The sequence below is a fragment of the Microvirga yunnanensis genome (assembly GCF_025460875.1).
On record NZ_JAMXFI010000002.1, the window covers coordinates 1 to 51,776 of the forward strand.

Annotated in this window: 72 protein-coding genes (1 of these 72 running past the window's edge); 15 read left to right on the forward strand and 57 right to left on the reverse strand. The window is 59.0% G+C overall.

What is annotated here, in order from left to right; translation table 11 throughout:
* Positions 1-85: 85 nt before the first annotated feature.
* The 3 genes from NF876_RS00955 to NF876_RS00965 form a co-directional block, all read right to left on the reverse strand.
* A complete protein-coding gene (locus NF876_RS00955; RefSeq protein WP_262267141.1) occupies positions 86-442 on the reverse strand; it encodes a DnaB-like helicase N-terminal domain-containing protein in 357 nt (118 codons plus the stop codon).
* A gap of 36 nt (positions 443-478) precedes the next feature.
* Entirely contained in the window at positions 479-1,264 is a 786-nt protein-coding gene (locus tag NF876_RS00960) for a histone H3 family protein (RefSeq protein ID WP_262267142.1), read from the reverse strand.
* Between the two features lie 92 nt (positions 1,265-1,356).
* On the reverse strand, positions 1,357-3,855 hold the full coding sequence (locus NF876_RS00965) for a MobA/MobL family protein (RefSeq protein WP_262267143.1): 2,499 nt from the start codon (positions 3,853-3,855) through the stop codon (positions 1,357-1,359).
* A gap of 355 nt (positions 3,856-4,210) precedes the next feature.
* Here NF876_RS00965 and NF876_RS00970 point away from each other — a divergent pair, with 355 nt between their 5' ends.
* On the forward strand, positions 4,211-4,684 hold the full coding sequence (locus NF876_RS00970; protein ID WP_262267144.1) for a hypothetical protein: 474 nt from the start codon (positions 4,211-4,213) through the stop codon (positions 4,682-4,684).
* Between the two features lie 254 nt (positions 4,685-4,938).
* On the opposite strand, the gene NF876_RS43070 is transcribed toward NF876_RS00970, so the two are convergent.
* Positions 4,939-5,391 (reverse strand): cell wall hydrolase, encoded by a 453-nt coding sequence (locus NF876_RS43070; protein WP_315974987.1) that lies wholly within the window; start codon positions 5,389-5,391, stop codon positions 4,939-4,941.
* Positions 5,392-6,070: 679 nt separating this feature from the next.
* On the opposite strand from NF876_RS43070, the gene NF876_RS00980 reads away from it, so the two are divergent.
* The gene (locus NF876_RS00980; RefSeq protein ID WP_262267145.1) at positions 6,071-6,754 is read left to right on the forward strand and encodes a GntR family transcriptional regulator; all 684 of its coding nucleotides are present in this window, start codon (positions 6,071-6,073) and stop codon (positions 6,752-6,754) included.
* Positions 6,755-6,962: 208 nt separating this feature from the next.
* Complete coding sequence (locus tag NF876_RS43075) at positions 6,963-11,309, forward strand: calcium-binding protein (RefSeq protein WP_315974988.1); 4,347 nt, start codon at positions 6,963-6,965, stop codon at positions 11,307-11,309.
* Between the two features lie 209 nt (positions 11,310-11,518).
* Here NF876_RS43075 and tnpC read toward each other — a convergent pair whose 3' ends face one another.
* Positions 11,519-12,802, reverse strand: coding sequence for an IS66 family transposase (gene tnpC / locus NF876_RS00995; protein WP_262267146.1), 1,284 nt, complete (start codon positions 12,800-12,802; stop codon positions 11,519-11,521).
* A gap of 2,091 nt (positions 12,803-14,893) precedes the next feature.
* Here tnpC and NF876_RS01000 point away from each other — a divergent pair.
* Positions 14,894-15,841, forward strand: a complete 948-nt coding sequence (locus NF876_RS01000) for a hypothetical protein (protein WP_262267147.1) — start codon at positions 14,894-14,896, stop codon at positions 15,839-15,841.
* A 70-nt stretch (positions 15,842-15,911) separates the two neighbouring features.
* On the opposite strand, the gene NF876_RS01005 is transcribed toward NF876_RS01000, so the two are convergent.
* The 9 genes from NF876_RS01005 to NF876_RS01045 all read right to left on the reverse strand — a co-directional run bounded on the left by NF876_RS01005 (position 15,912) and on the right by NF876_RS01045 (position 20,180).
* On the reverse strand, positions 15,912-16,037 hold the full coding sequence (locus NF876_RS01005; RefSeq protein WP_262267148.1) for a hypothetical protein: 126 nt from the start codon (positions 16,035-16,037) through the stop codon (positions 15,912-15,914).
* Between the two features lie 47 nt (positions 16,038-16,084).
* The gene (locus NF876_RS01010; RefSeq protein WP_262267149.1) at positions 16,085-16,441 is read right to left on the reverse strand and encodes a hypothetical protein; all 357 of its coding nucleotides are present in this window, start codon (positions 16,439-16,441) and stop codon (positions 16,085-16,087) included.
* A gap of 47 nt (positions 16,442-16,488) precedes the next feature.
* On the reverse strand, positions 16,489-16,929 hold the full coding sequence (locus NF876_RS01015; protein ID WP_262267150.1) for a hypothetical protein: 441 nt from the start codon (positions 16,927-16,929) through the stop codon (positions 16,489-16,491).
* A 141-nt stretch (positions 16,930-17,070) separates the two neighbouring features.
* The gene (locus NF876_RS01020) at positions 17,071-17,292 is read right to left on the reverse strand and encodes a hypothetical protein (protein ID WP_262267151.1); all 222 of its coding nucleotides are present in this window, start codon (positions 17,290-17,292) and stop codon (positions 17,071-17,073) included.
* Between the two features lies 1 nt (position 17,293).
* Positions 17,294-17,548, reverse strand: a complete 255-nt coding sequence (locus NF876_RS01025; RefSeq protein ID WP_262267152.1) for a hypothetical protein — start codon at positions 17,546-17,548, stop codon at positions 17,294-17,296.
* Between the two features lie 70 nt (positions 17,549-17,618).
* On the reverse strand, positions 17,619-18,050 hold the full coding sequence (locus NF876_RS01030; RefSeq protein WP_262267153.1) for a hypothetical protein: 432 nt from the start codon (positions 18,048-18,050) through the stop codon (positions 17,619-17,621).
* Positions 18,051-18,062: 12 nt separating this feature from the next.
* On the reverse strand, positions 18,063-18,398 hold the full coding sequence (locus NF876_RS01035) for a hypothetical protein (RefSeq protein ID WP_262267154.1): 336 nt from the start codon (positions 18,396-18,398) through the stop codon (positions 18,063-18,065).
* Between the two features lie 90 nt (positions 18,399-18,488).
* Complete coding sequence (locus tag NF876_RS01040) at positions 18,489-19,499, reverse strand: hypothetical protein (protein ID WP_262267155.1); 1,011 nt, start codon at positions 19,497-19,499, stop codon at positions 18,489-18,491.
* A 237-nt stretch (positions 19,500-19,736) separates the two neighbouring features.
* Positions 19,737-20,180, reverse strand: a complete 444-nt coding sequence (locus NF876_RS01045; protein ID WP_262267156.1) for a hypothetical protein — start codon at positions 20,178-20,180, stop codon at positions 19,737-19,739.
* A gap of 70 nt (positions 20,181-20,250) precedes the next feature.
* Between NF876_RS01045 and NF876_RS01050 the strand changes: the two genes are divergently transcribed.
* A complete protein-coding gene (locus NF876_RS01050; protein WP_262267157.1) occupies positions 20,251-20,643 on the forward strand; it encodes a hypothetical protein in 393 nt (130 codons plus the stop codon).
* A 1-nt stretch (position 20,644) separates the two neighbouring features.
* On the opposite strand, the gene NF876_RS01055 is transcribed toward NF876_RS01050, so the two are convergent.
* The 6 genes from NF876_RS01055 to NF876_RS01080 all read right to left on the reverse strand — a co-directional run bounded on the left by NF876_RS01055 (position 20,645) and on the right by NF876_RS01080 (position 23,309).
* The gene (locus NF876_RS01055) at positions 20,645-21,067 is read right to left on the reverse strand and encodes a hypothetical protein (protein WP_262267158.1); all 423 of its coding nucleotides are present in this window, start codon (positions 21,065-21,067) and stop codon (positions 20,645-20,647) included.
* A 165-nt stretch (positions 21,068-21,232) separates the two neighbouring features.
* On the reverse strand, positions 21,233-21,643 hold the full coding sequence (locus NF876_RS01060; RefSeq protein ID WP_262267159.1) for a BA14K family protein: 411 nt from the start codon (positions 21,641-21,643) through the stop codon (positions 21,233-21,235).
* A gap of 238 nt (positions 21,644-21,881) precedes the next feature.
* Positions 21,882-22,301, reverse strand: a complete 420-nt coding sequence (locus NF876_RS01065) for a BA14K family protein (RefSeq protein ID WP_262267160.1) — start codon at positions 22,299-22,301, stop codon at positions 21,882-21,884.
* Positions 22,302-22,348: 47 nt separating this feature from the next.
* The gene (locus tag NF876_RS01070; protein ID WP_262267161.1) at positions 22,349-22,528 is read right to left on the reverse strand and encodes a hypothetical protein; all 180 of its coding nucleotides are present in this window, start codon (positions 22,526-22,528) and stop codon (positions 22,349-22,351) included.
* A gap of 88 nt (positions 22,529-22,616) precedes the next feature.
* Entirely contained in the window at positions 22,617-22,904 is a 288-nt protein-coding gene (locus NF876_RS01075) for a hypothetical protein (protein ID WP_262267162.1), read from the reverse strand.
* 156 nt (positions 22,905-23,060) lie between these two features.
* Positions 23,061-23,309, reverse strand: a complete 249-nt coding sequence (locus NF876_RS01080) for a hypothetical protein (RefSeq protein ID WP_262267163.1) — start codon at positions 23,307-23,309, stop codon at positions 23,061-23,063.
* 363 nt (positions 23,310-23,672) lie between these two features.
* On the opposite strand from NF876_RS01080, the gene NF876_RS01085 reads away from it, so the two are divergent.
* Entirely contained in the window at positions 23,673-23,843 is a 171-nt protein-coding gene (locus NF876_RS01085; RefSeq protein ID WP_262267164.1) for a hypothetical protein, read from the forward strand.
* A 178-nt stretch (positions 23,844-24,021) separates the two neighbouring features.
* Here the strand turns inward: NF876_RS01085 and NF876_RS01090 are convergent, their stop codons facing one another.
* The 6 genes from NF876_RS01090 to NF876_RS01115 all read right to left on the reverse strand — a co-directional run bounded on the left by NF876_RS01090 (position 24,022) and on the right by NF876_RS01115 (position 26,473).
* Entirely contained in the window at positions 24,022-24,669 is a 648-nt protein-coding gene (locus tag NF876_RS01090) for a hypothetical protein (protein ID WP_262267165.1), read from the reverse strand.
* Between the two features lie 32 nt (positions 24,670-24,701).
* Entirely contained in the window at positions 24,702-24,926 is a 225-nt protein-coding gene (locus tag NF876_RS01095) for a hypothetical protein (protein ID WP_114944390.1), read from the reverse strand.
* A gap of 31 nt (positions 24,927-24,957) precedes the next feature.
* Positions 24,958-25,371, reverse strand: coding sequence for a hypothetical protein (locus NF876_RS01100; protein ID WP_262267166.1), 414 nt, complete (start codon positions 25,369-25,371; stop codon positions 24,958-24,960).
* Between the two features lie 71 nt (positions 25,372-25,442).
* Positions 25,443-25,634: a hypothetical protein gene (locus NF876_RS01105; protein WP_262267167.1), complete on the reverse strand. Its 192-nt coding sequence runs from the start codon at positions 25,632-25,634 to the stop codon at positions 25,443-25,445.
* A gap of 12 nt (positions 25,635-25,646) precedes the next feature.
* Positions 25,647-26,048: a hypothetical protein gene (locus NF876_RS01110; RefSeq protein ID WP_262267168.1), complete on the reverse strand. Its 402-nt coding sequence runs from the start codon at positions 26,046-26,048 to the stop codon at positions 25,647-25,649.
* A gap of 86 nt (positions 26,049-26,134) precedes the next feature.
* Positions 26,135-26,473: a hypothetical protein gene (locus tag NF876_RS01115; RefSeq protein WP_262267169.1), complete on the reverse strand. Its 339-nt coding sequence runs from the start codon at positions 26,471-26,473 to the stop codon at positions 26,135-26,137.
* Positions 26,474-26,633: 160 nt separating this feature from the next.
* On the opposite strand from NF876_RS01115, the gene NF876_RS01120 reads away from it, so the two are divergent.
* Positions 26,634-27,770 carry a calcium-binding protein gene (locus tag NF876_RS01120; RefSeq protein WP_262267170.1) on the forward strand — a complete coding sequence of 379 codons (1,137 nt, stop codon included), beginning with the start codon at positions 26,634-26,636 and terminating at the stop codon, positions 27,768-27,770.
* A 108-nt stretch (positions 27,771-27,878) separates the two neighbouring features.
* Here the strand turns inward: NF876_RS01120 and NF876_RS01125 are convergent, their stop codons facing one another.
* From NF876_RS01125 to NF876_RS01140, 4 genes are all read right to left on the reverse strand, one after another.
* Positions 27,879-28,295 (reverse strand): hypothetical protein, encoded by a 417-nt coding sequence (locus NF876_RS01125; RefSeq protein WP_262267171.1) that lies wholly within the window; start codon positions 28,293-28,295, stop codon positions 27,879-27,881.
* Between the two features lie 419 nt (positions 28,296-28,714).
* Positions 28,715-29,071, reverse strand: coding sequence for a hypothetical protein (locus NF876_RS01130; RefSeq protein WP_262267172.1), 357 nt, complete (start codon positions 29,069-29,071; stop codon positions 28,715-28,717).
* Positions 29,072-29,080: 9 nt separating this feature from the next.
* Positions 29,081-29,788 (reverse strand): hypothetical protein, encoded by a 708-nt coding sequence (locus NF876_RS01135; protein WP_262267173.1) that lies wholly within the window; start codon positions 29,786-29,788, stop codon positions 29,081-29,083.
* A gap of 80 nt (positions 29,789-29,868) precedes the next feature.
* A complete protein-coding gene (locus tag NF876_RS01140) occupies positions 29,869-30,033 on the reverse strand; it encodes a hypothetical protein (RefSeq protein ID WP_262267174.1) in 165 nt (54 codons plus the stop codon).
* Positions 30,034-30,379: 346 nt separating this feature from the next.
* On the opposite strand from NF876_RS01140, the gene NF876_RS01145 reads away from it, so the two are divergent.
* From NF876_RS01145 to NF876_RS01155, 3 genes are all read left to right on the forward strand, one after another.
* On the forward strand, positions 30,380-31,552 hold the full coding sequence (locus tag NF876_RS01145; RefSeq protein ID WP_262267175.1) for an ABC transporter substrate-binding protein: 1,173 nt from the start codon (positions 30,380-30,382) through the stop codon (positions 31,550-31,552).
* Between the two features lie 61 nt (positions 31,553-31,613).
* Positions 31,614-32,072 (forward strand): cupin domain-containing protein, encoded by a 459-nt coding sequence (locus NF876_RS01150; protein ID WP_262267176.1) that lies wholly within the window; start codon positions 31,614-31,616, stop codon positions 32,070-32,072.
* A 54-nt stretch (positions 32,073-32,126) separates the two neighbouring features.
* Positions 32,127-33,371 carry a flavin-dependent oxidoreductase gene (locus NF876_RS01155; RefSeq protein ID WP_262267177.1) on the forward strand — a complete coding sequence of 415 codons (1,245 nt, stop codon included), beginning with the start codon at positions 32,127-32,129 and terminating at the stop codon, positions 33,369-33,371.
* A 112-nt stretch (positions 33,372-33,483) separates the two neighbouring features.
* On the opposite strand, the gene NF876_RS01160 is transcribed toward NF876_RS01155, so the two are convergent.
* Genes NF876_RS01160 through NF876_RS01170 form a run of 3 tightly spaced genes read right to left on the reverse strand, consistent with a single transcriptional unit; the run spans position 33,484 to position 34,977 of the window.
* Positions 33,484-34,044 carry an ImmA/IrrE family metallo-endopeptidase gene (locus NF876_RS01160; protein WP_262267178.1) on the reverse strand — a complete coding sequence of 187 codons (561 nt, stop codon included), beginning with the start codon at positions 34,042-34,044 and terminating at the stop codon, positions 33,484-33,486.
* Positions 34,045-34,338 (reverse strand): hypothetical protein, encoded by a 294-nt coding sequence (locus tag NF876_RS01165; RefSeq protein ID WP_262267179.1) that lies wholly within the window; start codon positions 34,336-34,338, stop codon positions 34,045-34,047.
* 54 nt (positions 34,339-34,392) lie between these two features.
* The gene (locus NF876_RS01170; RefSeq protein WP_262267180.1) at positions 34,393-34,977 is read right to left on the reverse strand and encodes a hypothetical protein; all 585 of its coding nucleotides are present in this window, start codon (positions 34,975-34,977) and stop codon (positions 34,393-34,395) included.
* 92 nt (positions 34,978-35,069) lie between these two features.
* Between NF876_RS01170 and NF876_RS01175 the strand changes: the two genes are divergently transcribed.
* Positions 35,070-35,888: a tetratricopeptide repeat protein gene (locus tag NF876_RS01175; RefSeq protein WP_262267181.1), complete on the forward strand. Its 819-nt coding sequence runs from the start codon at positions 35,070-35,072 to the stop codon at positions 35,886-35,888.
* A gap of 158 nt (positions 35,889-36,046) precedes the next feature.
* Here NF876_RS01175 and NF876_RS01180 read toward each other — a convergent pair whose 3' ends face one another.
* The 7 genes from NF876_RS01180 to NF876_RS01210 all read right to left on the reverse strand — a co-directional run bounded on the left by NF876_RS01180 (position 36,047) and on the right by NF876_RS01210 (position 39,585).
* A complete protein-coding gene (locus NF876_RS01180; protein WP_262267182.1) occupies positions 36,047-36,307 on the reverse strand; it encodes a PilZ domain-containing protein in 261 nt (86 codons plus the stop codon).
* Positions 36,308-36,381: 74 nt separating this feature from the next.
* Positions 36,382-37,044, reverse strand: coding sequence for a hypothetical protein (locus NF876_RS01185; RefSeq protein ID WP_262267183.1), 663 nt, complete (start codon positions 37,042-37,044; stop codon positions 36,382-36,384).
* A 136-nt stretch (positions 37,045-37,180) separates the two neighbouring features.
* Positions 37,181-37,636 carry a hypothetical protein gene (locus NF876_RS01190; protein ID WP_262267184.1) on the reverse strand — a complete coding sequence of 152 codons (456 nt, stop codon included), beginning with the start codon at positions 37,634-37,636 and terminating at the stop codon, positions 37,181-37,183.
* A gap of 87 nt (positions 37,637-37,723) precedes the next feature.
* Complete coding sequence (locus NF876_RS01195) at positions 37,724-38,068, reverse strand: hypothetical protein (protein ID WP_262267185.1); 345 nt, start codon at positions 38,066-38,068, stop codon at positions 37,724-37,726.
* A gap of 56 nt (positions 38,069-38,124) precedes the next feature.
* Positions 38,125-38,712: a hypothetical protein gene (locus tag NF876_RS01200; RefSeq protein WP_262267186.1), complete on the reverse strand. Its 588-nt coding sequence runs from the start codon at positions 38,710-38,712 to the stop codon at positions 38,125-38,127.
* Positions 38,713-38,832: 120 nt separating this feature from the next.
* Positions 38,833-39,084, reverse strand: coding sequence for a hypothetical protein (locus tag NF876_RS01205; protein ID WP_262267187.1), 252 nt, complete (start codon positions 39,082-39,084; stop codon positions 38,833-38,835).
* Positions 39,085-39,228: 144 nt separating this feature from the next.
* A complete protein-coding gene (locus NF876_RS01210) occupies positions 39,229-39,585 on the reverse strand; it encodes a hypothetical protein (RefSeq protein WP_262267188.1) in 357 nt (118 codons plus the stop codon).
* A gap of 126 nt (positions 39,586-39,711) precedes the next feature.
* On the opposite strand from NF876_RS01210, the gene NF876_RS01215 reads away from it, so the two are divergent.
* A complete protein-coding gene (locus NF876_RS01215; protein ID WP_262267189.1) occupies positions 39,712-40,272 on the forward strand; it encodes a hypothetical protein in 561 nt (186 codons plus the stop codon).
* Between the two features lie 72 nt (positions 40,273-40,344).
* On the opposite strand, the gene NF876_RS01220 is transcribed toward NF876_RS01215, so the two are convergent.
* The 7 genes from NF876_RS01220 to NF876_RS01250 form a co-directional block, all read right to left on the reverse strand.
* A complete protein-coding gene (locus tag NF876_RS01220; protein WP_262267190.1) occupies positions 40,345-40,671 on the reverse strand; it encodes a hypothetical protein in 327 nt (108 codons plus the stop codon).
* Positions 40,672-40,725: 54 nt separating this feature from the next.
* A complete protein-coding gene (locus tag NF876_RS01225) occupies positions 40,726-41,139 on the reverse strand; it encodes a hypothetical protein (RefSeq protein ID WP_262267191.1) in 414 nt (137 codons plus the stop codon).
* Positions 41,140-41,178: 39 nt separating this feature from the next.
* On the reverse strand, positions 41,179-42,756 hold the full coding sequence (locus NF876_RS01230; RefSeq protein ID WP_262267192.1) for a hypothetical protein: 1,578 nt from the start codon (positions 42,754-42,756) through the stop codon (positions 41,179-41,181).
* An 89-nt stretch (positions 42,757-42,845) separates the two neighbouring features.
* Positions 42,846-43,133, reverse strand: coding sequence for a vWA domain-containing protein (locus NF876_RS01235; RefSeq protein WP_262267193.1), 288 nt, complete (start codon positions 43,131-43,133; stop codon positions 42,846-42,848).
* A gap of 172 nt (positions 43,134-43,305) precedes the next feature.
* Complete coding sequence (locus NF876_RS01240) at positions 43,306-43,602, reverse strand: hypothetical protein (protein WP_262267194.1); 297 nt, start codon at positions 43,600-43,602, stop codon at positions 43,306-43,308.
* Positions 43,603-43,652: 50 nt separating this feature from the next.
* Positions 43,653-43,883 (reverse strand): hypothetical protein, encoded by a 231-nt coding sequence (locus tag NF876_RS01245; protein ID WP_262267195.1) that lies wholly within the window; start codon positions 43,881-43,883, stop codon positions 43,653-43,655.
* 5 nt (positions 43,884-43,888) lie between these two features.
* Positions 43,889-44,431, reverse strand: coding sequence for a hypothetical protein (locus tag NF876_RS01250; RefSeq protein ID WP_262267196.1), 543 nt, complete (start codon positions 44,429-44,431; stop codon positions 43,889-43,891).
* Positions 44,432-44,699: 268 nt separating this feature from the next.
* Between NF876_RS01250 and NF876_RS01255 the strand changes: the two genes are divergently transcribed.
* A complete protein-coding gene (locus tag NF876_RS01255; RefSeq protein ID WP_262267197.1) occupies positions 44,700-44,954 on the forward strand; it encodes an RNA polymerase sigma factor region1.1 domain-containing protein in 255 nt (84 codons plus the stop codon).
* A gap of 26 nt (positions 44,955-44,980) precedes the next feature.
* On the opposite strand, the gene NF876_RS01260 is transcribed toward NF876_RS01255, so the two are convergent.
* The 4 genes from NF876_RS01260 to NF876_RS01275 all read right to left on the reverse strand — a co-directional run bounded on the left by NF876_RS01260 (position 44,981) and on the right by NF876_RS01275 (position 46,605).
* Positions 44,981-45,247 carry a hypothetical protein gene (locus tag NF876_RS01260; protein ID WP_262267198.1) on the reverse strand — a complete coding sequence of 89 codons (267 nt, stop codon included), beginning with the start codon at positions 45,245-45,247 and terminating at the stop codon, positions 44,981-44,983.
* 66 nt (positions 45,248-45,313) lie between these two features.
* Positions 45,314-45,607, reverse strand: a complete 294-nt coding sequence (locus NF876_RS01265) for a hypothetical protein (protein ID WP_262267199.1) — start codon at positions 45,605-45,607, stop codon at positions 45,314-45,316.
* Between the two features lie 35 nt (positions 45,608-45,642).
* A complete protein-coding gene (locus NF876_RS01270) occupies positions 45,643-46,110 on the reverse strand; it encodes a hypothetical protein (protein WP_262267200.1) in 468 nt (155 codons plus the stop codon).
* A gap of 45 nt (positions 46,111-46,155) precedes the next feature.
* A complete protein-coding gene (locus NF876_RS01275; RefSeq protein ID WP_262267201.1) occupies positions 46,156-46,605 on the reverse strand; it encodes a hypothetical protein in 450 nt (149 codons plus the stop codon).
* 377 nt (positions 46,606-46,982) lie between these two features.
* On the opposite strand from NF876_RS01275, the gene NF876_RS01280 reads away from it, so the two are divergent.
* Entirely contained in the window at positions 46,983-47,765 is a 783-nt protein-coding gene (locus tag NF876_RS01280) for an EAL domain-containing protein (RefSeq protein WP_262267202.1), read from the forward strand.
* A 13-nt stretch (positions 47,766-47,778) separates the two neighbouring features.
* On the opposite strand, the gene NF876_RS01285 is transcribed toward NF876_RS01280, so the two are convergent.
* From NF876_RS01285 to NF876_RS01310, 6 genes are all read right to left on the reverse strand, one after another.
* Positions 47,779-48,141 carry a DUF3572 domain-containing protein gene (locus NF876_RS01285; RefSeq protein ID WP_262267203.1) on the reverse strand — a complete coding sequence of 121 codons (363 nt, stop codon included), beginning with the start codon at positions 48,139-48,141 and terminating at the stop codon, positions 47,779-47,781.
* 57 nt (positions 48,142-48,198) lie between these two features.
* On the reverse strand, positions 48,199-48,423 hold the full coding sequence (locus NF876_RS01290) for a hypothetical protein (protein WP_262267204.1): 225 nt from the start codon (positions 48,421-48,423) through the stop codon (positions 48,199-48,201).
* 15 nt (positions 48,424-48,438) lie between these two features.
* Complete coding sequence (locus NF876_RS01295) at positions 48,439-48,693, reverse strand: hypothetical protein (protein ID WP_262267205.1); 255 nt, start codon at positions 48,691-48,693, stop codon at positions 48,439-48,441.
* A gap of 27 nt (positions 48,694-48,720) precedes the next feature.
* A complete protein-coding gene (locus tag NF876_RS01300; protein WP_262267206.1) occupies positions 48,721-49,332 on the reverse strand; it encodes an ImmA/IrrE family metallo-endopeptidase in 612 nt (203 codons plus the stop codon).
* 10 nt (positions 49,333-49,342) lie between these two features.
* Positions 49,343-49,600 carry a hypothetical protein gene (locus NF876_RS01305; protein WP_262267207.1) on the reverse strand — a complete coding sequence of 86 codons (258 nt, stop codon included), beginning with the start codon at positions 49,598-49,600 and terminating at the stop codon, positions 49,343-49,345.
* A gap of 74 nt (positions 49,601-49,674) precedes the next feature.
* The gene (locus NF876_RS01310) at positions 49,675-50,502 is read right to left on the reverse strand and encodes a metallophosphoesterase (RefSeq protein ID WP_262267208.1); all 828 of its coding nucleotides are present in this window, start codon (positions 50,500-50,502) and stop codon (positions 49,675-49,677) included.
* Positions 50,503-50,839: 337 nt separating this feature from the next.
* Between NF876_RS01310 and NF876_RS01315 the strand changes: the two genes are divergently transcribed.
* Positions 50,840-51,776, forward strand: partial view of a hypothetical protein gene (locus NF876_RS01315; protein WP_262267209.1) — the 5' portion only. Its footprint extends 500 nt past the window's final position; the window shows 937 of its 1,437 coding nt (coding positions 1-937); it begins with the start codon at positions 50,840-50,842; its stop codon lies off the right edge, out of view.

The window sequence follows — 51,776 nt, forward strand, 5'->3', positions numbered from 1 at the left end:
TCAAGCGTGCCGTCATCAGCCACATGCGCCGGCTTGCCAGGTTGCCCGACCGGATCCGCAGCTACTTCGAGCATCCGTCGTTCCGTTATGCCGCGTAGTTCAAGATTACCCAATCCGGATCAGTAAGGGCCACACGGGTTATGGTGATAGCTCGACCTCTACTCCGCTCCTCGGAGATCAGACGCGCCTGACGGATCAGGGCGTCGACGTTGGCAGAGGCTCGGTGGATCAGCCGGCGGGGAAGATCCTGGTCATCTAGGAAGGTGGAAGCGGCAATGCGTTCTGGCGTCGGGTCGTGCCCTTCGGAGACGCTTTCACGGATCGCGCCCCAGATCTGGATATGGTCGTCTTGGACAAAGTCACCCGGACTGAGAAATCGCACTTTCTCGTATAGGCTTGGCTCGCGGAGGACTGCGCCAATAATTTCATCGTACGCGTTCATGTTTGGACTGCCGTCTGGAACTGTGGCGGGTTGAGGTCAGCGGACGTGGAAGCCGATATCTTCTTGAACCGATGGGATCGGCACATCAGGGGGAGGGAGTTCCAACCGGATATGCCCCGTGCGCTGCCGGTAGATGCGTCTACGGGCTCCCTGTGGCCATTTGAATTCGGGGCTCGATGGATCCATTCCATCTGGCGGAGCCTCCCACCCGATGAATTCGGTTTTCGCTGCTTCGGGATTGGACGGCTTGACGAATTTGAACACGACGTTGGGCTTCGGTACGCGCAGGGTAGATGCGGGCGTTCCGGCCGTGCGTCGAAGCCAGTTAAGCAACATCCCTACAGGCTCTGCCGGATTGAGCGGCTTGCAATAATCGATCGCCTGTATCAACCGATCATGACCGTGGGCTTGGGCGAGCCAGTGATAGGTTTTTGGGGCCTGTTGCTCCGCGATCCCGAGAGCGATGAGGTCACGGATTGCACGGGCCTTTGGAGTATCGGCATTGAGCTGTTCGTAACGCTTCACCAGGCTTTCGAGATGTTTAGCGACCCTTTGGTCAGCTTTGCTGTCATCGATCTCCCACGGCGCGGGCAGGCTGTCTTTATCCTTAAACGTGATCCGGCCTGCATGAATCGTGAAGAAGTCCTCAAGGTCTTTGCGGACCTCTTCAAAAACGAGTTCCGATACTCGACAAAGGGCTGCGGCCTCATGGCGGCTGATAGAGCGCCCCTTCTCAGCTAGGGCCGCAGCAAGCCGGATCGCCACGACGATCTGCTTTTGACCCTTTTTGGAGAGATCCACCAGCGATTGCGCGTCGAACATTCGCGTCGATTCCTGAACCGGGGAGGTTGATACCTGCTAAAGTATCAAGCCTCCTCCGAATTAAAAGAACAAAGCGAGAATTAAACTGCAATCTATCGGCCTTTGCCACGTGTGCGCCGCCTTTGGGCGAGGATTGCGCGACGGCGGGTTTCCGTGTCTGCGGCAGCAGGCTTCTGCTCTTGGGCCTCTTCAGCGCCGGTCTTCCGCGGCTTCCGCTTCTTCCTCGGGAGTTCTTCGGCCACTGGCACCGGGACGGAGGCAACCTCAGGGATCGTGCGCGGCGGTTCAACGATCGGGGGAGCCGGGGCTTTGGCTGGTGTTTTTTGATCAATCTGGCCCGACAAAGCACGCTCAGCCCCTTCGCTTGGTGCGTGACTTGGGGCTGGTGCGGGCCGGTGCGGTTTAGCGACTCGCGGCTTTTGTGGTGCCGGAGCCGTCGGTTCCACGGTAGATACCTTCGGGTCGACGACTTTGTCAGCCGGTGCAGCTGGAGCCTGCGGCTTGTTGGTCGCTTCCTTCACCTGGGAAGGCTTAGAAGCCGAAACCGGCTTCGGCCCACCTTCGGGCATCTTGCCCGCGTTCTTCGGATTGAAGAAGTTCTTGCCGAGGTAGCGATCGACGGCCGACTCCTGAGGAGGCTGCGGTGTAGGTTTGGATGGGGAATCCGACAAGCTGGTGTGCTTCGGAAACCATCCTGCAGTCATTTCCCTGATCTCCTCGAGCGACATCCCGCGGCGGCGCGGCTTCGGGCCAGGCGCCGGATTGCTGGGAGCAACCATATCGAGGAACTGGCCGAAGAGTTGCTTTTGGAATGATCTGGCGAAGTCGGCGCGGATATGGGCGATCTGCGAGGCCTTCTCACGGTATTCAGCCGCGAAACGGTCGGCAAGTGCGCCAAACTGTTTGCCCTCGGTGGCTCTGACTTCCGCGGCCACCTCTATCAGAACCCTATCGATCTTAGTCCTCTGCGCGGGTTTCTTGAGACGCGCTCGGGACACCATCTTGTCAGCCACAAAGTTTGCCGCCGTTTGGGAGGCGACGGCCGACATCACAAGGCTGTAAAGATCGGCCGACCTGCGGATAAGCCGTTGAAATCGTTCGGAATCCGGGTGCCCGGCTGAGTGGAGGGCAGTAAAGAAGGCTCGGTTCTTATAGCTCGCATTGACCGCCGTGGTAGCGGCCTGTCTGGATTGCTGGTCGAGTTCGGCCGCTGCATCTATCCACTGCTGGCGGGCTGCCTCGATACCCTGCTCCGTGACTTGGCCCTTGCGCTCCTTAGCGTAGATTTTCGGGTCGATCCGCTTCTTAGCCTTCTGGGTGAGGCCCATGGCTTTGTAGGAGCGATGGTCGTAGCGCTTCGAGCTGCCTGCAGCCTCCAGGGCTTTGTTTAGAATGTTCTTATACCGGCGCCGCTCGATGCCGACCCAGGCGAGACTGCTCATTTCGCGGATCCGGTCCTGCATGAAAGGGCGCCGAGATCGTAAGTTTCGACTCTGTGATCGGAATGTCTCTATGATCTCGAAGTCCCAGGTAACCTTGCCCGTCGCAGGGTCTACCATCTGTTTTGCGGGTCGTTCGCTTAGCGCAATGTGGATATGAAAATTCCGCCGGTCGTTATGTTTGTCAGGCGCGTGAATAACGGCCCAGTAGGGAAGTCCTTGGCGTTCGAACTCAGAACAGTATTCCTTGGCCAGTTTTAGACGTTGAGCCGCGGTGATCTCGTGGGGGAGCTCCGCAATGATACGGGTCTGGACACGTCCGCCGCGTCCCAGCGAAACCTTTATGGCGCCGTCCGTTAGGAAGTCCCCCATCGTGTGAGCAAACTTCAGGAGAGCGATAGCTTCGGCGTCCTTTAGGTGGACCTCGTAGGGCGTCACCTCGGTTTTGCAGTTTTCGATAGCTTTGGCCAACGGTTTGGGAATCTCATGTCCCGACTTGGCATAGCGGTCGATCGCCTCCCAGAAGGCGGCACCACGGAAGGGGTTAATCGTGAACTTGTGATCTTTCGGACTACGCTCGGCTCGTTCCAGTTTCTGCCAGAACTCTAGTCGATCTTCCTTAGAGTCTCCTATATTCCCGAACGACGAGACGACGATGGCCTCGTTTTCCTCATGCTTTTCTGACGCGGCATCCCGTTCGATATATGATTGGCCCTCGCCAAGTCCTAGACCATCCCGCTGTTCCGCGAACTTTAAGGATTCTGGGTCGACGAACGTCTCGGCGGCGCCGTCGCGCTCAATGTAACTCTCGTGCTGAGCGGCACTACCGGATGGAGTGCGCCCAGCATAAGCCGCAACTGTATAATTTGTTTTAGATACTGACGTCACAGAAAAGTGAAACGTGACCCCGCCAGTATCGGGGGCCTGGGGCCTCGGTGCGGTCTTGAAGGCCATAGACCGATTGAAGTCTCTGGCCGATCTAAGCCCAGGTGACTTCATCGCATCAAGCATAGCTTTCAAATTCTTCGGCGATGTGCTGTGACGCCTCACCCGCTCCTGTGCTCTACGCTCAGCCTCCGCGATCCGGCCTGAAATTGCCAGTGCGCGAGCGGTATCGCGGCGAACCATTTCTTCAGCTTCTTGCTCAGTCATCGTTTGATTTGCAAATTGAACTCCTTGCGTGCTTTACCACAAAACTGCGAATTAAAGCAGGCCGCGGCATCTTTATACCTCGGTCTTAACCTGCGCTGACACGCTTTGGGTCAGTTTGAAACTGACTCAAAATGGTGCAGTTTTCCGGTTGCAGAGTGAGCGAACGATTGTTGTGCTAATTCATCGGAAACATTGCGTTTTTTACGTTTTCGTTGGGCCTGTCGATGGTTGCTAAAATTGATGGTTCAGCTGTTTACCATCAATGGGATTCAGCTTTGTTAGAATCCGAGTTACCGCGTATAACGCTCCCGTCTAAAACGGGCTCAATCAACCACCCAAAAGGGGCAACAAAGAAATGGGCAAACATGCTGACGACGGTATAAGAGAATCGGTTTTCCATCCGATCGCGATTAGCGGAAGTCTCTCCCGGCTTACGGAAGCCGTCGCGGCCGCAACAAGCGTTGTGGCTCGGGACAAACGCTTTGTGGATCGAATGGACGAAGTTTTTGCTGATCTTCCTAAGCACAGGGCAGGCTTTAATGTCGGCGGTCGGGTCTTGGGTATGCGCCAGAGAAAATTTCTGGAGATCGCCCTGGCAACGTCCGAGAATTTGCGAGATATCCCAGAAGATGGCGCGTGTGAGCTGACGATCGTCGTGCGCGAGCCAGCGAAGATCGAGGATATGATGTCCTCGCTGAACATAGGTGATTTGATCGAGGTGCGTGGAACGATCGTTCCGTTCGCATACTCCGAAGATGATGGTGAGCGCGTTGTTTCGCTGACGATGGTCGCAAGCAATGTCAACGTTATCGATAATACGCAGAGATGAACTTTGACGCACCAGACCCCTCGATGAGTTCGTAAGGGTGTTCGCAGGGGGCCGCCATTGGGCGGCCTTTTTGCGTTATATCACTGAAGAAACTGGACTGATGAGAACTGAAGCGCCGCAAGTTTCAGTGTGACGAAGGTCGGAATCGACTCATCCGTCGTCGCGCCCCTGGTGTAGAAGGCGTTCCCGCCGGCCACTAACAGATATTGAGCATCCTTGTATGGGATCCGGAACCCGGCAGTGTGGAAATACAGCTATCGACCAACGGCTTTGTGCCTGGCGCCGGTAAGAACCTCAGACGCGACCATCTTTGCGCGCGAGTATCCTGGATCCGGCGTTGGCTTAGTCAGGACGCCTTTGGCGAACTGCCCCTTTTGACCAACAACTTCGCAGATCGTGTCTGGGTACTTAGGAGACGCGACCCGGTTCATGACGACAGTTCCAACGGCCAGCATTCCGTCATCACTGTTTCGATTGCTCTCGAAGTACATTGCGCGAGCTAGACATTCATGGGCGCTGCTGCTCACCAGCGTGATCTGCTTTTGCGTCTCCTTTGGCAGAGGTGCGTGGACTTGGGCACTTGTCTGGAAGGAAGAGACTGGCTCGGCCTGTCTGAATAGAGCGCTTTGGCATCCGCCAAGCGCTAGGCAAATAATGCTGGCGGTCCAGATGCGCGACGTTGATTTATGATTTGCGTTTCGGGTCATGCTCCTTTTTAGCGCAGAGCTGGTCCGTAACGACAATTCGGATAATGGCAGTTTATTTCGCCGCCGTTAGGCCAGAGCATCGGGCAGTTGGTTCGGCGGTGTTTTTAGGATCGTGCCGGGATCTGTTGAGCCTGCCGATCGCGGTTAGGGTGGAATTCTGTGGCTTTCGTTCTTGGTCGACAAGGCTCTGGGAGTAACGAACCCGAAAGGGAACTTGGCTAAGCAGTTTCTCGATGGGCTGAACGTTTAGGCTGAGTGAATTGGCTCGGATGGCTCGTTTGGTGGGAACAGGTAGGACCGGCGATTTGACGTTTGGGGTGTTTAAGCGCCGATGGGGCTTAGCCACTTGTCGACAATTGCCGGAATGATCAGAGCCGAAGGTACGGTTTGAGGTTGTGGGAGGCGAGCGTGTTGGAAGCAGGCGTGATCTGCAGTCGCCGGCCGCTCGCGGGATCCATCGGGCATACGGCGAATAGGTTACCCATGCCTTCGAAGGGCAAATCCGGATTCGAAACGACCCTGCACATGGGCGTCTCCTGTTACGCAACTAAACTTCGTCACCTTGTATACCAAGGGCGGCCAGAGTCCAGACACATTTATGCCACAACCGGCGACAAGTGGCCGGATTGTCCTCTATCTGACGTTATAAAGTGAGAATGGCTACAATGGCTTCGCTTCTATGAGCGACATCCTCTCTCTTCGCAGCATCGTTGCGGAAAAGATCGCTGCCGCAATCCTCAGCGGCGAGTTCGAGCCGGGAGCACAGCTTAAGGAGGCGGCGCTGGCCGAGCGCCTTGGCGTGAGCCGGGCACCAGTACGTGAGGCGCTCCGCTTGCTCGAGGAGAGGCGTCTTGTTGAGAGCCATCCCTATTCAGGCGCTAGGGTGACGGTGTTTACACCGGAGGATGTGGCCGATCTTTATGAGTTGCGAGAGGTCTTGGAAGCTAGAGCCGCTTTCAAGGCGGCATTGAGAGCGACAAAGGAGGATATTGCGGAGCTCAAAGCAATTATCGATCAGGAGGCCACCCAGATATTAGGGGAGGCTGTCGAGCCTGCTGGTGATGAGCCTAACATCGACTTTCACCAAAAGATCATTCAGATCTCCGGGAACCGAGAATTCGCTCGCCTGATGAACAATGATTTCTGGCGATACAATCGGATTCTTTACCGGATGCACTGGGGCCGGAAGGAGGGAAGGGAAGAGGAGCGGCATCTCGAGCACGTACGGATATTCGAGGCAATCCAGTCTGGGGACGGTCCTTTGGCCGAACTACTCATGCGCCGGCATGTGCAGAGCACCCGGGTTGTGATCGGCGAGGCCCAACAGGTCAGGTACGGACGCCGAGCCTCGGATAAAGTCTGACCCCTGTCAGGGGGCGATGTCACAGAGAGTAAAGCACTTCGGGAAGCTGGCGTTCGTCAATCTAGGCGCAAAGGCGAGCGTGACGATCAGGAGCGATTAAGGTATTTATTCAGTTGCCGGTCCTAAGGCTGGGCGTTACCAACCTGAATATCTCCAGTTCCGCCTGATCCCACCTAATTGCAGTTTTGCCGTCTCCTCGGAGCCTCTCATGACGTTTTCCGCGTCCGTCTCTAATGGTGTTCTGCTCCTTTCTGGAGGCGAAGCCGAAGACAGCGTCCACGTCCGGTACGACGAGACCGGGCGCGTCATTGTTACATTGAACGGAGGCAATGTTCCCGTCGATGGGGGATCAGAGCCCGTACAGTCGATAGACGCGGTAGGGCTCACGGCCGCTCCGCTAACAATCCTAGGATCTGCTGCAGGCCATGCTTTCGTGGTCAAACCCGTTTCTGGTTCTGGTATCACCACCCTCGCCGGCGGGTCTGGAGTCGATAGTCTCACCATCGTTCAGAATGGCGGAATACCCCATCAATTCTATGTCGAGGGTATCGAACAGATCATCGGAAGCTCCATCGACGATCGTGTTTCCCTGGGAGATGCCGGAAACACCCTGACGATCACCGGCGTTGAGGTGCTGACCGGCGGGGCTGGTACTGATCTGGTCACCCTCAGCAACGACAATGACATTATCAAGCTAACCGGGATCGAGAGCGTCGACGGTGGGGCAGGAGGGGATCTCGTCGTCTTAGGTGATTCCGGGGGCACAATCTCTGTCAGAAACGTCGAGTCCCTGGTGGGCGGATCGGGAACCGATCAGGTGATCCTCAGTGACGGAGATAACACGATCCTCATAAGGGGGGTCGAGACTCTTGATGCCGGGGCTGGCAACGACACGATTAGGCTAGGCGACACATCCAACACTCTTACAATCCTGAACGCCGAGACCATCGTCGGCGGGGTATCATCGGATATCGTGACCCTCGGCGATGGCGGCAACTTGGTGGCTGTAAGCCAAGTCGAGACGCTGATCGGGAGTGTCGGCGTCGACTTAATTACCCTGAGTAGCGGCAACGACACGCTCACTGCGAGCGGCATCGAGAGCATCGACGGTGGGGCCGGAATGGACGTCGTGTTCCTGGCTGGTGCCGGGGGCACGGTCACTGTCAGAGGGGTTGAAATCCTGGTTGGCAGCACTGGAATCGATCACGTCACCCTCAGCGAGGCAGATGACACATTCATCTTTAGAGCGGTCGAGACCCTCGACGCGGGCGCCGGCAACGACACGATCAGCCTGGGCGATGCATCCAATACGGTCACAATCCTGAACGCCGAGACCATCATCGGCGGGGCATCATCCGATACCGTGACCCTTGGCGATGGCGGCAACGTCGTGGCCGTCAGACAGGTCGAGACGCTCATCGGTGGAGCTGGGACTGATCGGATCACGCTCAGCAGCGGGAATGACACCCTTTTCATGACCGGGATCGAGTTCCTCGATGCCGGGGCTGGTGGCGATACCATTACCCTTGGAAACCAGGGAGGCACCGTCACTCTGCACAATGTCGAAACCCTCTTGGGCGGCAGCGGCGTCGATCAGGTGTTCCTGAGCGATGGCGACGACATCCTCATCACCGTGGGCGTTGAGACCCTCGATGCGGGTGCCGGAAATGACAGCATCATCCTGGGAGACCGCGGTGGCACGTATACCATCCTAAACGCCGAGACTATCATCGGCGGAACGGGCTCGGATATCATTACCCTCGGAGCCGACGGCAACGTGATCGCTGTCAGATTGATCGACACGCTCATTGGCGGTGCCGGGGTTGATCACATTACTCTAAGCAGCAGCAATGACACGGTCTCGGTGAGTGGCATCGAGAGCATCGATGGCGGACTGGGCGGCGACAGCGTCACGCTCATTGGCCAAGGTGGGACTGTCGCAATCCGGAATGTCGAGACGCTGATCGGGAGCGTCGGCGTCGACCAGATCACACTGAGTGAAGGCAACGACACGCTCATTGCGAGCGGCGTTGAGGGCATCGACGGCGGGGCCGGAATGGACGTCGTTCTGCTGGGTGATGCCGGGGGCACGGTCACTGTCAGAGCCGTCGAGATCCTGATCGGCGGCACCGGGATCGATCACGTCATCCTCAGCGAGGCCGATGACACCATCATCTTTAGAGCGGTCGAGACGCTCGATGCGGGCGCGGGGAATGACCGTATCAGCCTGGGCGATACACCCAACACGGTCACAATCCTGAACGCCGAGACCATCATCGGTGGAACCGGGATCGATAAGATCACGGCTCAGTCAGGTTCATCGACGATCAACGGCGGTCTCGGCAACGATACCATCACGGGTGGCGGAGGACGGGATCTCTTCGAGGGCAAAGCGAGTGAACTCGACGGGGACGTCATCACGGACATCGAGAATGGCGAGAGCATCCGGATCACCACTGGCACACTTCAGGGCGCGTCACTCTCCGGTGAGACGCTGACATTCCGGGTGGACGATGTCGACTACGCCCTGACGCTCAAGGGCGCTACCGGGGCAATCGCGCTCTCGGCCAATACGATCATCTACAATGCGAGTGTCCCGCAGGTTTCGTCCGTGGCTGTGCCTGCCAATGGGACCTATAAGGCCGGGGACGCCCTGGATTTTACCCTAGCCTTTACTGAGGCGGTGGTTGTCAGCGGGGCACCCAGCATTGCCCTTGTTGTCGGCTCGAAGGTCGTCGAAGCATCGTACCTTGGCGGATCAGGAACAGGAGCACTGACCTTCCGCTATGTCGCGGCAACCGGGGACCTGGACGCGAACGGCATCGCAATCGGCTCCCTGGCCCTGAAAGGCGGCACGGTCCAAAGCTTGGGGGGCCTGGACGCGGAAACGATCCTCAACGGGGTCGGGTCGACCGCGCAAGTGCTCGTCGACGGGGTTCCTCCAGAGACAACGATCTCCGCGGGCCCGCCGGGGACTTCACCGAATTCCAACGCGGTCTTCACCTTCTTATCCAGCGAGGCGGGTGCATCCTTCCAGGTCAGCCTCGACGGGTCGAGCTTTGCCGCGGCCTCGGACGTATTTACGATCACCGGTCTCGTCGACGGCAGTCACACACTGGCGGTGAGAGCCATTGATGCCGCCGGCAACATGGATGCGACACCGGCCACCTATACCTGGACCGTCGATGCCGCTCGGCCGAAGGTTATCAACGTTGCCGCTCGCACGGCAGCCGGCACCTATTCGGCCGGGGATCAGATTGCGATCGCTGTGGAGTTCAGCAAGGTCGTGGTGGTGGATACGAGTGCAGGCCTGCCGACGCTCGCGCTCGAAACCGGTCTAATCGACCGTTTCGCGTCGTTCGTTTCGGGGTCGGGGACGAACACCCTGGTCTTCCATTACACGGTGCAGCCAGGCGACCTGTCAGGCGATCTGGACTATCTGGAGAGTGGCGCTCTCCGTTTGAACGGGGCCACCATCGCCGGCGTGTCGGGGAACAGCGCCGACCTTGCGCTGCCTGGCCCGGGAACATCGGGATCGCTGGCGGCCAACAGCAACCTTGTCATTGGCGAGCGGCCCGTCGATCCCGGCCCGGTGGACCCGGGCCCGGTCGATCCAGGACCAGTTGATCCGGGGCCGGTTGATCCCACGCCGACCGAACCTGACCCGGTCAGGCCTGACAATCTTCACGTCATCGGCAGTGCGTTAAACGACGTTCTGACGGGCGGAGGAGGAAACGACACGCTTTCCGGCGGCGCAGGGCACGATCGCCTCGATGGCGCCGGCGGAGCTGATCTGCTGACCGGGGGGACCGGTAACGACACCTATATCGTCGACTCGTCCGGCGACCGGATTCTGGAGAGCGTGAGAGGCGGCACGGACACGGTGTACAGCTCCGTAAACCTCAGGCTTGGATCGAACGTGGAAAACCTCCACCTGACCGGTCACGCCATCAGCGGCTATGGCAACTCGCTTGCCAACAAGCTCTACGCTTCGAGGGTCGGAAGTCTCCTGGACGGAAAGTCGGGGAATGACGTGCTCACCGGCAATGAGGGGCAGGACCGGCTCTATGGCTCCTCCGGGGACGACAAGCTCTACGGCCGGGACGGCAAGGACCGCCTTGATGGCGGCTCCGGGAAGGATCGGCTTTATGGTGGGGACGGCAACGACACGCTGGATGGTGGCGCTGGCGACGACGTCCTGTCCGGGGGCGAGGGAGCGGATCTGCTGCAGGGCAGCGCCGGTCGAGACGCCTTTGTCTTCGACACCAAGCTCGGGAAGGGTGAGATCGATACGATCCGATCGTTCAGCATCGCCGCGGATACAATCTGGCTGGACCGGTCGGTCTTTAAGGCACTCGGCAAGCAGGGAACGCTCGGGCTCGACGCATTCACGTGGGGGAAGGCGGCCTCGGACGCGGACGATCGCATCATCTACGACATGGCTAAGGGCGCCCTTTACTATGACGCCGATGGCAGCGGGACCGGCAAGGCGGTTCAGTTCGCCAAGATCGACAAATGGTTGTGGCTCAGCGCGTACGACTTCAAGATCGCTTAGGCTACCGCCAGGCCATGGCGATGGGAGAGTCGCACCGTTCGGCTCTTGGCCCATCCCTTTCCGCGTATTCCCGGCACGACACATCCCGCGTATCACGTCGGGGTCGGCGGTCCCTGACTTTGCTTCCTTGCAAGCAGTAGCATCCCGGTCATCTCAAGACCAACGGGTTGCTGATCAGTAATTACCCACGCCCCATTTTGAGCTGAGGTTCAGGCGGACACGGTCTGAAGGATGGTCTTGAACGCGTTGGTTTCCGGGCCAAGGCGCGCCGTGTCGACGACCGTTCGAATGTCTGCTTCGCCCGCGGCCGCCCACATCGCCCGATAGCCGTTGGTCACCTTGCGCTGAATCACGGCCGGTCTGAGCGCGCGTTCGCAGGCGTTGTTGGTTGCCTCAACCAATCCGGGCCAGTGGGCGAAGGTCAGAAGCTGATCGCGAGCGCGCCGGACCTTGCTCTGAAGGTCACGGGCGAGATCACAGGAGGTCGGCGCGGCCAGGATATCATCCAGACTTCGTTCCAAGGCGCGGCGCTTGCGGGCCAGGGTCGAGGCGGCAAGGGTTGCGACCTCCTCCGCCAGGGCAAAGGCCCGGTGCAGCCACAGCTTGAGGCGGGAGGGCAGGACATCCTCGCTCGCCTCATCGGCATAGGCGACGTCGCGGGAAAGATGAGCCAGACAGGTCTGGTGGGCGTCGGCATGGCCCTGCTGTGCGCTATAGCGGTCGGAGCACCAGACCTCGGGCCGGTGTCCGGCCATCATGGTCCGGACCACAATAGCGCCTCGGGTCGGCGAGGCGTGATGGACCACCGCCTCGGCGCAGCGAAACACCCAATGATAGGCATTGCAGCCCTCGATCCGGACGCCGGTCTTGTCGGAGGCGACGACCCGGGCCTGGCGTAACGCCGCAACCGCCTTGTCGCGCTCGGTTGCGAAGGCGTCCTGCGCCCGGCGCAGCATGTTCATCAGGCCGCCTTGGCTGATGGTGAGCCCGAACAGGTCCGCGAACGTGCCCTGCAGCCGCTCGTAGGACAGGGCCTGGAAGGTCTTGAGATAAGTCGCCATGGCATGGACGCGCGGCCCGAACGGTGTCCGCTTGGCGGCCTCCGGCACGGGCGCGACGACCCGCGTTCCACAGGCGGGGCAGCACACCGCCAGGCGCCGATGTTGGGTGACGCGGGGCGTTATCTCCGGGAGGTCGATCTGCTCGTGGATGCTGATCGTCTCCGCCGGCCAATCCACCATCAGGACAGCCGAGCAGCCCGAGCACCGGTCAGGACGATGCTCGACCACCTCATCGGGCGTGGCGCTGAGGATCCGGCTGTGACCTTCATGTCCCGGCTTGGCCCCGCCGGGCTTGGCCTGATCCCGACGCTGCTTGCGATCGGTCGAGGGTGGCTTGGAGGATGTGCGCGAGGTCTTTGGCGGATGCTGCAGCCGCAGCACCAGCTCGATCAGCTCTTCCTTGCTCAGACGCTGCAAATCAGTGCGATCCATCTCCCCATGGATTCAGGAATTGTGCCTGCTGACAAGGGCGTGGGTAATTACGCTGATCAAGGTTCCGATCTATGTGAGCGCCGCAACGGGTGATGCGAAGCGCTCGCGGCGGCGTTTGTGAAAGAACAAGTCCGGGCCAGGTTGCAGGTTCAGGATCCTGGGGTGGGCTGGAAAGAAGGATGGCGCTATCGGGGGCCGAATGGCCCTGCAGCAACCCTCGCCGAGATGGCCCTAACCCCTTCCAGAGGCTGCTTGTCAGCCGGGCCGAGCCGCTCTTGAGAGCGGCAGAGGCCGAGAGAGCATGCGGACGCTGGTCGTCCGCCCGCAGCCGGAGCGTTCTGCGACGGCAAGTAATCACATAGTATTCACGAGGGACGCGGTTTTCGCGTCCGGATGGCGAGGCAGGGCTGCGTTCAGCAGTCGGATGCCTCGCCCGTACCCGGCCACGATCCGCCTGGATCGTGCGGTTTGGCCTCAGCCAAAGCGCGCCGGGACAGCCTCGCAGAGCCCAATGTAAGTGACAGCAAATCTGGATGAACCGGTAGGTGCATCAGATTTGCGGTATTGGGCCCTAAAAATTATCCTGCCCCTAAACCTCCCTCTGGACCCCTCCTATTAGGGGTCTGTGAGCCTCAGAGGTGTTCCGACAGCCGCAGGCTATGCCCGTCGGCGGGGTAGGGTCATGCGGGACGTAGAACGGGGCCTGTGGCCCCTCCCGAGCCGATCGAGAGTCTTTGAGCCTGTCCTGCCTCGACCGGCCTCCAGGCCGCTCCGGGCGGGTTTGGAGACGCGCACACGGTGAGAGCGCGTCTATCTCTGCCGTGAAAACGTATTCCGACAGTACAAACTGATGTGATTACGCTCCAGCAGAATCGCGGGGGCACACCCGCTGTTCTTCGATACGACGGGCGTCAAGCAAAGGATATGTATTCAGGCCAAGCAAAAGACCAGTGGCGTTCTCTGAACGCTCCGAACAGGGGTTTTACTTTGCACGAATGGAGTCTGGCCAGTGAGCTGGCGAGTCCGGCCGGTGCACTCGGGAGATCCGGGAGCTGCAGCGACTAGGATCGACTGCGATCTAACAGGAGAATGGGTGACAGGTCGGTTGTGGCAAGACCTGTCACTCCGCTGACAGGCAGGGAGTTTCTCGACCTGTCAGATCGTCTGGTCCTTTGGTGTGCCTCGACCAGGCGGGGAGGGTGGCCCTCGGCCTCGATGGCACTGGCGGGACGGGCTGGTCGGCCGCTCGGTGTGTCAGGCCGCATTGCCCCAGACCTGTCACTTGCCCCGGCAGAGCCGTGACCGTGCCGGCCCGTCTAAGGGAGCGTGTCGGTCGCTGGCTCCTGGCAACAGGCGAGCTCGGATTCCTCCTGCATGTGTAGCAGGATGATAGTGGCCGAGAAGCCAAGCCTTTGCCTCGTAAGGGTTTGGCTGATGCTATGACAGGTGCCCGCATGTATGACCTGTCGCCCAAATGAAAGGTCTGTCGTAACAGGACCTGACAGATTGGGCCGGAACTGATGACAGGTGGTGTCAAATTCGACCTTTCATGTCCGATCTGAAGGGACAGGCAGCTCAATTGACGAGGGATCCAGCCGGAGTGCGATCGGACCAGGCAGCGGGTGTCGCGTGGGTCTATGAAGCAAGCGCGGACTGCGTGCTGTCGACCATCGCTCGATCGCGGACGGACTGCCTCCCAGAGAGCAGCAAGAGAGGATGGAGGGCTGCTGGGGTGTCTGCCAGGCCGGAGAAGATGTGACAGGCCTCCAGTTTTCGAACCTGTCGCTCGCCCGAAGTGCGAAAGATCGGCCGGGAACCAACCTGTCAGGCCGTTTTACTTTGGGCTGTCAGGTGAGAAATTTCGGACCTGCCATTTCTGCGACAGGTCAGTTTTCCGGCCATCTGCCTTTCCGGCATGCGGGACTGGCAGGAGGTTTCTGGTGATAACTGCCGTTTGAGTGTCAGTTGAATTCGACGTTCCGGGTTTCACTTCGTTGAATCTTGGCCATAAGGCTGCTACCTTCCGGTTTAATTCGGAGGTGTGAGTCCAACTGCGCGCCTCCTGTTTTTGACGAAGTGAGAGGCTTTGTGATGGGCGCTGCTGCGACCGGATCAGTATCAGTCAACACGGCCCGCAAGGACGGGAAGCGCTACTCCTGGGGCGCCGAGCGTCCCGGCGTGATCGAGAAGCGTGTGCAATTGCGCATGGACCAGATCGATGCTGAGATGGCCAAGATCCGTGAGGAAGGCGAACGGGCGATCGCGCGTCGGCTCGCGGCCAAGCAGGCTGAGAAGAAAAAGCTGGCCGATCAGAAGGTGCTTGTAGCGGAGCACCGGAAGGCTCTGAAGGAGGGCAGGCGCGCCTTCCGGGTGACCAATAGCTTTGTCGTGCCAAAGGGCAGCTTCACCGAAGAGCAACTCGCGGAATTCATGGCTGCCAATCCAGGGCTCAGCGAGAAAGAGGCTCGTGTCCTTCTATCTATGAGGACCTGCGAGTCAGAGCAGTCGGATGTGTCGAGGCCTAAGACTGTCTCTCCTCAGGAGACGAATGCTGCTGTACCCCTAGCGTCTACAGAGCCTCCCTCTGTCGTCGAGCAGAGGGCAAAGCCTGTCGAGGCGCCGAAGGTTGATCCTATTGAAAAGCCGAAACCGGCCACTGTTCATATTGAAGCGGCGGTGACGTTCTCTGCTAACGCTGGTGAGGCCGAGCGAGATTGGTCGGATTTCGACCCCGAGACCTGGGAAGAAGGGCAGCCGTATCCAGAGCACCTATATCGGGCCGTACAAAATCAGGACCGCGACTACTATCTCGTGCCGAATACAGAAATGGATGAGGTTGTCGAGCCGGTTGTCACGCCCGAGATCCAGGCTTTGCGGGATCGTTGTCGCGAGATTGAAAAGGCCCAGGAAGAGTTGTTTGAGAAGTTTGGCCGGAATCGGATGTTGTGGACCGACGAGGTGATTGCAGAGGCACGGAGATTGGATCAAGAGGTCACTGACGTCGAGATCGAACTTCGTTATGCACTGGCCGCCCAGTAGCAGGGGTTTGAAGGCGCGAGCATGAAAAAAGGCCCCTCTGTTTCGGGGGCCTTCTTGCGTCTCGACCGGATCAGGCTTTCTTACGGCGGTAGAAGCTCTCGCTCCACCAGGTACTCAGGTCACGGTAGCAGTCCCGTTTGAGCAGCATGCCTTTCCAGGGGAAGCGCTTTCTCGGACGTTTCACGGTGATCGACATCGACGGGATCCTTTCTGTTGTCGTGAGGGGAGTCGAGGGGAAAGGTCTCAGGCGGCGAGGTCCAGTTGGCTCTCGTTCCAGATGTCGCAGTGCGGACCGCAGGCCCGGCAGGGCTGTTTCGGCTGCGCGGTGATCCGGGCGACTTCCGCCTCGGCGGCTTCGACTGCGGCCCAGAGGGTCGGATGGTACCGGGTCTCCGGAAGGCGGCGCGGATAGCAGCCGGTGTTCCAGGAGACTTCCCAGCGCTCCTGCGTGCCTTTTTCCAGGATGAGATCGCTGCGCAGGACGTAGACGATCTGCTCGCCTGGGGTCCGGCCGCCGAAGTAGGTGTAGTGGCTCATGCCGGTGGACATGCGGTCGGTCCAGATGAGCGGGGCCGGCTTGTTGAGCGATGCGGCAGTCATGCCTTTTCTCCGAAGCTGTGAGATCGACGCGATGGGAGGTGCGACCCTTAGGCCGCGATCTGCTCCTCGCAGGGGATGAAGACGTAGTTGGCCGTGACGAGGACGCCGTATTGGGCGAGTTCCTCGATGAAGCGGGCCAGCCCTTCGATCTGCTCGGCGGTCGCGGGCGAGGCGATCGGCTCGCCGTCTCCCTCCAGCGAGTACCAGTTCTCACCGTTGATCTGGTACTCGCGGGTCCCGTTATCGATGTAGAGGCTGTCGATCAGGTGGATCTCATCCGGGCCTTCCCAGCTGAGGGCACCCTCGTCTTCGTCCCCGAAGCGGGCCGCGACTGCGATCTCCAGCCGAAGCTTCTTGCAGATGTAGGCGAGCTGCTGCGCCAGACGCTCATGGAGGTCACGGGCGAACGCTGTCTTGCAGGCGATAGCCTGGGCCAGAACCTGGATGCGAATGCCGGATAGAACCGTGAATTGCTCGAGGGTGTCCATCGCCTTGCTCCTTTTCGGGGATTTTTTCGATCATCTCTTCACAATCCCAATCGAGAATTGAGATGAGCCGGGATCAGGGCGATGGGGTTTGGAAGTCGGAGCATAAGAAAACCCGCCCTTTGTCGGGGCGGGTTTCTGATTTCACATCGTGCCCAACGGGCCGACCTTATTGATGTCGTATCGCTGGCAATGGTCATCGACCGCCCGCTCCGGCGTGTCGCCGGCGGAGTAGGCAGGCTGGAATCTATCGTCCTCGATGCAGTCATCTGGCAGGAGGTAAGTGGTCCAGGCGTAGGAGACAGCCTGAGCCTTCCACGCCTCATAGGTCATGGACGGGTTGGTGTGTTGGGTTGCGGCGTCCATATCAGGCGGCCTCCCCGACCTGGAAAGTGGGGCGCTGCACGACCCCACTGGCGTAAACGGCTTCCAGGTCAGCGAGAAACTTGTCGCCATACTGGAGGCAGCCGACCGCATGGATGTAGCGGGCGTAACGCTGGCGACCGAGCTCGTTGGGAAACTCGTGGTCCGTGGCCGTGCTGACGTCCAGGAACTCGCTGACCAGGGTGTCGCGATCGGATCCGATGGTCTTGTCGAAGCTGCTGAAGCGCCGGATCCGCATGTCCAATCTCCTTTTCGGGGTTTTGCCCAATCATTGGTTCGTGGACATGTCCCGAAAGGAGATGAGGCTCTTAGGCGGAGAACCCTGGCAGATCGACATGGTAGGGGGCTGGATCATTGCAGACGAAGCCGCCGCCCGGAAGTTTCCCGTCCTCCATGTATCGTTTGTGCTGCCTTTTGCAGCGGTCTTTCAAGGTGCGGCTATAACCGATGGCCTCAAAGAACGAATTTGGATTGTCGTGATCGACCAGCGTGCCATTTGCCTCAAGGAAGGCGTGCTGGACCTCGTGCTTGATCACGTCCCCACCAAAGATCTGCTCATAGATCTTGGCCTCGATGTCAGCCTCGACCTGTTCCTCGTCCTTGGCCGTATAGCCATGGATCAGGCATTGGCGGCGGAAGCTATCGAGGGCTCTTAGCTCTCCGATGGTCTTGGTCTTGATCCGATGCACGGTCCCTTTGGGATCGAGCACATAGTAGGTGGACTTGAAGTGATCGGCCATGGCGGCACTATATCACTGCAAAACGACGGATACGCCCTGGGTCTCCAGCGCCTCAATGACGCGGATAACCCCGTCGAGCATTGCCGTCTGGTCGCTGGTCCAGAACTCGAACATCAGCCAGTCGGAGCTTTCCCCCTGCAGGAACCAGCATGTATCGACAAAGCGCTTTCCGTCCTCGTGGCGGATGAACCCGTGGGGTGCCGCGCCGAGATAGCGAAAGGCCGTGGCGCGGAACGTCTCGACGAAGGCGACATCCTCTTCGTCGCTGTCGTTCATGTGGAGCTCAAGGAGCCAGCCCTTGCCGGGGAAGTCCTTGTGGAGCTTCAGGGAGTAGCGACTCGCATCCATCGTGAGGATCCTTTCGGGGATTGGTCCGATCATCTGTTCGCGGCAATGATCCCGAAATCGAAAACATCCTCCGGTGCTATGGGAAAGCGATTATCCGGATTGTTTATCGGCGAGGCGCTTGGATTGGATCTCCTTGACGATCATGGGGTGGAGAATCCAGCGTCCGGTGCTGGAGACGGGGACAAGGATGCTTTGGCGTGAGAGGGCGGTGGCCCACGCCTGAATTGCGAATTCCGGAAATTCGAATTGAACCGAGCTTTCCCGCAGTGCAGCCGCCTGGTCTTCAGAGATCCGGCTAAAACGGAAGTTGATCCAGCCTCGATCCTTAAGTTTCCGGAGCGCCTCCTTGATAGTGATATGGGCGGATCTCCCCACAACAGCCTGTTCGATCACGCCGGAGAGGATGGTTGCCTGCCAGTCGCGTGGTGGGACCTTGAAACAACCCGATCCGGGGACATCGTAGCCAATCGCCTTCTCCATGCCATCGCTCTCGATGCGGCCGACCGCCAAGCACGAATTGCGGGAGGTTCGGTGGCTCTCAAGAGCTCCTCGATAGGCCTTCACAAGAGGAGATACCTGCCGGGAGAGTGTGTCGGCTCGCCGGCGCCGACGGGTTTCAAGTTCCCGCTGCCCTTCCCTGATTTTTGGATTGTGGAGCCATTTGCGCGGGGCCGAACTGAGGATGGCGTCTTCGAGCCCTTTCCGCGAGGTGTCGCGCGGCAGTTTGGATAGGTCAACCTCAATGGCGCTGATGTCCATATTGGCGATTTGGGCGATCTTGGCAGGCCCGCACTCATGGGTGACGGCAAACTCGACGATCAGGTCCCTGTTTCCCTTTCGAACGATGACATCGGGAATGATCCCCCCCAGACGGTACTCCAGGACGGCGGCGTCAAATTCATAGGACTTTCCTTCGAAACCCACCCACCTCTCGGGACCGTCCCAAAGGTCCAGGGTCGGCAGGAAGAGGTGTAGCTTCTGTTCCAGAACCTCCTTGGCGAATTTGTGCAGGGCGGTTTCCGGTCCTGTGTTACAGGGCCGTCCGTCTTCAGAGCCCTGGTGACCGAAATGGTGGTGTTGAACCTCTCCCTTCCGGGCCACGAGGGGAGCCCCGCAGCCGGGACAGGTGCACTCGCAGGCCGTCCCTCGCGGCACCTCCGAGATGTGAGCGATGGAGCCGTCCGGCCTCTGGCCGAGGACGAGGCTTTCCTGCCCGTCATGGCAAGCGAAGCTGCTAAGGAGTGACGCCTCCATCACTGCAACCGTCCGTTTGAATCACTGCGGATCATAACACAGGCTGACCCGGCGGGATCCAGCAGGCAGGCAAGGGCCTGACGATCAATGGTGGGTGGCAGAATAGTGGAACGTCAGTTCAGCATGAGGGCTTTTTGCGGAGTAGCCGATGACGTCACATCCGGTCTTGGATCTGACTGGGCCCGGACCGCGAAGGATGATCTGGCTTCCCTGCTCCATACCGATCACCTGGTAGGCGGCAGGGGCACAGCCGGATTTGAAAGCGAACGCGGTGCCGACGATCCGGTTTCCTTCGTAGTCCCCTTCGAAAAGGACTGCCCCCTCCTTGACCCCTGCCGCTGCGAGGCTGGCCTTTGGCTTGGAATAGGTTGCCTTGATTTTATCTCCGACGACAAACCAGTCGATGACCGACTGGTTGTGCTCATAGATATAGAGCTCACCGGCAGAGGTAGGGCCTGTCCCAACTCCGCTCAGAGTGGCACCAAGCAGTGCGCTTATGAGAAGTGGCTTATGGAATTTCGGCAACATAGCAGGTAATCCGAGAGCGGAATCGATCGAGTATTAGTAGCCCCATACCAGAATTCAGATGGGTATAGCGATGAAGCGTTTTGGAATCCTGGTCGTAGGGTTAGCCGTGGCAGGACCGGCTTATGCAGCCGAACTCACTCCCGCCGAGCGAGGCGAGATTTGTCGTGCGGCAATGGGCGGCGTGATGGGCAGAAAGCCGTCCATCATGAAAGCCCAGCCCGAAGGAGAGATCACCATCGTCTCCTATAATCGCCCGTCGGATGGGACGCTTTGGAAATATCGTTGCCGTCTGGAGGGGACCAGGGTGATCTGGGCCGCCGAAACCGGCCGCTGGCGAACCGATCCGCTGGATAGCGTCGTGACAGTTGAGGTTCTCGACAAGGGCAAGCGGGTCCGGATCGTCGAGCGGCACGAGGATGGATCTCAAAACGAGTATTCCTATCCCCGGAGGGAGCTGCGCTGAGTCAGGCGGCATTCAGGACCTTCCCTTCGGCCTCGGCAATCCGGGCCCAGAGGTCGATGTCCGGTTTCGGTGCCTCTGTCGCCATAATGACGGCGGTACCATCCTGAAGGGCCTCGAAGGTCGTTCCCAGGCTTTCGAGCAGAGCGGGCGTTTTCCAGATCACGGGAATCTCGTCGACGGTCATGTCGCACATGCCGCCGCGGCCGCTGTTGTCGTAGATCATCGTGATCTTCGGCGTCATCAGGATCGAGTAATAGAAGCAGGATCGGATGATGACGTTCGGCTCCTTTGTCCGGCTCGGGTGACCGACCACAAAGAACGGGTCGAACTGGTCGCCATTATAGGCGCGGATCAGGAGGTGACCGACATCCGTCATCGGATCGCTCGGGAGGTCCTGCGGCTGGGAGGCGGGAGCATCGGTCATTTCGAACCTTTCGGGGTTTCTCAAATCATCGGATCGATGGGATGATTTTAGAGGAACTGAAGAAAGCCCGGATCGTGATTGGTCTGGTTTCCAGAGGTTTGACGATACGCCCATAAAAAAGAGGCCCCGAAGGAGCCTCTTTGCGTGATCCCTGTACCAAGCCGATTAGTAGGTGCAGACGTAGCGATAGCCGTTGTTTGCCATGAACGTCCCCGTGACCGGGTCGTACGACCGGTACTTGCGGGCGCAGTAGGCCGCGAGTTGCGGATCCTGCGTGCCGGGAGGCGGCGGCGGAGCGGCCTGTGCCTGGTTGGCGATCGCGCCAGCGACCAGAGCGCCAGCGGCGAGGCCAAGCACGCCAGCAGCAACCGCGCCGCCGTTTCCGCCGTGGCGGTGATAATAGCGTGGGCCGCCATAGTAGCGCGGACCGCCGTAGTACCGGCGGTATTGGGTGTAGCTCTCACCCGGGTACTGCTTGGTGATCTCCGGCATCTTGGCGCGGGGTGCTGCAATCGCCTGAGACACAGGAGCCGCTAAGACAGAGGCGGCGAGAACGAGAGAAGTTAGCTTACGCATGATCGTCTGATTGACCTTTACCTGTGAGGTCCAAACGGGTCCGGCATGGTGATAGCCGTTCCGTCTGGCGCTTCGGTTTATAGGACAGATTATCGGGGGGCGGAAATAAATCGTGGATGAACGAAGCGCCCGTGGGGGATTACAAATTCGTAATCCTGACGGCGGCTGGGTTTCTTGACCCGAACATAAAAAAAGAGGCTCAAGTCGAGCCTCTTCCCTGGCGTCAGAGCGCCATCGATCAATAGGTGCAGACGAAGCGTTCCCCAGCTCCCGTCAGGTAGGTCCCGGTCATTGGATCGTAGGATCGAAACCGACGAGCGCAGTAGGCAGCGAGCTGGGGGTCAGTTGTAGCCGGAGGAGGTGGAGCAGCCTGGACCTGTGCTTGGTTGGCGATCGCGCCCACGACGGCTGCGCCTAGGGTCAGTGCCAGGATCCCTGCTCCGATGGCGTCGCCGTTGTCCCCAAGGTAGTGTCGAGGGCGGCCATAGTGACGGGGCTCGGCATACTGAGGTCGATACCCGCGCTCATAGCCGGAGTATCGATCCCGGCCGTACCGGCTTTCAGCATAGCCCCCGGGGTACCGGGATTGCGCTGTGGCTTCCGCGAAGGAGATGCCGAGAGTCAGCAGGGCGAGAAACAGGGTCGCGATCTTGCGCATCGAGGCTGCTTTCTATTTCGACGATGGAGGGCGAAGGTTGGGCCGGCTCAGTAGTCGTCGCGGCGCTTGGCAGCGGCGCGGTTGTAGGGGACGCCCTTGCCCTTGCGGCGGGTGTCGATAACCTTGTGGGTGCTGCGGCCCTGGCTGCGTGCGTTGGCGAGAGCTGCCTGAACCGGGTTGAAGCGCGCCATTGTCCTGATCCTTTCTGGGGATTTTTCTGAATTCATCTTCACGCTCATGATCCGAAGTAAGATTCCGGACATTCCCAGTGCGATGGATCAGACCGGATTCCCCCGAACGCCAGGGTTTGAGCCGCTACAAGCCCGAGTGCGCTTCGCCGTCTTGCGCGATCCAACGATGGGATACCTGCTCTCTCCCGAGATCGGCCGCGTATTCCACAATTGAGAAAGTCAGGGTGGGGAATTCGCTGGACAGGTTCAGGAGAGTGGGACGGGGGTCTTGGTCGCCCCCCGATAGGGCGACGATGATCTCCTCGGAGTTGTCTTTCCTGATGGCGGGAAAGGAACCCAGAAACTGAGATCTGAATTCGCCGATGGTCGCCTGCGGCCCTGTGATCGTCGCCTCAATGATGAATTCGGACACGAACCGCCCTCCCTTCCTTTGACGGGCAAGTGGCTCCTTGGGGTTTTTACTCAGCCAGCACCCGGGTTAATCGAAGGTGCGGGAGGTTGTGCTGCCGGCGGCGGCTGTTTTCTTCGCCAGCGCTCCTTGAAGGTTCGGGTATTTCGCCTCTGAATATCAGCTGGCGTAAACGCCCCCTGTCGCAATGGCGACCCCAATAACAGCCACCAGGCCCAGCATACTGGCCCATCCTTGCCTTTGGGATTTCCAGAGGGTCACCGCTGCCGGTGTCAGGCACATGCAGAGCAGAATGAGACCGAACATGAAGAACGCATGGAGGTTCGGGGAGTGGTAGATCGCCCCGATATTGAAGTCTCGCGCCTGCGGCGGTTCTCCCAGGAAGAATTGCGATAGAAACGAGAACATCGTTTTCCCCCGATGATTTTGGGGAGCGTCATCCTCCCCTTTACTCAGTTGTAGCCCAAATCAGACAAACTTCGACAAGATCGGTCAGATTTCCCCAGCATAGGCGGCCGACCGGGGACGATTCCCGTTACCTCTGGCGTAATCGACCCGATGCTGTGGGTGGGCCATTGTTCACATGCCGGTGAGGAGCCGGCGCAATAACGAATTCGTAATCAGGGCCTCAATAGAAACCGCCAGGGGCAGACCCCACCTCGGGGTGGCTGTTGGGCTGGGGCTATTCCGCCGCATCGTCGGCACACGTGGAGACGAGGAATGACTTTGGAACAAGGGCCAAGAGGTAGTCAGAGGGCGACGATTTCCCCCTTGGATCTCGAGCAGATCAAGAAAGCGGTGAACGAATTGCGGAATTCGCACCCGAGGAGCGTTCTGGCCGACCTGGTTGAAGAGAGGATCCGGGCGCTGGAGAGTGCCTCCCACCACTTCGTGAGCGACCTCTTCGAGGACTTTCGTATCAGCCGCCCGCTCAACTCTTAGTGACCGGACGGGTTATCCAAACACCGGCCTGAGCAGGCGTTATCACCTCGACAGTCAGGGCACGGATCATCGTCCTTAGCGATGCCCGTGCCATTGCATTCGTAACAGCGGGCACCGCTGAGCCAGTCGCGCTCCCCGGTGCCTTCACAGGATGGGCAATCGTCCATGACTGTTCCGATCAGTGGAATGTGTTGAGGTGATCCGTAATTCGCCCAATCCGACCCGAAATAGAAAGGCAGGCGTTTAATTCGGCGATGATTGGCGGTGTGAGGACTGCGACCGGGATCTCGACCAGTTGGAGGGCATTGGCCTTGTCATAGAGACCGGCATAGCGGAAGGCCTGGCGGTGCTTGTTGAACTGCTCCTGCACCAGTTCGGCCGGCCCGTGCTTATGCAGGGTACCGCCCAGGATGCTGTCGGTTTCGAAGAACAGCCCGAGTTTGCCGTCGGCCGGGATCGACAGGACCGTATCGGGCCCTCTCATCAGATAAAGGTTTCCGTCGGTGCCGATGCCGTATTGCAGGGTCTTCCAGGCCCGTTGCAGGACCTCGACGCCGTTGCCGAGATCATAGAAGTCATTGCCGATCTTCTGTTTTACCAGAACTTCGGGACCGAGATTGCCGGTGTCATCGAGGAGCGACACAAAGGCATCGCCGAACGGCTCATTGACGAGGATCGTCTTGGCCTGGGGCTCAATGAACAGGCCCATATAGTCGGTTTCTGTCATGAGCATCAGTTCGCCATAGACCGACACGGCCGTGTCTTTGTCCGGGAACACGAAGCAGCGGTGGGTGGCGATCAGGTCGGTGGCAGCCAGCATCGGCATGATCCTTCTCTCGAGGATGGGAATGGGGAGGCTTAGGAGCGGAGGTACGCGGCGTCCTTCGTGACCTTCAGGCGGCGTCCCTCTGCCTCGGTAAGGCCGACGAACTCGCGTTCGGAGAAGCTGAGTTCATCCGGGTAGTAGTCGAACAGCCTCACTTCGCGACCGTCGTCGAAGGTGGCGAAGACCTCCGGCAGCGGGCCGAAGCGGTCTCGGGAGATCGGAGTGATGCGGGCGGATACGATCTTGGCTTCAACCATGGCGAAATCTCCTGCGGTTCGGAATGACGAATTAGCCCTGCTTGGGCTCGACGAATTGGATCTGGAATTCCCAGGACGCGACCTCCTGGTTCTGCTGGTTGCGCCAGGTGCGCTTCTTCCAGTAGCCGCGCACCACGACGGTCGTGCCCTGATCCATTGGGGCGAGCATCGCGTCGATCTCGGATCGCTCGCGGAAGTATGGGACGAAGTAGGTCCCGCTAAAGCCGCGGCTGCGCTCATCGGCGCCGTGGAAGGCGACGATCTTGTCCCCCGATGTCGTGAACCGGTGCATCGGGCACTCACTCAGGGTCACGGTGATCGTGTGCTTGGAGAGTTCCTGCCGCTTCTTGGCATCCTCGGCGATCTGGGCCTGAAGCTCGGCCTCCTCCCGTGCTGCGCGCTCCTCCGGCGTGAGAACCTTGATCTTCGAGAAATCGAACGCCATGGCCGTGTCCTTTCGGGGATTTTCATCTCAGGGTGTCTGCCCATCTCAGAAGGACAGAAAATTCCCGTGGGTCAGCGGTGTCTGCGGCCCGGATGCCGGATGGCGTGACGGGCTTCCTCGGCCCGGAGGCGGAGGAAGGTTTCGCGAGGTCCGCTTGGCTCATCGCGCAGAGACACGAAGGCTGCAGCCATTCGTGAGGCGATGGTCTCCCGGTGAAGCCGCAGGACCACGACTTGGCGAGGGCGATAGAGGCGAGGGTGCATGATGGCCCTCCCTCAGGCTGCTTCGAGCATGTAGCGCTTGTGGGCAGGCATGACCCGCAGCAGGGCCTCTCGAGACAACCTCTGCATGGCCGTGACTGCGGCATTGGGCTTCTCTTCGCCGGTCAGAACACGGTTGAGAGTGTCAATCGTGCTGTGATCGAGTTGCTCGACAACCACGAAAGAGCGGCTCGTGCGCGGTGTCGCCCCGCCGATCTCGCCATAGAAAGCCTTGAACGAGGCCTCGCGCTCCATAACCATCTCGACCCGTCCGTGCCGGAGGATTTCGACCTGGGTGTCGTCGATGTGTTCCCAGAGGATGCCGAAGGAAGCCTTGCGATCGAGCCAATAGGTCGGCTCACCGTTGACCGACATCATCAGGCCCTGCGGAACGATGTGGTAGCGGAGCTCGGGCATGGACCTCTTCCTTTCTGGGGATTTCATCTCGGGTTTTCCGATGATCCCAAGCCGGGAAAGGTCATCGGCATAGTGGGTGTCGCCAGTCAGGCCGCGAGCCTGAAGAGGCAGCGGTCCTCGTCGGCATAGTCTTCGGAGCCGTCCACGAGAGCCTCACAGGAATCGGCGGCCCAAACCTCCTGAAGGGGGAGGGTGACGGTCTCGCCCTCGACATTGACGCCGGCAGCCCGGAGCATCTCTTGCACGGTGTTCCCGTCCACTTCGGACACCTGAACCAGGTTGTTAGTCACGTCATGGCTGATCGGGATGATCCCGGTTGGATCGGCCTTGGTAACAGCCGTGAAAGCGTCCAGCGCCGTATGGAAACTCAGAAACGAGAATTGCCGGAACATGCCCATTTCGATTGCGGGGGTCGCTGCTGCCATCATAATTCTCCGGGGATTTTGATCTTGAGCTATTCCCCAGTTCTGGAAGAAATTAGCCAGACCCTCCTGGACGAATGGCCGAATAGGGCCGAGCAGGGTGGTTACTAACCGGCAATACCTCCTCGGCTATGGTCGCCCGACGAATTCTCCCGAGGTGGTTATGGCGACTATTGAACTCTCGAATTACTGGGGCTCCGGCATCGACATGTGGGATTTCACTGCAGACGGATGGGGCTATATACCCTCGCCCAACCCTAGCGGTGTTCTCAACCCAGGCTATAACTCGATCACGTTCAATGCCTATGGATTTGAACAATATGACAACGTCACGGTGAACTACTACTATGACGGCTACGACTACGTGGTTGTCGAAGATGTGTTCTACTATGATGGGAGCACGCTTGTTCAGACCCTTGGTGACTTGAACATTCAGACCACTGTTGCCGACCTCAATGCACCAGAATGGTATGTGAGGTTCAACCAAGGCAATGACCGGTTCGTAGGAAACGACTACGGTAACCAGATCAAAGGCGGTTGGGGCGATGACATCCTCGTAGGTGGTCGTGGGTACGACTACTTGTTTGGTGACGACGGCAACGACACGCTCATTCCTGGACTTGGCCTCGATGCTCTCTATGGCGGTGCTGGCATCGACACCGCGGCTTTCGATGGATCCAGTAGCGAGTGGGTATTCGAGCAGGACATTGTCAGCGGTTCCATCAGAGCCACGGACATGGTTGAAGACTTCAACATCAACCACCTCTTCGATGTTGAGTACGTCTCCTTCGACGATGGAACGTATAGTGTTAGAAGCCTGATCCCGATTGTTGGGACCAGCCGCAATAACACGCTGATAGGCGACTCAGGCGACAACCGGCTCAAAGGCCTTGGTGGCAATGACACCATCAAGGGCCTCGGCGGGGACGATTACCTTTATGGTGGCGCTGGCAATGACGTTCTGTCCGGCGGAAGCGGCAGGGACAACTTCGTCTTTGACGTGCGGCCAAATCGCTCGACGAACAATGACAAGATCACGGACTTCCGCGCCGCCGATGACACCATCTGGCTTGATAATGCGGTTTTCACGAAAATTGGCGCGGATGGTGCACTGAAGGCCGCAGCGTTCCGCTCAAATATGACGGGTCAGGCACAAGATCGGTCAGACCGGATCATTTATGAGAAGGATACGGGCAAGCTGTTCTACGACGCGGATGGCACCGGCAGTGCCGCATCGGTTCACTTCGCAACCCTCACCAATAAGGCTGCTGTAAACGTGAAGGACTTCTACGTCCTTTAAGGACTCAGCCTACCGACACTTGGGTTTGAAAAACCAAGCATGAAAAAAGCCTGCCGACTGACATCGGCAGGCTTTATTTATTGGGCATCGTCTTTCTGGCGGCACCCCTCAAGCGTACCACCAACCCTTCGGCTGCCCCTGTTCGTCGGTCCAGATCCGATAATGCGGCCAGGACCGGGCAAGCTCGATGAAGGCCTCTCTGGGCTTCATGTTGAACTTCTCGGCGTACTGCGCGGTCGAGAAGACCTCGGAGAATGCGAAGGCTCGGCGCTTCTCATAGGGAAGGAGGAGGTTCTGGCCCCCGTTCTCCTCCGCAAGGGCGCGGATTTCGGCATTGGCCCTTTCGGCAAGCGCCCGAACCTGTTTTGCCCGCTTGGCAGCCTCAATGTTCTTCACCTGGGTTTCGCGCTTGCCGTCACCGTCGCAGGCGAAGCAGAGGCCGGGGATACCATAATGGACCCGGATGTGGGTGGTCATGCCCGTGCCGCCGCAACGGGTGCATTCGTGGGGTGCCGCCTTTGCCATCGCTCAATCCTCATTCGGGGATTTGGACCAAATCGAGTTCGATCCTTCCGGCAGGAAAGCGATAGGACATCCGTCCACAATTTCGAAGGAACTGAGAAGTTGGAAATCTATTGAATCATAAGGACGGGCACTTATGTTGGTGCTGGTCAGGCACGCTGAATGAGCGTGAGACATACCTCAGGAATGGAAGAGAAACGTTCCTGTGCGCCCGTACCGGCCGGATGGGAAGCTGTAAGAGCTTCAAAGCCGCGACGTTCTCAAACCGGAGCTAGCTCTGCCCTAGGTTTTGCGACCTGTGGCCATGGGTCATTTCATGGAAAATTCCAATGGAAGTGACCGTAGTGATCGACGTCGCGCAGATTATTTCGGCTATCGCCGCACTGATCCTTGCGCTCAAGAAGTGAAATTTGCTCTCGGCCTCAGGGCCGGGAGCAATCCGCGTTGGCAATACCGGCCTTCCGCAGCATGGCCTCATACGAACAGTCCCCTGAAAGGGAGGCCTCCCCCTGAGACGGAACGTCCTCTGCGATAGGCCGAATATCGCGAGACCGGACATACATCCACGGCGGCAGGCACTTGCCTGGCAGTTCCGGCTCAAAAACCCAAAGGGTTTGCTCGGTCTCAGTGTATTTGGACTGGAACACGTGCTCTAGAGTGAGCCGTCCCGTAACGCCGATGCAGGGCTTGTTCCAGGTGGTCATCTCTGGGTGACCGACATAGCGAACCCGCTGGCCGACGGCGATGGCGCCGTCGGCTCCCTGATGGAGATCGGACATGGAGCGATCTTAGGCGGCTTGCTGGCGCTGGCGAGCGTAGAAGCCGCCGATGGCGCGAAGCTCGGCCTCGGACCGCACGCGCTTGGAAGGCTTTTTATCGGCCTTCTTAGAGCGGGGGACATACTGGCCGGTTTCGCGCAGCATCTTGAAATACTCCTTCGGCGGCAGATACGGCCGATCGTACTTCTTCTTCTCGGGAGCGCTTTCCGCGACCGTCGACGCAGCCGGCGCCTCAGTGGCCGCCGGGAGATCCGAACCGAGGACCTCGGTGTCCCCAACGAGTTCCGCTTCGACACCGTTCTCGTTGGCAGATACCGTCAGCATCTCGAAATGCGCCGGCGGGGCCTTGTAGCCTTCAACCTGCATCCAGCAGTCACCCGCCACGTCGAGATACTCGAGCTCGGAGGCCGGGATGGTGAACGGCTCGGTCGAGTAGGCCATCTCCCTGATACCGTGGTGCTCGACACCGCCAGTCAGCGACATGATGTCGACGATCTCGGAGATCGAATCGGCGTTGAAGCCAATGATCGTGAATGGGGCATTCTCGGCGTTGACGAGGTCCGAGACGCGGATGGCGTTGAGATCGCGGCCGAACACGAAGCCGTCGATCAGTTCCTCATTGTCCAAGCGGAAGAGCTGGCTCTTCAGACCGACCTCAGCAATCGAAGCCAGGCGATGGGTCTCGACGACGGTGAAAATGATGCCAACTGCGTCCATGATCTTTTTCCTTCCGGGGATTTAAAATCATCTTCCTTCGCGGACGGCCCTCGAAAGAGGTTACCGTTGGGGCCCTGTTCTCAGTAGCCGAGCGCCTTGGCAGTCTCGGCAATATCCTTGAGCCGGGCGGTGCTCACGTACTCGTACACGGCTTCAAGCTGCTCGGCCGTCGCGTCCGGGTGGGAGGTGACAGCGCCAATCCAGCGGGCGATGGACTCAAGTTGAGCGCGGGAAAGCTTTTCCATGGGAAGGCCCTCATCATTCCGAAGCGGTGGGTTCGTTTGATCTGTCACGGGCCGAAGTCCTTTTGCGGGGATTTCAGCAATCCGATGATCGCTTGGCCGGATCAAGGCAAGACGACAAAACCGCCTCGAGGGCAGGGCCTTAGGAGAGAGGATTTGTCCTCTCCCCTGAGAAAAAGGGTTAGGAGAGTCCGGACTGAGATTGCCCCTGGGTTCTGGCGGCGGGCAATGGCTTAGCGTAATTATCTTACCGGGGGTTCCCCGCCCACTGCATATTTTACGTCTTGCCAGTACACAAAGTCCTATCGATACTCAGTTCCTGAAAATAACAACTATGAGGGTCCGGGTGATGAAGCTGTTATCACTACTCAGTGCAGTAGCCCTTGTGAGTTCCATCGTAGGGCCGGCTGTTGCACAGGAGAAGGTCAAAGTCGGCCTGGTCTTAACGCTCTCCGGCCCATCCGCCCTGCTCGGGCAGCAGGCTCGCGACGGCTTCAATCTTGCTGTGAAGGATCTCGGGGGAGCATTAGGTGGCCGGGGGGTCGAGGCCATTGTTATCGATGATGAGCTTAAACCCGATGTTGCCGTCACCAAAGTCAAGAGTTTGTTGGAGCGCGACAAGGTCGACTTTGTCGTCGGGCCGATCTTTTCTAATGTCCTGCAAGCAATTCACAAGCCCATCACAGAGTCAGGGACTATTTTAATCAGCCCTAACGCTGGCACCTCGACCTTCGCCGGGAAAGGCTGTGATCCCAACTTCTTTGTAACCTCTTATCAGAACGATCAAGTTCACGAAGTGCTGGGCAAGGTTGCGCAAAACCGCGGCCATAAGAAGGTCTATCTCCTCGCTCCAAACTATCAGGCGGGCAAGGATGCACTGGCCGGCTTCAAGCGACACTACAAGGGCGAGATCCTCGAGGAGTCCTACGTTCCGCTCAACACCCTCGACTTCCAGTCCGAGCTTGCGAAGATCGCCTCGATGAGCCCGGATGCCGTCTTCACCTTTATGCCAGGCGGCATGGGCGTGAACCTCGTCAAGCAGTACAAGCAGGCAGGGTTGACGGACCGCATACCGTTCCTGTCTGCCTTCACGGTCGACGAGTCAACACTACCTGCCCAGCAGGATGCGGCACTCGGCATGTTCGGTGGCATGACATGGGCACCGAACATGGATAATCCCCAAAGTAAGAAGTTCGTGTCCGCCTATGAGGCCGCTTACAACTCTGTTCCGGGTTCCTATGCGATGCAGGCATACGATGCGGCACTCCTGATCGACAGTGCGCTGAAAGCCACTGGCGGCAAGACTGACAATAAGGAAGCGCTGCGTGAGGCCATCAAGAAGGCAGACTTCCAATCTCTGCGTGGCAATTTCAAGTTCGGCCCGAACGGCTTCCCGATCCAGGACTTCTACTTAGTGAAGGCCGCCAAACGTCCTGACGGGAAGTTCCAGACCGAGATCGTCGAGAAGGTATTTGAAGGTTACCAGGATGGCTATGCCAAGGAATGCAAGCCTCAGAGCTGATCCTGACGGGCTATCATTGAGGGTCAGAAGCAAGGCAGCAACACAGTTTGGAGGCTAAAGCATGAGCGAGACAGCAGGCGTCACGCGCGCCAACGAAGGACTCGACGGGATTAAGTGGAACATCCTCGGCCAAACTTACGTGCCCAAACATAGGACAGAGCATTCGTTCTCCTGGCATGCGACGTTCCCCCCTGATACCTTCGTGCCGCCCCACATTCATCCAACACAGGATGAATACCTCTACATCCTGGAAGGACGCTTGGACTTCTGGCTGAATGGGGAGGAGACATCGGCCACCCCAGGTGATCTCGTCCGCCTTCCCATGGGTGTGCCCCACGGGATCTTCAACAAGTCGGGGGCTACTGCGAAATGCCTGTTCTGGGTCTCCCCGACCGGTAAGCTCTATGATCTGTTCTGGGGAATCCATAACATGACCGAGCAAGCACCAGACGCAGTCGTCGCCTTGTCTGCGCAGCACGAGGTCGAATTCCTGCCGCCTCCAGCACAGCCTGCAACGTAGGCGCTTGGAGAATTCTGCTGTCATCAGCCTCAGTAGAGATCAGGAGGAATATCGATGAAAGCCATCATCGTCGGCGGCGGCATCGGCGGTCTTACGACGGCCCTCATGCTCCACTCGAGAGGCATAACGGCAGAGCTCTATGAACAGACCGATGCCATCCGGGAATTGGGGGTCGGGATCAACACTCTCCCCCATGCCATAAAGGAACTCAAGCAGCTCGGTCTGTTGGATCGGCTGGACGAGGTAGCAATCCGAACCTATGAGCTGATCTACACCAACCGGTTTGGTCAGGAGATCTGGCGTGAACCAAGAGGCATCGAGGCGGGCTTCGATGTTCCGCAGTTTTCGATCCACCGCGGGCGACTTCAAGCCGTCATTCACCGGGCCGTTGAGCAGCGGCTTGGACGTGAGGCTATTAGAACCGGTTGCCGTCTTGGTGCATTCAATCAGGATGAGGGGGGCGTGTCCGCCTACTTCTTTGATCGGGCGGGCCGTCACGTCCACACATCAAGAGGGGACATACTGATCGGAGCGGACGGTATCCATTCGACCGTACGCAATAAGCTGTTCCCCAATGAGGGGCCACCCTGTTGGAATGGCATCATGTTGTGGCGGGGGGCCACGGAGTGGCCGGCGTTCCTGACAGGCCGCTCCATGATCGTTGCCGGCGGAATGCGTGCGAAGGTCGTGGTTTATCCCATCGCTGAAGGCTGGCGGCCTGGAGTGAAGCTAACCAACTGGGCTGTCGCTGTCAGACTGGGTGATGGGTCCTCGCCGCCACCCCGGCGGGAGGACTGGTCCCGGCCTGGCTCGCGCGAGGAACTGATGCCACATGTGGAGCGCTTCTCAATTCCGCACCTGAATGTGAGCCAACTCATCGAGCAGACGCCTGAGTTTTGGGAGTACCCGATGTGCGACCGCGATCCGCTCCCGCGGTGGACTCACGGGCGCATCACGCTGCTCGGAGATGCAGCGCACCCGATGTATCCAGTAGGCTCCAATGGCGCGAGCCAAGCAATTCTCGACGCTCGCTGCCTTGCGGACAATCTTGTGGCAGCAGAGCACCCGGTCCAGGCCCTCGTGTCTTATGAGCGGGAACGGCTTCCAAAAACCGCCGAGATCGTCCGCTCCAACCGGACAGGCGGACCCGAAGGTGTCATTGATGCCGTCGAGGAGCTCGCGCCGAACGGCTTTACCGATATTGACAAGGTCCTTTCCCATGAAGACCGCGCTGCGATCGTCAGAGGCTATGCCAGAAAGGCAGGCTTTTCGCCTGACAAGTTAAGCCACGCTGCCTGAAGCCGACAATGAATGTCACCATGCGATGAGCATATTGGCTCAACAGGATGGGACCGTAAGTGCTGTCTCAAGGTCCCTGGGATAAAGTTGGCCAGCTAGAAGCGATTGCCCTTCAGCTTTGATAGAGCGCCTCGATCAGTTCCGAGGGCATGCGGAAGATCTCCCGCAGCTTTCTGAGGTCGCCATTGGCACGCTCCCATTCGGTTTTCAGCCGGTTAAGCGGCGCCAAGAGCCCGAAGGCAAACTGCACGGCCTCGCGGTGGCACTGCTCTTCCTGCTTGGTCTTCGGATAGTGCCGGACGATCAATCCGGCGTCGGCGCCGTGCTTCTCCCGGACCTTCGGAGCGTGAAGCACGTAGTGGCCGATGGCCTTGGCGACCTCGAGGTTTGCCCGGGGGAGGTCTGGATTATCGGACGGCTTGAGCAGAACCAGGAAATCCCGTTCTCCATAGACAATTAGGCTGTCACTGTGTTCGCTGGGCATCGCGCCGATGATCACGTCGGCGAGACCGTTCATGAACCCGGTTTTGCCACCCATCGGACTGAGAAGGCTCACCGCCGGCGTGCCGACCGTAAACCCGACATCCTTCGCGAACCTCGCTGCCTGGGCGAAAATTTGATCTCTGGAGAGACCGCAGGGGATAGGATCGTGAGCGTTGCGGGGCAGGCGCATTTACTTCCCCTCCACCTGTCCGAGAACGAAGTTGAGCATGCCGATCAACGACTTCTTCAAACGGCTAGTGTCGTAAGGCCGGGGCTTCGGAATTGCGTAGAATCCGGCCTCAAGCATGCCGTCCGTCGGTTCCTTGAGGGTTTCCAAGACGAGGCGAACCGCCTGGAGGGACTTGGCTCGGCGGTCTGCGAAGTCCTGGGCGAGCGGTTGATGGGCGATCGTTACCTTTTCGGCAGCCCAGGCGGATGGGTCGAGCCGCTTGGCGGCCTCTATCACAAGGTTCGTATCAGTCATGCGTTCTCTTTCAGCTTGACGTTAACCAGGGCCAAGTGGGCGGGATGTGCGCCGTCATACCTGACGGTGCGGTGCTTCGATCTTCGCGATTTCGTCCGGACGAACCCACATCATCACGTCGCTCTCCCGATGGATGAGGTCGATGCTGTTGTCGTAGACCTGTTCGATTTCCATTTCGGTCCCCGATTGGAAAGTCGAGCCTTCCGAACTGATCGCCTTGGTGAGTGTGACCCGTTCCCCGGGACGGAACCCGTGAGTGAAGATGTCGCCGGTGAGGGTCATCTGCATGATCGTGTGCTCAATGTTCTTGAGCACGATGGTCCTAGCGATGTGAGGCAGTACATCAGCCCTGTTCGGATGCTCGGGCTTCTCGAGGTCGCGGGCTACCTCCCGAAGGATCGATGCCGCATCAGGGTCCGCGAAAGTCGAAAGCGCAGCATCGACCGAGCTGGTGAAATGCTTGATGCCCTTGAAATCGTCGCGCCCAGCGATCTGCTGGTCAATCCATTTCGGCCAGGGCAGAACCCGCGCCTCGGGATCGAAAGCTTGAAATATTCGAGCGTCGAGAGCCCGACTGGGCTGACGGCTCGCCTTCAGATCAGCATGAAGGGACTTCAGGAACGTGAGTTTGTCTGTCATGGGCGATGGCTCGTTAGGACAAAATGGTCGTGATAACCGAAAAGCCGTGCTATCGATCAGGGGGGTTTTCTTCGGGAATTGATCGTCCAGCCATGCGATCGAGACTGGCCATTCTGGTGTTGGCAGTATTTGCGATCGGCCAAACCGGCGCGCGTGCGCAGACCGATGAGGACCTGCGCCTACTCTGGCGGAAGGGCGATCTGGCCGGCATGGAGCAGTTCGCCAGAACGGGCGATAGTCGCGCCGAGGCCTGGATGGGCCTGATGCTCCGGAACCGAAGCCGCCGCCCTGAGGCCAAGGAGTGGTTCCGCCGGGCTGCCGAGAAGGGTGACCGGTTTTCCCTTTGGTCAATGGCCGAGATACACGAGCAGGACCGCGAGTATCCTGAGGCAGCCTATTGGTACCGGCGGGGTGCTGAGGCAGGAATGGGCGAGAGCGCGACCCAGTACGCCTACCTTTCGCTAAAGGGCCGTGGGGTCGAGAAGAACGAAGCGGAGGCCCTACGTTGGTATCTCCGGGCGGCCGAACTAGGCGATCGCTATGCCTATCTGCCCTTGGCGCGTCTCTATTCCGAAGGCACAGGAACGTCCCAGAATCGGATCGAAGCCTATGCTTGGGCAACTATCGCCGAGTACCATCTCGACGGCAGCGACTTCGAGCCCGAGCAAGCTGCACGCGAGTTGAAGGTTCACTTAGGCCAGGCTCTAACCGCCGACCAGGCGGCTGCGGCGTTGAACCGGGCCAAGGAATTGCAGCCCGGTGTCGACTCCTTTGAGAAGTCGAGCGGCATCATGCCGATAATCGCCGGATTGGGGATCTTAGGTGTCTTGGCCTGTATCCCAGTGGGGCTGCTGCTTGGGGCCAAAGCGTTTGTGGGATGGGCCGTACGCAAGATCCGAGGCCGCGGCTAAGCGGTGGCTGGCTCGGCCCGTGAAGCCGTGGCACTGGAGGGCTTGTAGAGGATAGCTGATGCCTGCCCGGTGTTGTCCTGGATCCATAAGGATGCGCCCATGCAAAAAGCCGACCCTGAGTAGGGCCGGCTTCGGAATTCTATCGGGGACCGAGGGGGCTAGTCGGTGAACCTGGCCCCATAGAAATAACCGTCGGTCCAGACGAGACGCACATGTGCGATGGCGGCGTGGCTCGGAATCTTGAGCTCAAATGTCACTGGAACATCGGCAGGTTCAGGGAAAACCAGCCGAACACCCTTTTCAGACAAGTCCCATACGGTGCACCGCTGCGGCTCGTGGGGCGGATCAGCGGTGATCCACCCTTCAAGGTCAGTACGATAGCGCTCATAGGATCGGCGTTCGGGTAGGCCAACGCGCATGCGGGCATCCTAGGATTGTGGAAGGCACCACATAGAATGGCTGGCTTGTGCGAGGGTTCCGCCAAGTTCCCGGTTCAATCCGCTATGGGCAGCCTGGGGCAAGCCCGGAACTCCTTCAGGTGCGGTTGGAGTTGTAGCAAGGTCTCCTCCCACATGAGCCGACGGACCCGAGTGTAAAACTCCTTCATCATGTCGGCTTCAGGATCCTTTGGGGCATCCTTGACCTCATAGGGTTCCGTCCGCGCCGATGCAAAGTCCTTGAAATCGGCTCCAAGGACGGTACCGCCGTCGCTGTAGCCATAGCCCTGTTTGGCGACCCTCCGGAGGTCGTCATAGGAGAAAAACGTCATCGTGAAGTCCGGCCCCAGGTGTTCCGGCCGGTCATTCTCATGGAAGATTGCGATCCCACGGTCGCCAATATGGAGGTGTCGGGCGTCCCAGAAGCCCGACACGCAGCGGCCGATGGTGTGGAACAGGCTTTCGCCCGGCCCGCTGACTTCGAGGGCGAAGGCCTCGAAGACCATGGGATCGAAGGGAAAGGTCTCTTCGGTCACGAACAGATGGGCGGGGAGGTCTCGTACCGTGATGGTATCTTTGCCCATCCGGACGAGCGCCAGGTCAGCTCCGTCCTTCTGGATGACCACGCCACGGTCGTTGCCGAGGAGCGGCAGGGCCGTCTTCAGGAGGTTCGGATAGAGAGTGGCGGAGAGGCTCGAGGCGAATTTCACCGTCAGCATACGCGAAGCTCCTTTTTGGGAATTTTGACTGTCCTGGTCGCAACACTTGATCCTGATTGAAGAACCGGGATTGGCGACGCTTACAAAAGAAAAGCCCGTCCTGGACGGGCTTCTCATTCTCGACAGCTAGGCCGGCTCAAAAGTTCGGTACCGGAAATGCGCGATCAAGCGCGGGATCCTCAATCCGCCACTGGGCAGAGCGATCGCGAGCCCCTTCCTCATCCTTTATAGCGGCCAGCGCCATCAGGACGTCGCCGGCAAACCGGGGGTCATTTGCTTGGGAAAGAGCCGTAACGGCATCTTTCAGGGTGCATTTTGCCAGGGAGCGAAGCTCACGAACCCTGGCAAACAGGGACGATCCCCTGACGTCTTCAGAGAAGTTTGGGAACTTCCCTGTAAGCTCGTAACACATCAGGGCCGATTGAGCCTTGTTGCGGGCCTCATGCTCACTGGTGTAGGCCGGGGGCACCTCAATCTCAGCCAGAACGGTCTCTGATCCTTCGTGCGGGAGCATCTGGATGTTGAACCCGAACAGTCCTGCGGACTGGGTGATACCGGACATGCGGGCGGAGAGGCTCGCCATTTCGATCATCCTTTCTTCCGGGGATTTCCGGATTTGTTCCTCACATCCTGCCCGCAGCGAATTAGGCGACGACCTGACCGCATTATAATTCGGTTTTCAGCAAATCTCCACCGCACTTGCCGATTGGTTAACAACGACACCGCGGATGAATGCGGGGCGCTCCTGACGCAGGCCGCGATCAGGGATCGAAGGCTGAACGACCACAGGCCGGTTCGGCGGGCACTCCGGGTGGGGCATCATGGCAAGAGGTGCTGCAGTCAGCACCGGCATCCCATCGGGACCAGGCTTCACGGTCTTCTGCAGAACGATGAAGCCGCCAGGAACCCGCCCCTGTATAATGACCTGAGCGTCCATTCGAACCGGAGCGACGCTAGGTGTGGGCTTCACGCCGGCCTCGAATTCATCATAGGTGAGATTGTCGTTTTCGGCGCGCAACATCATTCGTCCGATCCTTGGATGGGCGGTGAAACGGAATGGCGGAAGAGAGGAAAGGCCGTTTAGGCGGCCAGGACCTGTGCGTCCGGGCCAGCCTGGCTGATCGCGTATTCGGCGATCTCGAGGAGACGGGCGGTGTCCATATCCGACACCTTGTCGAGCCGCTGCTCGCAAGCGGTGGCGAGTTCCTTTGCGGAGAGCGCATGCGGATTGTCGGTGTCATAGCTGATTCCGACGTTCCGGAGGGCCTCAATCGCGTGGCTTCCAGTCCACTGTACCTGCGGGTCGTCCGTGCGCTCGCCTTCGACCCGCAGGATCGGCTTCGCGCCGTTATAGGCCATGTCGTCCCGGGTTTCGACGGTTACACCCAGGCTATGTTTGATCGCGAAGGTCAAATGATCTGCGACTTTGACCCGTAGATCCGAGGTGAGGGTCTGAACAGCCCCGGCGACGCAAGTCGGGTTCGCGCGGATGGCGTAATACCCAAACTGGCAGTCATCGAGGCCGATGAAGTCGGGATCGGCGGTGCCGACGGCCTTAATGGCAGTGACAATCTGCACGGCTTCGTCGCGGGTGAGTTGGAGTTCACGCTTCGGAGCGCCCTCGATGGCGAATACATTCGGAAGAAGAGCGGAAACCGTGACGGACATCGTTGCCATCCTTTCGGGGATTTCTTCAACAGCGGGATCGTCCCCAAGGTGAGAAACGTGCCCATTCGGTCAGGGGCCGGCTCCTTCCTCAGGATCAACGAGTAGGCGGGCCGACTAAGTTCAGTAGCGGGCGCGGTGGAGATAGCGGCCTTCCTGGATCATCACGTCAGGAGACTCGGGCTCAGCGCCGACCTCGGCGATGAATTCATGACCATAAAGGAAGCTGCCCATCGTATAGATCGCCCTCGCATAGCGATCCCGGTCGAGGTTCGACGGGAACTCATGGTCGTCGGCAATCCGGACATTGCGATATTCAGCGACCAGATCCGCCTGGGTGCCGTTGGTGGCGTCTTGCAAGGAGTTGAAGCGCATGACTCTCATGGCACAAGCCTTTCGGGGATTTAAGCCTTCATCTGTTCGTGAACATGACCCGAGCACGTGAAAGGGATTTGGGTGCAACCCCAAACAAAAGGCTCCCCGATGGGGAGCTTGGTGTGATCCAGGTTTGGACCGGACTTAGTTCAGTTCGAGGAAGACCGTGGCGCGCGAGCTGGCGCGAAGGTCCTGCTGGACCTCGAGGAGGCCTTCGAGTTCGCTCCGGAGATTGATGTTGCCGAAACCGAGTTCCTGGCCGTTCACGATCTGCTGCTTCGGATCGATCTTTGCCTCCAGGATCTTCTGCGCGCTGACCTGGACAGAGCACACGTCTTCGTCGCTATTGATGAAATCGAGATCCTCACCGAGGCCGAGACTCGACAGGATTTCAGTCGCGGTGCCGCGGGTGACCGCAAAGGACCGGCTTACTCCGGCAAAGGCCGTGCGGCCATTGACGTTACGCTGGCGGATGACGTTGAGCGCATAGGAGTAAGCCATCTTCATCTTCCTTTTCAGGGGATTTCTCGAACTATTGGATCGCGAACCTTCGAAATTGAAACGAACTGACTTAGGCGAGACGACTGAAACCATCGCTGAAGAACGGTTTCTTAGGCTTGTTCGGTAATGCTGCCAGGTAAGAACAAGACTAGGGGTATACCAATGTTAAGGGCCATCGCAATTGCGACACTCGCAGGCTGTGTTGCGGCACCAGCTTATGCTGAAACGGAGTGGCAGAGGACGATCAGGACAATGAGCTGGGCCTATAACCCAGCTGGCAAGACGGCCATTCTTGGCGTCCCCGAAACCGACAATACGCCGATCTCCCTGCGCTGCGTCGGAAAGGGAAGGGTCGAGTTTGAAGCTCCGTATGAGCCCAGCACCTTGCAGAAACTGCCAAACGGCGGCCTCCGAGCAGTGGTAAAGGTCGGAGTATATCGAGATACGGCAGAAGCCACGGTCGACGGAGCCGCTAAGACCGTCAAGGATGAGTCGAGCGGGGACTACACTGTCTTTGTCAGTACCATCTCAACGGGGCACGAGTTGGTTAGGCTGCTGGGCGATGCCGACTCTACGGAGTTCTGGCAAGACAAGGACGGCTCTCAAGACTCATCGGACGATGAGGATGCATACCCTCTGAAAGGAGCTCCTAAGGTGATCAAGCGGCTGCTCGCATCGTGCAAATGAGTGGCTGCGAGCTTTCGAGGTTTCTCTGCCCGTCCATAAAAAAGGAGGCCTCCGAAGGCCTCCTTTTCCCGCCTAGTGGGCGGTACGGGTCGCAAGCAGGTGGAAAGCGGCCGTTTCCCGGATGGCCTGATCGACGGCGGTCGCTCCATCCGTCGGCGCCAGATCCATGAGCTCGGTCTGGCGGCTGTCGGGAACGAAGATTTCCGGATTGATAAAATCTTCTTCGGCTGGGCGGCCAAGAAGCGAGGCGGCGGTGGCTCGGATCGCTTGTCGGATCGCATTCGCCGGGAAGGATGCGGACAGACCGATCAGGTCGCTGCGGCGCTCAGCCGGCAGGAACTGTTGGGGGTCGAGGGAACTGGCAATGCCTTGGATGGTCGAATGGCCATTCTGGTTCATGTCTTTTCCTTCCGGGGATTTCAAATCGATCTTGAACGCATCTTCACTAGGCAATCAATCGTCGATGACCTCGACATAGATCTGAGTGACACCATGCTCATGCGGGTCGCCTAATCCGGCGAGGGTCACCCGGTGGCCTTCATAGGCCCCGTCGGAATGGTACCGGCTGGTAGCGTAAACTTCATGACGACGGCCGGCGATGTTGCCTCGCTCGTCATGATAATTGTGCTCATGATCCGCTCGGATGGTTACACCGCCGTAGGGGTCGAAGTTGGAAATGAGGGCTCCCTTGTCCGAAAGCGTGTTGATGTAGTGTGACGGCAGGACGAACTTGACCCGACATCCAGGTTTGAACGGCCTGCCATTGCAATCCACGATCGGGGCATTCCCTGGATTAAACGTGGTTCGAGTCTGAAGGCTGTTGACCTTGTCGCTAGCAATATCCTGACGCGGTGTCTGATTGCTCATCGTCCTCATCTCCTGGGGTTTGCTATAGGTGAGACCCGTTCAGGGCTTGAACAGCTTCAGGAGACCGGCATGGGCCCGAATGCCGTCTCGCTTGATCAGTTCGACCGTTTCAGGCGCACACGTCGCAAAGGGGCTCCAGCCGTCATAGCCCTCCGCACGCTGATAGAGGATGCAGTAGTCGGCGTTCACGCCGAGTTGTCGGCAGTGTCGCCATACGGTGGTATCGGTGAGCGGCCTGAACTCGACATCAGTCTCTGGCCCGTTCAGCACCGATCCAGTCGCGCCTTCATAGGCGAGGCGCGCTTTGACAATCGGATGTTCCGGGTCGGTATGATCCCAGCCGCCGACATACTGCAGGAGCTCGAGGAGTGGGGCAGCGAGCGGGTTCTCTGCCTTCCTCTTCTTGGCGAGAGCCAGGACTAAGACCAGCGGATCACCCTGGTTTAGCCGATCTGCGATGTACTGAGCCTCCTGCTCGGTCAGGCCGAGCTCTCTATTAGCGCCGGCGACAGTAGTGCCGCCTTCTTCGTCCCGCAGGTCGATGTACCAGTAGTCTCCCCGCTGGGAGTAGATCGCCTCATAGCGCGGCGGGTTCTCTGTGGCTCCGTTATCCTCGTCGACCTCCTCGCGGTCGTCGGTTCTCTCATAGGCGAGGAAATAGGTATCCTTGGCAAGATCCCAGGCACGTCCCCATAGGGCCATGTCAGCTTCATGTTCAGCCTCGGTGCAGCGACCCTTTTCCCAGTCGAACGGCATCCAGGTCGGGCGGCCGAGGACGTAGGCCATAGCAGAAGCCATGACCATGTTCGCGTCACAGAAGTCGTGGCTGTGACAGACGTCGCGGTTCTGCTCGACGCCGTTGCGGCGAACCACTTCGGCCATCTTGCCGCGGATTCCCTCGGCGAGGAGGTATGTGAAGACGGCGGCTACTCTGTGGTCCAGTGGCAGGAGGTCATTGTCCTTCTGCAGAGGGATGGTCGCTTTGGTCCACATGTTGCCGGGATCCTGGCGGGCAGAGGGGTCGATCCCTGGATCGTTTTCGTATCCCTCGTACTCAGGCCCATAGAATTGGACGCAGTTTCCCCATTCCTGAAGGTTTCCACCTGTCATTTTTGCTGCGTCCAAGGGCGTCAGCCGAATATCGAGAATGCAGCTTTCGTTATCGAGATCATTCCCTACGACCACGAACCGGGCTCCCGGTTCGATGAAATGGGTGGGATATGTCTCCAGGATCTTTGTATTTGTGACGACGTCACCGACCTTCAGATCGTTTGCGGCTGCAAGATAGGTCATCCCATCGCCGCCCACGTGGATTATGGAGCCATCCTTTGCCCCCTCCCGGAATGAATCCTCCAAGGCGAGCCATGCCCGAAGCTCCTTCTCTCGGTCCGAAGGCGAGATCACGGGCCAGGCGTCTTCCCAGTCGAGCGGGTCTCCTGTTTCCGGATTATCCGGATCCGGGCAGCTACCGCTGAAGTGGTGAGCGGCTATTCCGCCGTCTGTAATGCCAACTGCGTTCTGTAGCAGGGCACATGACGCATTCAGGTCGCTGAGGTTCGCGGCCTGGCGAATGAGGTCATCGCCCAAGTGGGCGGCATAGGATTTAGCATCGGTCATGGAAGGTCCGTTCGGTGGGAGAGCGGAGCACAAACAGAAAAGCCCGCCTGTGAGGGCGGGCTGGATCGGCGCTGATTGTGCGGGAAGCGTTAAGCGGCTTGGGGTATGCTCGCGGGAATGTCCATCCCGATATCCATCGGATGGAAATTCAGTGTCGTGTCCTGCCCGTCAAGGGCAACACGGACACGGCTCGTGGAGCGCCCGGCGTAGAGGATAATCCCGATTTTGCCGTAGTGCGGGCTCCTTGTATCCTTGACCCAGCAGCGACGGTGAATCCGAATCTCACTTTCAAACTGTTGGCGGATGTATTCGTAGCCGTCATCAGCCAGCGGCTCCGTGATCCTATAGACGGTCGCAATCTGGCTGAACTGAGCCATCGTCATCGATCGGAAGGCTTCGCATTGCCGAGCCTCACGCAGGGCAGCTTGCTTGGAAAGGGCGTGGATGATCTCCCGCCCACATCCTGAAACCGACACAGAATAGAGTTTCCACGTCTTCACAGGCGAGCGGCGCGCTGCCTGTGTCCCGCGACCCGTCCTCATCTTCAGACTACCTTTTCTTAGCCGCCTGACATTCGGAACAGGCACAAGGTTTAACGCGTGTGTTCACAGCGACTAGACACTCTTCCGGAGTATCCTCGCCGAACACATGTTCGCCTTCATCGTTGAAGCGCCAGCCGCGGTTCAAGGTAATGATCACGGAGTTCCCCATCTCGCGTTCGTCGTCGACGATCTCAACTCGCGGGTGGGTTTGAAGTTCTGCAAGCGCATCTGTTTGTGTTCTTCGTGTTGCCGTCCGCCGACGGGGCTTGAGCTTCTCTGCGGTGACCGACCGTTTATTTCCCATCGTATCTCCGGCGGGGTGTCATAGAAGAAAAATTTCGAATTGCAACGGGGTTATTGCCCAATGAAGGCGGCAAATCCCTTTTCGAAGGCGGCATAGCTTTCGGCCGTCGGCATGACGAAGTTTCCCTCTTCATCGTGGCTCGCCATCATGCATTGCCCTTTTAGCGACTGATCCTGGTTGGCTTTGCACCTCCGGTCAGCCTGGGTTACCGTCTTAGCGCCGCAGACCGGGCACTCGACGGCCTCCATGACGAGAGTGGGAAGGGCAGCGTTCGTAGCCATGGTATTTACCTCTTGGATAGGCCAGTGAATATTCCGGGCCGGTTTCTGGACGTCGACAGTGCGATGGGTCCTGGGCTTCCGCCGACCTTTGGGCTTAGAGATTTCATCGCGACTGCCACGATGGCGCCGTGGTCACTGCATGCGACCATCCTGCGGCGGAGTTCATCGCAGGCGACAAGCTGGACACCCTGCATATGCATCGTGAGGTAGGACTGTCGTGCGAGAAGCCACTGGACCTGTTCATGCAACGCTAGGTCTGGCTCTTCCACCTTTCGGAGCCGCCCCTCGGACGCCAGCTTGCGGGCGACCGAAAGTTGCCAGTGGATCGTGTGCCCCACCCAGGCTGCTCGGCTCCCGGCCCGGGCGCGCATGCGGACATACTGTTCGGGATAGCCGACAAAGGAGCGATCGAGAATGTGGAGCGCGAGGAGAGGGGAGTGATGTGTTTGCACCATCGTCCACCCTTCCTTGCGGGCCTCGGCATCGAGTTCAGGCGTCCACTGGGCGATTAGCTCTTTCTCCCGATGAAGGAGAACGTCGTCGGCCAACGGTGGCACGGCCCTCAGGCCTTTCATGCGCTGCAGACGGCTGTAGATGAGGGATAACAACATATCCCGGAACCCCTTTGATGTTTCGGCTTCCCGGGCCCATGTTCGATTCGAGAAATCCGCGTTCTTCTGCGCTTATACCGCATTTTAACTCGGACCCCCAAGCGAAGCCGAGTTAAGCCGGGGACCCTAGTTGGCCGGATAGCCTTGAAACCGTTGGTGGGAGCCTACTTGTGAGGGCCTATTTCGCTTCGCCTGGGAGGCGAGGATGGACGGACCGATCATCGATCTTGGGAAGGCCGCCAATTGGAAGGTGATCCGGCTGGCGAAGAAGCGGGGCTATATTACGTCGGAGGAGCTGGATCGCCTGCTCCCGCCATGGGCGGCCACGCCTGAGCAGGTCGATGATGTGGTCAATCAGCTCGCTGAAGCTGGAATCGCCCTCGTCGAGGTCGAAGAGGACGTTGGAAGCCAAATGTCTCCACCAGCGAATTCCAATGAGCCGCCCGATCGGGCTCACTGATTTCGAACGACAGGAGCGGGTTAGGGCTACCATTCCCCGCTTTGGACCTTCAAGGCGCGCTCTTGGGCGGCCTCAAGGGTGTCGAAGGAGCCGCAGTGCTCCGAGTAGAAGTCGAGATCTTTCAGGGGTGAGTCCGATCGCTCTTGGCCGTAGCGGTTAACGCAGTAGCCCCCGCCATATGAACTGGCATCCTGGATGCTGATCCCGGTCCACTGGTCACCGTTCATCAGCATGAACTCGTCATCTTCGGCCTCGTCGAATTCGGCGGGGCTGTGCTTGAAATGTAATTGCATGAGAAACTCTGCATTCCGGGGAGGAGGGGGAAGGCTCGTACAGCCAATCGGTTGGCGTGCCGGCGCTTAGCACCTGGCCATGAGTGAGGAGTTCCAGGGGAGCGACAGGTGCGGCTGATGCCAGCCCATCGCCTCAAGGTACCGCCAGTTGTTTCCGACCCATTCGGGAAGGGGCATTCCCGCGCGGATTAGGACCCGGATAGCGTCCTGCCCCGTACTGGCCGTGCGCTCGGAGCGAAGGTACGCGTTGGCGCGCCCTTTGCCCTCCTGGGCCCGAAGCTCCTCCGTGTTTTCCCGGATCCTGTCGATCCTCTTCTGAGCTTCGCGGATAACGGACTGAGGGATGCGTTTTCTGCGCATAAGGGCAATCCTTTCAAGCCAGAGGGAGCTGATGGTCAGAAGCGAGGCGTGTCGAGGGCCCGGCGCTGGACGCTCATGTCCGCACCGTTAGCTTCCAGGTAGTCGAGGACGCGCTTAATGCTTTCGAACTCGGTTTTGGCCTCGTGTTTGGCGAGGCCATCGCGCCGGTCGACAGAGAGGTCGATGGTTTCGGTGAGGATCCAGGCGAAGTCGCTCTTCTCCTCGTCGGACAGTGCTCCCTTGCTGGGCGAGTCTGAGCCTGCGGAGAGGAGGGTTGCGGTCCGTTTACCGCTCAGGTACTTCCTGATCGCTTCCAGTACGGCCTCGCCGTCGTCACCTGCGTCTTCAAGGGCAAACCGGGCTAAGGGCTCGTTCCCGACGACATTCGATAGGCCAAGTGCGATGCCGTTCTGGCTCACAAGGTTCCAGTAGCCGCTCTTTGTGCGGGAGAGATAGCTGATATTGCCCAGATCGTCCCTGATCTGGATCCGGACTGCGCTCATGAACGGATATCCCTGTAGATTGTGGGGGAGGGTGATAGGGCCTGATCAGGCGAACCGAACGGCAATTTGCTCAGGGCGTTCGATGCCCCAAGGTGCCTTTTCCCATCCTGGCAGCTTCTTGATCAGGCGCCGGGCCAGGCGCGAAGCGAAGTCATAGGCGACGGTTTCCGGGTACTCCGGGCATTCGCAGGCCTGATGCTCATAGGAGACGAGGGCTTTTGAGACCACTGTTGGGCACAAGTTCGGCCGGTATTCAAACCCATAGAAGCCGACAATCTCGTCGAGGACCGGGTTGTCGCCGTGACCAAGCAGGGTGTCGAGATAATTCACCGAACGTGCGTTCTCCGCCCAAAGCATCTTGCCGAGCTGCTCGCCATTCTCTGGAAGGATGTCGACGAGAGCGCCGCCTTTGACGAGGCGTGCTGTACAGGCGAGGTCAATCGCGCCCGAGACGAGAACATCAATGTGCAGCTTGTCGACGAAGTTGGCGGACACGTTTTTCTCCGGCACGGCGGACAGATCTTTTTGGGGATTTGGAATGCCCCGGTCGCTCGGTCTAATTGGGCGATTTAATCTGCGCGTGTGGGGAGCGGAAATGCTTAACTACGATCCGCAGCGAGCCTCGCCACAAGCTTTCAAACGGCTAAAATGGCCCCAGAATAAGCAAGAAGCACCCAAAGGCTCGCGCTATGAGGAATTTTATCTCGGAATTAAAACGCGGAACGCGTGACATTTTAACTCGGAAGTGGTAACACTTTTTTAAGACATCAATTTCGCCGTTTACCGGGTGCCTTGTGCTGCTGCAGGATCTGGCCGAGACATAGACTGATTTTAGCCGCCTCGAGAGCAAGCTCTCCGAGGTTTACTCCTATTTGGGCGGCATCCCGGCTCGGGAACTCTATAAGTCGCTCCAGTCTGGCCAAGGCTTGTCGGTGGTCTATCAGCCCCAAGTCAATGTGGCCGATGACCAGGTTTCGGCCGTGGAAGCACTTGTGCGCTGGCAGCATCCGACAGTCGGCGCTGTTTCCCCGCGCGTCTTCATTCCTATCGCGGAAGAGACAGGCTTAATCCTGCAGATCACGGAATTCGTCATCCGCGAGGCCTGCAGTGTTGCGAAGCGTCAACCTGACCTGACGGTCGCGGTCAATCTGTCTCCGGTGCTCTTCGCTCATTCGGCTTTGATTGAGCGATTTGCAAAGACCATCGAGGAGTGCGGGGTGACCCCTTATCAGATCGAGTTCGAGATCACAGAAAATCAGCTCCTTGCAGACGACGGCTCTGCCAAGGATTCAATAGCCTTCCTGCGTGACTGTGGGTTTCGGATTGCGCTCGATGACTTCGGGATCGGGTACTCTGGCCTGAACCGCCTGAACCATATCAGCGTCGACAAGCTCAAGATCGATCAGTCCTTCGTCCGGAGACTGGACTGCGTTAAGTCGGAGCCGTCTCACGGCACGATCGAGGAGATGATTGAGATCGGCCGGACGATGGATCTCGTTGTAACCGCTGAGGGCGTCGAGACTGACGAACAGCGTCGGTTCCTGGCGTCGGCCGGCTGCGATGCCCTTCAGGGCTATCTTTTCGCCCGGCCGATGGCCGCAAGGGATCTAGACGCTTTCCTCGGAACCCGCACCCGCGTGCCTGCGGCGGCCTAAAGCAAGGCTTCGTTCAACGGAACATCGATCGGCGAGGGAGCTGCTGTCGCGGCTCTGGCTTCTTGTCGGCCTGCTTGGCGGAATCCGACCCTGGCGCCCGGTGGCCTGCCGCAGCCAGGATTGTGTCCGGCGGGATGCCCAGATCCTTATGGATCAGTTTCAACAGTTCATCGTCCTTCGAAACGTACTCGAGAACGCCAACGAGGAAATCGGGAGCGTTGGCGGATTCCCGAAGGGTCTCAGGCTGCAACCCAGTAACATTCATGAACTGGATTATGCGATCCACGTCCGCGACTATGAAGTCAAGCACCTGGATGCCCAGGCGCTCAGGATCGCCCCGCCGTGGTGCCTCTTGGCCTGCAACATCATCGCTCACGATCACCCTCCTCGGTCCGGGCTTCGGCTCGTGCCGGGTGATTACCACAGCATAGGATCAGGCCGCAGCAGCCCAGATATGAGAATAACGCTGACAGGCGGCTTTGATCGCTTCCTCGTCGCCGCGGTCCATCGCCTGGATCAACTCTGTGACCTCCTCGGGCGGTCTCCAGCCCTTCTTGACCTTGGCAGCGGCGTAGGAGGTTCGGCAAAGGTGCTCGTTGATCTTGCCGGCGCGTGCGTAGCAGACATCGGCTCCAGGCCAAGTGGGCAGATTGGACATAGGCGGTCTCCGTTTTCAGATGCCGTATTTCGCGTTTTTCAGAAGGTTGATGCCGAGCCGCCAGAATCCTTTTACGAGGTTCCCGGTCGAGGCTTGGACAATAAACCATCTCCCCTGTGTGCCCCCCGCGAGCATTGCTGCCTTTAGGGTCTGAGCGTCCCGTCGAGCGGAGTGGCTTGTCCCGTTGCGGTCTTTCCAGAACAGCCAGTCGCGATGGCCGTACCGTGCCCTGCGTTTCGCGAGGGCAAGTGCAGGATCCTGTGCCGTCATAGTGATGTCCTTAGATTGAACTGAGTCTCAGCCTGAGGCCTTCAGTTCACTCAGGTACTGGTACCGGAGATCGATCACCCGGTAGGGCAGGTTGAAGCGGAATTCGAGAGAGACCGGCCGATCAGTGCTCCGGTAAATCTCCATGAAGGCTTTCGCCGGAGTGAGAAGCCCAAAGGCGAACCACATGGCTTCCCGGCGGGCCTGAACCGCTGCTGGGTTGGATTGGTCCGGGTACCGGTTAGCCGCCATGGCGACATCGCCGTGCTTCTGTCGGACCATCGGATAATGCAGGAGAAAGTGACCGAGCTCCTGGGCAAGGATCCAGTTCTGCTGTCGCTCCTCCAGGCGCAACCGGCCATTCAGAGCGATCTCAAACCGCTCGTTGTTGAAAACAATCAGGCTTTGAGAGGTGCTGAGTTCGGCGGGTGGAACATATTCGAACCCGATCTGACCTCCGAGCTTCTTGATCAAATCGTGGATTCGATCGAAGCGAACCTTCCCGCTCATCTGGCGGGATTCCGCCAGGTCCTGATCCGGGATGAAACCAAGACGCTCGGCGACACTTTCGGCGAACGTCTCGATGGCAGGGCGGGCGCAGTTCGCCGGGACAGGCTGGTATACCTGGCTGGGAAAGTGCATGGGGCGGCCCTCAGCGGTGCCCAAGGGCGCGAGACGGATAGAATGCCCCCTTGGGGAGGTGCTGGGGACGCGTCTCGATCCGAAAGACGAGGAACAGGAGCGCCACGACGAGGAATGCCACGACCACGTGGGGTTCGAACACCGAGCAAATGACGACCGCAAGCACAGCGGCAATGCCGATCAGAACGAGCCCGAGAAGGACGATCTGAGCAGTCCGTTCTGCAGCATTGGGCCGGCGACGGACGAGCGGGCGGGTATAGGCGTGCATGTGACCACTCCTTCTGGGGACTTAAATCCCTGATTTTCCGCTGATTGGATGTGCTGAAACGAACAGAGGTGTCGCTAGGACACCTCGTAGAAGGTCAGCTCAGAGCCGATGATCCGAGCCATCCGGGCGCGGCCAGTGGCGTACGAGCCGGCATCAAGGTTGAGCCGGTCGAGGCACAACTGCTCCGCGACGGGAAACCATTCGTCCTTGGGAGCGGTGTGGCCGTGCACCACGAAGAACCCGTGGTGGCCTCGTTTCTCATGCTCGGAGGGGTTGAAGGCGAGGAACGGGTTCCGAACCCAAGCCCAATGGTCCTGCTCTTCGAGTTCCCGGAAGTCGATGTCGATCGGCTCGGCCAGGAACTTCTCCAGGTCGACATATGGATTCAGCCCGGCGTGGATGAACATGAACTCGCCCGAGGTCCGGTGCTTCGACAGCCCCTCGAGGAACTCTACCCGCCTCGACCCAAGAGCATCCCTCAGATCGCTGGGAGTCTTGGCGCTATGCCCCTCGTCCAGAAGGTCGGTCACGACCCTCATGCCGCCATTCAACAGCCAGTTGCTGTAGGCAGTCTTCCTGCGATGCACCTGACCATCCAGGACGATGGTCGCGAGAAGCATCTGCTCGTGGTTGCCAGCAAGGGCATCCACGATGTCGGCGCCGGTGCGGTCCTTGGCCTCGATGGCAAGGTCAAGGCAACCGAGGGAATCCGGCCCCCGATCGATCAAGTCGCCAAGGAGAACTACAATCCGTCGGCAGCCAGGGGCGCGAGGGGCAGCGGCGATGATCTCGAAGAGTGCCTTCATGAGGTCGCTGCGGCCATGTAGGTCGCCGATCGCGAAGATCTCCTCATCTGGCCGAGCGACAAACGGGAGGAGGTGCTGGGAGATCGTTATGGTCATTTCGATCCTCTTGGGGTTTTCCCGGTAACGGGTTCGCCCATCGTGGATCAGGCAAAATCCAGCCTCTTAGCCCGACGCTTCAACTTCTCGATAAGGGTGTTCAGGATCATCGGTCACCTCTGGGTCGGAGGCGCATCTGCCGCCCGCCTGCTCAACGCGCGATAAGCGCCAAAACTTTGCGGCAGCCCCCTCAAAGGCGAACCCATCCAGCTACTTCAGTGGCCCTCGCAGGCGTTTGCGACAAAAACAGCGCGAGCGGGCGTGAGGTAGATCACAGATAACTTTGAGGGCGCACCGCACTCTTGGTCTCCCCATAGAGAGGGGATGGAGGGCTCAGGTGACGCAGAAATATTGCCATCAGATTGGGGAATGGGTCGAGGACAACGTATCCCAGCAGGTCCAGCAATGCGTGAAGAAGAAGTGCAAATGGTGGTGCGCCTGCTGCAACAAGTGGTTCTGCTTCCTGGTCTGGGTGGTCGTCACGGTGCTGAAGTGGGTGGTCACGACCGTCTGTGAAATCCTCGGCGACGCATACGACTTGGTCGTCGCAGTCATCACGGGTGGCTGGGACATCATTGCCGGCATCTTCACCTGGGACTGGAGCCGGGTCTTTGATGGCTTTATGGAGATCCTAGGTGCGTTCGGTGGCCTGGTCGGCGACCTCATTCGGACCGTGGTCTTCCCCTGCGGCCTGTATGGCGCATTCCGGGGCAGCGTGAACAAGTGGCGGCTCATCGGCTACGTCGAGGATCTCATCGATAAGAGCCGGCGCTTCACCGAGGCCGACCGCGCGGACATCAAGGCGGCGCTGGGGATCGGTGGCAGCGGCTTCGGCCTGCGCCTAACCCTGACGAGCTATCGGGGTTTCGTGCGCTCGGACTACATCGCGCCTGGAGAAACGGTTCCCGCCCTAGTGCAATGGAACGACGACCCCGATCCCAACAGGAGAGTCGACCTGAAGAAGCTAGCGGGCTTCAAGTGGGACAAGTTCTTGCAGAGAAGCAGCCCCGACATCCGCGGAGACGTGTCATCGGAATCGGACATTGACGAGTATCTGGGCAACCCGAGCAGCAAGAGTTTCTCGATCTATGCCATGAGCGACTCGGCGCTGCTCGACAGGATCCACAACATCCAGATCAAAGGCGACACGATCGGCTTGAAATTGGTGGTCGACCTACAGGACGTTCACCTCACCGAACGGACCCAGGTCCAGGCGAACATCACCGATCCTGATGGCCAGCACAATTCCTGTGCCGTGCTGGATGTCCTGGCGA

Bases quoted from the DNA above. Each gene is read 5' to 3' on its own strand.
- NF876_RS01130 (WP_262267172.1), bottom strand. From the start codon at position 29,071: ATGTCCGATCTCCATCAGGGAGCCGACGGCGCCATCGCCGTCGGCCAG.
- NF876_RS01190 (WP_262267184.1), bottom strand. From the start codon at position 37,636: ATGATCGAAATGGCGAGCCTCTCCGCCCGCATGTCCGGTATCACCCAG.
- NF876_RS01120 (WP_262267170.1), top strand. From the start codon at position 26,634: ATGGCGACTATTGAACTCTCGAATTACTGGGGCTCCGGCATCGACATG.
- NF876_RS01245 (WP_262267195.1), bottom strand. From the start codon at position 43,883: ATGGCTACGAACGCTGCCCTTCCCACTCTCGTCATGGAGGCCGTCGAG.
- NF876_RS01165 (WP_262267179.1), bottom strand. From the start codon at position 34,338: ATGACTGATACGAACCTTGTGATAGAGGCCGCCAAGCGGCTCGACCCA.
- NF876_RS01225 (WP_262267191.1), bottom strand. From the start codon at position 41,139: ATGAGCAATCAGACACCGCGTCAGGATATTGCTAGCGACAAGGTCAAC.
- NF876_RS01300 (WP_262267206.1), bottom strand. From the start codon at position 49,332: ATGCACTTTCCCAGCCAGGTATACCAGCCTGTCCCGGCGAACTGCGCC.
- NF876_RS00970 (WP_262267144.1), top strand. From the start codon at position 4,211: ATGGGCAAACATGCTGACGACGGTATAAGAGAATCGGTTTTCCATCCG.
- NF876_RS01115 (WP_262267169.1), bottom strand. From the start codon at position 26,473: ATGGCAGCAGCGACCCCCGCAATCGAAATGGGCATGTTCCGGCAATTC.
- NF876_RS01290 (WP_262267204.1), bottom strand. From the start codon at position 48,423: ATGTCCAATCTGCCCACTTGGCCTGGAGCCGATGTCTGCTACGCACGC.
- NF876_RS01180 (WP_262267182.1), bottom strand. From the start codon at position 36,307: ATGCGCGTTGGCCTACCCGAACGCCGATCCTATGAGCGCTATCGTACT.
- NF876_RS01170 (WP_262267180.1), bottom strand. From the start codon at position 34,977: ATGACAGACAAACTCACGTTCCTGAAGTCCCTTCATGCTGATCTGAAG.
- NF876_RS01105 (WP_262267167.1), bottom strand. From the start codon at position 25,634: ATGCACCCTCGCCTCTATCGCCCTCGCCAAGTCGTGGTCCTGCGGCTT.
- NF876_RS01080 (WP_262267163.1), bottom strand. From the start codon at position 23,309: ATGTTCTCGTTTCTATCGCAATTCTTCCTGGGAGAACCGCCGCAGGCG.
- NF876_RS01305 (WP_262267207.1), bottom strand. From the start codon at position 49,600: ATGCACGCCTATACCCGCCCGCTCGTCCGTCGCCGGCCCAATGCTGCA.
- NF876_RS01150 (WP_262267176.1), top strand. From the start codon at position 31,614: ATGAGCGAGACAGCAGGCGTCACGCGCGCCAACGAAGGACTCGACGGG.
- NF876_RS01260 (WP_262267198.1), bottom strand. From the start codon at position 45,247: ATGCAATTACATTTCAAGCACAGCCCCGCCGAATTCGACGAGGCCGAA.
- tnpC (WP_262267146.1), bottom strand. From the start codon at position 12,802: ATGGATCGCACTGATTTGCAGCGTCTGAGCAAGGAAGAGCTGATCGAG.
- NF876_RS01000 (WP_262267147.1), top strand. From the start codon at position 14,894: ATGGGCGCTGCTGCGACCGGATCAGTATCAGTCAACACGGCCCGCAAG.
- NF876_RS00960 (WP_262267142.1), bottom strand. From the start codon at position 1,264: ATGTTCGACGCGCAATCGCTGGTGGATCTCTCCAAAAAGGGTCAAAAG.
- NF876_RS01020 (WP_262267151.1), bottom strand. From the start codon at position 17,292: ATGGACGCCGCAACCCAACACACCAACCCGTCCATGACCTATGAGGCG.
- NF876_RS01050 (WP_262267157.1), top strand. From the start codon at position 20,251: ATGAAGCGTTTTGGAATCCTGGTCGTAGGGTTAGCCGTGGCAGGACCG.
- NF876_RS01100 (WP_262267166.1), bottom strand. From the start codon at position 25,371: ATGGCGTTCGATTTCTCGAAGATCAAGGTTCTCACGCCGGAGGAGCGC.
- NF876_RS01155 (WP_262267177.1), top strand. From the start codon at position 32,127: ATGAAAGCCATCATCGTCGGCGGCGGCATCGGCGGTCTTACGACGGCC.
- NF876_RS01045 (WP_262267156.1), bottom strand. From the start codon at position 20,180: ATGTTGCCGAAATTCCATAAGCCACTTCTCATAAGCGCACTGCTTGGT.
- NF876_RS01185 (WP_262267183.1), bottom strand. From the start codon at position 37,044: ATGCTGACGGTGAAATTCGCCTCGAGCCTCTCCGCCACTCTCTATCCG.
- NF876_RS01110 (WP_262267168.1), bottom strand. From the start codon at position 26,048: ATGCCCGAGCTCCGCTACCACATCGTTCCGCAGGGCCTGATGATGTCG.
- NF876_RS00955 (WP_262267141.1), bottom strand. From the start codon at position 442: ATGAACGCGTACGATGAAATTATTGGCGCAGTCCTCCGCGAGCCAAGC.
- NF876_RS01255 (WP_262267197.1), top strand. From the start codon at position 44,700: ATGGACGGACCGATCATCGATCTTGGGAAGGCCGCCAATTGGAAGGTG.
- NF876_RS01175 (WP_262267181.1), top strand. From the start codon at position 35,070: ATGCGATCGAGACTGGCCATTCTGGTGTTGGCAGTATTTGCGATCGGC.
- NF876_RS01055 (WP_262267158.1), bottom strand. From the start codon at position 21,067: ATGACCGATGCTCCCGCCTCCCAGCCGCAGGACCTCCCGAGCGATCCG.
- NF876_RS01145 (WP_262267175.1), top strand. From the start codon at position 30,380: ATGAAGCTGTTATCACTACTCAGTGCAGTAGCCCTTGTGAGTTCCATC.
- NF876_RS01205 (WP_262267187.1), bottom strand. From the start codon at position 39,084: ATGCGCTTCAACTCCTTGCAAGACGCCACCAACGGCACCCAGGCGGAT.
- NF876_RS01210 (WP_262267188.1), bottom strand. From the start codon at position 39,585: ATGGCTTACTCCTATGCGCTCAACGTCATCCGCCAGCGTAACGTCAAT.
- NF876_RS01140 (WP_262267174.1), bottom strand. From the start codon at position 30,033: ATGGAAAAGCTTTCCCGCGCTCAACTTGAGTCCATCGCCCGCTGGATT.
- NF876_RS01015 (WP_262267150.1), bottom strand. From the start codon at position 16,929: ATGGACACCCTCGAGCAATTCACGGTTCTATCCGGCATTCGCATCCAG.
- NF876_RS01025 (WP_262267152.1), bottom strand. From the start codon at position 17,548: ATGCGGATCCGGCGCTTCAGCAGCTTCGACAAGACCATCGGATCCGAT.
- NF876_RS01005 (WP_262267148.1), bottom strand. From the start codon at position 16,037: ATGTCGATCACCGTGAAACGTCCGAGAAAGCGCTTCCCCTGGAAAGGC.
- NF876_RS01035 (WP_262267154.1), bottom strand. From the start codon at position 18,398: ATGGATGCGAGTCGCTACTCCCTGAAGCTCCACAAGGACTTCCCCGGC.
- NF876_RS01065 (WP_262267160.1), bottom strand. From the start codon at position 22,301: ATGCGCAAGATCGCGACCCTGTTTCTCGCCCTGCTGACTCTCGGCATC.
- NF876_RS01125 (WP_262267171.1), bottom strand. From the start codon at position 28,295: ATGGCAAAGGCGGCACCCCACGAATGCACCCGTTGCGGCGGCACGGGC.
- NF876_RS01215 (WP_262267189.1), top strand. From the start codon at position 39,712: ATGCTGCCAGGTAAGAACAAGACTAGGGGTATACCAATGTTAAGGGCC.
- NF876_RS01060 (WP_262267159.1), bottom strand. From the start codon at position 21,643: ATGCGTAAGCTAACTTCTCTCGTTCTCGCCGCCTCTGTCTTAGCGGCT.
- NF876_RS01160 (WP_262267178.1), bottom strand. From the start codon at position 34,044: ATGCGCCTGCCCCGCAACGCTCACGATCCTATCCCCTGCGGTCTCTCC.
- NF876_RS01265 (WP_262267199.1), bottom strand. From the start codon at position 45,607: ATGCGCAGAAAACGCATCCCTCAGTCCGTTATCCGCGAAGCTCAGAAG.
- NF876_RS01220 (WP_262267190.1), bottom strand. From the start codon at position 40,671: ATGAACCAGAATGGCCATTCGACCATCCAAGGCATTGCCAGTTCCCTC.
- NF876_RS01310 (WP_262267208.1), bottom strand. From the start codon at position 50,502: ATGACCATAACGATCTCCCAGCACCTCCTCCCGTTTGTCGCTCGGCCA.
- NF876_RS00965 (WP_262267143.1), bottom strand. From the start codon at position 3,855: ATGACTGAGCAAGAAGCTGAAGAAATGGTTCGCCGCGATACCGCTCGC.
- NF876_RS01200 (WP_262267186.1), bottom strand. From the start codon at position 38,712: ATGTCCGTCACGGTTTCCGCTCTTCTTCCGAATGTATTCGCCATCGAG.
- NF876_RS01295 (WP_262267205.1), bottom strand. From the start codon at position 48,693: ATGACGGCACAGGATCCTGCACTTGCCCTCGCGAAACGCAGGGCACGG.
- NF876_RS01240 (WP_262267194.1), bottom strand. From the start codon at position 43,602: ATGGGAAATAAACGGTCGGTCACCGCAGAGAAGCTCAAGCCCCGTCGG.
- NF876_RS01195 (WP_262267185.1), bottom strand. From the start codon at position 38,068: ATGATGTTGCGCGCCGAAAACGACAATCTCACCTATGATGAATTCGAG.
- NF876_RS01230 (WP_262267192.1), bottom strand. From the start codon at position 42,756: ATGACCGATGCTAAATCCTATGCCGCCCACTTGGGCGATGACCTCATT.
- NF876_RS01090 (WP_262267165.1), bottom strand. From the start codon at position 24,669: ATGCCGATGCTGGCTGCCACCGACCTGATCGCCACCCACCGCTGCTTC.
- NF876_RS43075 (WP_315974988.1), top strand. From the start codon at position 6,963: ATGACGTTTTCCGCGTCCGTCTCTAATGGTGTTCTGCTCCTTTCTGGA.
- NF876_RS01010 (WP_262267149.1), bottom strand. From the start codon at position 16,441: ATGACTGCCGCATCGCTCAACAAGCCGGCCCCGCTCATCTGGACCGAC.
- NF876_RS01135 (WP_262267173.1), bottom strand. From the start codon at position 29,788: ATGGACGCAGTTGGCATCATTTTCACCGTCGTCGAGACCCATCGCCTG.
- NF876_RS01030 (WP_262267153.1), bottom strand. From the start codon at position 18,050: ATGGCCGATCACTTCAAGTCCACCTACTATGTGCTCGATCCCAAAGGG.
- NF876_RS01235 (WP_262267193.1), bottom strand. From the start codon at position 43,133: ATGGCTCAGTTCAGCCAGATTGCGACCGTCTATAGGATCACGGAGCCG.
- NF876_RS01270 (WP_262267200.1), bottom strand. From the start codon at position 46,110: ATGAGCGCAGTCCGGATCCAGATCAGGGACGATCTGGGCAATATCAGC.
- NF876_RS01070 (WP_262267161.1), bottom strand. From the start codon at position 22,528: ATGAATTCAGAAAAATCCCCAGAAAGGATCAGGACAATGGCGCGCTTC.
- NF876_RS00980 (WP_262267145.1), top strand. From the start codon at position 6,071: ATGAGCGACATCCTCTCTCTTCGCAGCATCGTTGCGGAAAAGATCGCT.
- NF876_RS01095 (WP_114944390.1), bottom strand. From the start codon at position 24,926: ATGGTTGAAGCCAAGATCGTATCCGCCCGCATCACTCCGATCTCCCGA.
- NF876_RS43070 (WP_315974987.1), bottom strand. From the start codon at position 5,391: ATGACCCGAAACGCAAATCATAAATCAACGTCGCGCATCTGGACCGCC.